The organism is Sphingomonas sp. 2378 (assembly GCF_038084995.1).
Lineage (GTDB): Bacteria > Pseudomonadota > Alphaproteobacteria > Sphingomonadales > Sphingomonadaceae > Sphingomonas.
Genome location: NZ_JAXCMJ010000008.1, coordinates 57,041 through 114,711, shown reverse-complemented (window position 1 = coordinate 114,711; position 57,671 = coordinate 57,041). Strand labels below are relative to the sequence as shown.

At 66.2% G+C, this 57,671-nt stretch carries 21 protein-coding genes (2 of these 21 running past the window's edge); 12 read left to right on the top strand and 9 right to left on the bottom strand.

Annotated features, from left to right (window positions below; genetic code table 11):
- Positions 1-1,067, bottom strand: partial view of a TonB-dependent receptor gene (locus tag SM191_RS06465; protein WP_341505453.1) — the start only. The gene continues 2,335 nt to the left of window position 1, outside the view; 1,067 of the gene's 3,402 nt are visible here — the first part of the coding sequence; it begins with the start codon at positions 1,065-1,067; its stop codon lies beyond the left edge, outside the window.
- A 311-nt stretch (positions 1,068-1,378) separates the two neighbouring features.
- Here SM191_RS06465 and SM191_RS06460 point away from each other — a divergent pair, with 311 nt between their 5' ends.
- The 5 genes from SM191_RS06460 to SM191_RS06440 are packed head-to-tail and all read left to right on the top strand — an operon-like array spanning position 1,379 to position 9,249.
- Entirely contained in the window at positions 1,379-2,890 is a 1,512-nt protein-coding gene (locus SM191_RS06460; protein ID WP_341505452.1) for a tryptophan halogenase family protein, read from the top strand.
- Entirely contained in the window at positions 2,887-4,362 is a 1,476-nt protein-coding gene (locus SM191_RS06455) for a tryptophan 7-halogenase (protein WP_341505451.1), read from the top strand. The genes SM191_RS06460 and SM191_RS06455 overlap by 4 nt, the downstream gene beginning before the upstream one ends.
- Positions 4,359-5,972 carry a tryptophan halogenase family protein gene (locus tag SM191_RS06450; RefSeq protein ID WP_341505450.1) on the top strand — a complete coding sequence of 538 codons (1,614 nt, stop codon included), beginning with the start codon at positions 4,359-4,361 and terminating at the stop codon, positions 5,970-5,972. The genes SM191_RS06455 and SM191_RS06450 overlap by 4 nt, the downstream gene beginning before the upstream one ends.
- Entirely contained in the window at positions 5,969-7,768 is a 1,800-nt protein-coding gene (locus SM191_RS06445) for a glycoside hydrolase family 9 protein (protein ID WP_341505449.1), read from the top strand. The genes SM191_RS06450 and SM191_RS06445 overlap by 4 nt, the downstream gene beginning before the upstream one ends.
- Before the next feature lie 35 nt (positions 7,769-7,803).
- The gene (locus SM191_RS06440) at positions 7,804-9,249 is read left to right on the top strand and encodes a GH1 family beta-glucosidase (RefSeq protein ID WP_341505448.1); all 1,446 of its coding nucleotides are present in this window, start codon (positions 7,804-7,806) and stop codon (positions 9,247-9,249) included.
- Positions 9,250-9,324: 75 nt separating this feature from the next.
- On the opposite strand, the gene SM191_RS06435 is transcribed toward SM191_RS06440, so the two are convergent.
- From SM191_RS06435 to SM191_RS06425, 3 genes are all read right to left on the bottom strand, one after another.
- Entirely contained in the window at positions 9,325-12,234 is a 2,910-nt protein-coding gene (locus SM191_RS06435) for a TonB-dependent receptor (RefSeq protein ID WP_341505447.1), read from the bottom strand.
- 297 nt (positions 12,235-12,531) lie between these two features.
- Positions 12,532-13,572 (bottom strand): glycoside hydrolase family 43 protein, encoded by a 1,041-nt coding sequence (locus SM191_RS06430; RefSeq protein ID WP_341505446.1) that lies wholly within the window; start codon positions 13,570-13,572, stop codon positions 12,532-12,534.
- Positions 13,569-14,585 (bottom strand): arabinan endo-1,5-alpha-L-arabinosidase, encoded by a 1,017-nt coding sequence (locus SM191_RS06425; RefSeq protein ID WP_341505445.1) that lies wholly within the window; start codon positions 14,583-14,585, stop codon positions 13,569-13,571. The genes SM191_RS06430 and SM191_RS06425 overlap by 4 nt, the downstream gene beginning before the upstream one ends.
- Positions 14,586-14,786: 201 nt before the next feature.
- Between SM191_RS06425 and SM191_RS06420 the strand changes: the two genes are divergently transcribed.
- From SM191_RS06420 to cobA, 7 genes are all read left to right on the top strand, one after another.
- Positions 14,787-15,368 carry an ANTAR domain-containing response regulator gene (locus SM191_RS06420; protein ID WP_341505444.1) on the top strand — a complete coding sequence of 194 codons (582 nt, stop codon included), beginning with the start codon at positions 14,787-14,789 and terminating at the stop codon, positions 15,366-15,368.
- A complete protein-coding gene (locus tag SM191_RS06415) occupies positions 15,365-16,576 on the top strand; it encodes a CmpA/NrtA family ABC transporter substrate-binding protein (RefSeq protein WP_341505443.1) in 1,212 nt (403 codons plus the stop codon). The genes SM191_RS06420 and SM191_RS06415 overlap by 4 nt, the downstream gene beginning before the upstream one ends.
- A gap of 275 nt (positions 16,577-16,851) precedes the next feature.
- Positions 16,852-18,108 carry a nitrate/nitrite transporter gene (locus tag SM191_RS06410; protein WP_341505442.1) on the top strand — a complete coding sequence of 419 codons (1,257 nt, stop codon included), beginning with the start codon at positions 16,852-16,854 and terminating at the stop codon, positions 18,106-18,108.
- A gap of 28 nt (positions 18,109-18,136) precedes the next feature.
- Positions 18,137-20,632 carry a nitrite reductase large subunit NirB gene (gene nirB / locus SM191_RS06405; protein WP_341505441.1) on the top strand — a complete coding sequence of 832 codons (2,496 nt, stop codon included), beginning with the start codon at positions 18,137-18,139 and terminating at the stop codon, positions 20,630-20,632.
- The gene (nirD, locus tag SM191_RS06400; RefSeq protein WP_341505440.1) at positions 20,629-20,967 is read left to right on the top strand and encodes a nitrite reductase small subunit NirD; all 339 of its coding nucleotides are present in this window, start codon (positions 20,629-20,631) and stop codon (positions 20,965-20,967) included. The genes nirB and nirD overlap by 4 nt, the downstream gene beginning before the upstream one ends.
- A 121-nt stretch (positions 20,968-21,088) precedes the next feature.
- The gene (locus tag SM191_RS06395; protein ID WP_341505439.1) at positions 21,089-23,689 is read left to right on the top strand and encodes a molybdopterin-dependent oxidoreductase; all 2,601 of its coding nucleotides are present in this window, start codon (positions 21,089-21,091) and stop codon (positions 23,687-23,689) included.
- The gene (gene cobA, locus SM191_RS06390) at positions 23,682-24,473 is read left to right on the top strand and encodes a uroporphyrinogen-III C-methyltransferase (RefSeq protein WP_445949823.1); all 792 of its coding nucleotides are present in this window, start codon (positions 23,682-23,684) and stop codon (positions 24,471-24,473) included. The genes SM191_RS06395 and cobA overlap by 8 nt, the downstream gene beginning before the upstream one ends.
- Positions 24,474-24,626: 153 nt before the next feature.
- Here cobA and SM191_RS06385 read toward each other — a convergent pair whose 3' ends face one another.
- The 5 genes from SM191_RS06385 to SM191_RS06365 all read right to left on the bottom strand — a co-directional run.
- Positions 24,627-49,916, bottom strand: coding sequence for a YDG domain-containing protein (locus SM191_RS06385; protein ID WP_341505437.1), 25,290 nt, complete (start codon positions 49,914-49,916; stop codon positions 24,627-24,629).
- Between the two features lie 120 nt (positions 49,917-50,036).
- Complete coding sequence (locus tag SM191_RS06380) at positions 50,037-50,804, bottom strand: SapC family protein (protein WP_341505436.1); 768 nt, start codon at positions 50,802-50,804, stop codon at positions 50,037-50,039.
- A gap of 22 nt (positions 50,805-50,826) precedes the next feature.
- On the bottom strand, positions 50,827-52,560 hold the full coding sequence (locus tag SM191_RS06375) for a ShlB/FhaC/HecB family hemolysin secretion/activation protein (RefSeq protein WP_341505435.1): 1,734 nt from the start codon (positions 52,558-52,560) through the stop codon (positions 50,827-50,829).
- A 2-nt stretch (positions 52,561-52,562) separates the two neighbouring features.
- On the bottom strand, positions 52,563-53,147 hold the full coding sequence (locus tag SM191_RS06370; protein ID WP_341505434.1) for an invasion associated locus B family protein: 585 nt from the start codon (positions 53,145-53,147) through the stop codon (positions 52,563-52,565).
- Positions 53,148-55,478: 2,331 nt separating this feature from the next.
- Positions 55,479-57,671 carry the final stretch of a YDG domain-containing protein gene (locus tag SM191_RS06365; RefSeq protein ID WP_341505433.1) on the bottom strand. 5,499 nt of this gene lie beyond the right edge of the window, so only the last 2,193 of its 7,692 coding nucleotides appear in the window; its start codon lies off the right edge, out of view; the stop codon is at positions 55,479-55,481.

Here is a 57,671-nt window from a genome sequence, read left to right as displayed (position 1 = left end):
ACGCCATCGCGCTTGCGATCGAACTCTTGCGTGCGGAACTGGCCGCCAATCGGGGCATAACGCAGCGCCGCCGGATCGAGGAAGCCGTCCGCCCCTGAGGTCCCATTCGCACCGCAAGCCGATCCCACACCCGGTAAGGTTGTAGCGTCGGCGGTGCCTGGCAATGGATTACGGCAAGCAGCCGTATCCGTGGAGTTCGCCGCCAAAGCACGCATATTATCACGAGTCTGGAAATTGGTGACCTGGACGCTGTCCGCGCGGCTGCGGACGCGCGAATAGGAGATGTTGCCGAGCAGGCCGAAGCGACCGATGCCGGTATCCCAGGTGTCGCTGAGCAACAGCGAGCCGGTCGGCGACCACTTCTTCTTGAAGTCGCCGTAATTGGCCTCCGCCGTGAAGCCCGCATGGAAACCCTTGTTGTCGAAGGGCTTGCGGGTGTTCAGGTTGACTGTACCGGCCAGACCGCCCTCGATCAGTTCGGCGGTGGCGTTCTTGTACACCTCGACCGAGCCGAGCAGTTCGGCGGGGACGTCGGAGAAGTTGATCGCCTGACCGCCGATACCGGCGGAGAAGGTGTCGCGGCCGTTGAATTCCGAACGCACGAAGGTCAGGCCGCGCACCGCGACGCCCGAACCTTCGACCGAGAAGTGGTCGGGATCGTTGGCGGCGGCGAAGCGGCTGATCGACACGCCGGGCACGCGCTGGAGCGCTTCGGTCACCGAACGGTCGGGCAGCGCGCCGATGTCGGACGCGGTGATCGCGTCGACGACGGTGTCGGAGTTGCGCTTGATCGTCTGCGCATTCGCCAGGCTCTGGCGGATGCCGGTGACGACGACTTCCTTCTCGTTGCCGACATCATCGCCCGCGGGCGGTTGCGAGCCGGGGGCCTCGACGCTGGCGCTGGTGCGCGGGGTGGACGAACCGGCCGTGCCCTGGCCCGCGACCGCACCGGTGGGCGAGGTGGCGCTCTGGTCCGAATTGGTCGTCGTCTGCTGGTCGGCGGTCTGCGCCATGGCGGGCGTGCTGAGCACCGCGATGCACAGGGCACCCGCGGACGCACCGATCATGAGCTGATGGAAACGATTGGCAGTGACAGTGAGAGGCGCAACGCTGCGCATATGGTCATCCCCCCCTTTTTTGCGCGCCCCTTTGGCGTCGCCCGTTAGGTCGAGATCATGCCTATCAACATGATCTTCGGACTCGTGATTGCGCTACCAGCAACATTTCGACAAGATGCTTAACTTATAAACGTCCGATCCGGTCGGAGGTGCGACATTCCTGCAACGCTTCCCTCTTGGTGGATTGCGGCGACAGGCAAGGCGCGGCATGAATTGACGAAACGGCCCGGTCTTTCACGGGTCAGGAGGGGGAGCGAAGGGTGACGCAGGAACGGGTGCGGGTCGTCATCGTGGGCGGCGGCACGGCCGGTTGGATGGCGGGCGCCGCTCTGGCGCGTCTCCTTTCGGGACAGTGCACCGTCCGACTGATCGAGTCGGAGGCGATCGGCGTCGTGGGGGTCGGCGAGGCCACCCTGCCCCATATTCGCGCCTTCAACGAACGGCTTGGCATTCCCGAGGCCGAGTTCATGGCGCGCACCCGGGCGACCTTCAAGCTGGGAATCGAGTTTCGCGACTGGGGCCGGATCGGGGACAGCTATATCCATCCGTTCGGGACGTTCGGGCGGGGCGGCGGCGCGATCGACTTCCATCATTATTGGACGCGGCTGGCACGCGAGGGGCATGAGCTGCCGCCGCTGGACGCGCTATCCTATGCCTGCACCCTCGCACGCGAAGCGCGGTTCGATCATCCGGTTCGCGATGCGGGAACGCTACCGTCGACCTTCGGCTATGCCTATCAATTCGATGCGCTGCTCTTCGCCCCCTATCTGCGCGGGCTGGCCGAGGAAGCGGGCGCGATGCGGACCGAGGGGATGGTCATCGATGTCGAGCGGGACGGCGAAACCGGCCTGGTCCGTGCGGTCGTCCTGGCGGATGGCGAGCGGGTCGAGGGCGACCTGTTCATCGACTGCTCGGGCTTTCGCTCGCTGCTGCTCGGCCAGACGCTGGAAGAGCCGTTCGAGGACTGGTCGAAATGGCTGCCGACCGACCGGGCCGTGGCGATGCCGTGCCGGACCGAGACCGCCGTCACCCCCTATACCAGCGCGATCGCCATGCCCGCCGGATGGCGCTGGCGCATCCCGCTCCAGCATCGGACCGGCAACGGCTATGTCTATGCCAGCGACTTCATCGCCGATGCCGACGCCGCCCGTGCGCTGGAGGCGGCGGTGGAGGGCGAGAAGCTGGCCGAGCCGCGCCTGCTGCGCTTCAAGGCGGGGCGGCGGCGGCGAAGCTGGGTCGGCAATTGCGTCGCGATCGGGCTGGCCAGCGGGTTCCTCGAACCGCTCGAATCGACCAGCATCTATCTGGTGCAGCAGGCGATCACCGCGCTGATCGAGCTGTTCCCGGACAAGCGGGCCGGCGCCTCCGACCGCGACGAGTTCAACCGGATCATCGATCTGGAATATGACCGAATCCGCGACTTCCTGATCCTCCATTATCACGCGACGACGCGCGACGATTCCCCCTTCTGGAATTACGTCCGGACGATGGAGATACCCGACAGCCTCGGCGAAAAGCTGGACCTGTGGCGCAGGCGGGCGCGGGTCGTGAAATATCGCGAGGGCGTCTTCCTGGATGCGAGCTGGATCGCGGTCTATCTGGGCCAGGGCATCGTGCCCGAAGGGTGGGACCCGCGCGCCGATGTCGCGGGCACGCCCGAACTGCTGCGGGCGGTCGGCGATCTGCGGTCCGAAATCGCCAGCGAAGTCGCCACGCGCCCCGATCATCGCGGCTTTCTGGAACGCTATTGCCCGATGGTCGACGCGGCATGACCGGCGCGGGACCCATCCGGGACGTGCTGGTCGTCGGTGGCGGCCTCACCGCGTGGTGCGCCGCCGCCGCGCTGAAGCGTCGGGCGCCGTTTCTCGGCGTGACCCTGCTGGCGACACCGCCTGCGAGGGACGCGCTGGCGGATCGGATCGCCTGTACCCTGCCCTCCCTGCCGGGGTTTCAGGCCGATCTGGGCATCGGCGTGGATGACGGCGTCACGCGGACGGGAGCGGGCTATCGGCTGGGCACGCGTTTCATCGGATGGGCGGAGGGGCTGCCCGATTATGTCCATGCCTATGGCCCCTATGGCCATGCCATCGGTCCGGCGGCGTTCCATCTCCATTGGGTTCGCGCGGCGCATGACGGCGTAGTCCGCCCCTTCGACAGCTATTCCCCCGCCGCCCGGATCGCACGCGAAGGGCGTTTCGTACCGCCCGCGCCGGGGAGCATCTTCGGCGCGCATGATTTCGGCCTGACCCTCGATCTGACCCGCCACATGGCGATGATACGCGCCTTTGCCCTGCATGTCGGGGTGCGGGAGATGGCGGGCACGGTTGCCGAGGTTCGTGTGGACGCGCGGGGGCATATCGCCGCCGTCACGACGGAACAGGATCGGACGCTGAGCGCAGACCTGTTCCTCGATGCCAGCGGTCCGGCGGCGACGCTGCGCAGCGCGATCGATGACGATCGACAGGACTGGAGCGAATGGCTCCCCTGCGACCGCGTCCTGCTCGGCACGCGGGTTTCGGGCGAAGGCGCGCCGGTCCTGACCGACGTGACCGCCCATGCGGCAGGCTGGTGCTGGTCGAGCGGCGAGCAGGTCGGGCTGGCCTATGCGAGCCAGCATCTCTCCGATGCCGACGCCGCCGCGATGCTGTCGCGCGACGGGGCGGTGGTCGATGCGCCCATCGCCATCCGCGCGGGCACGCGCCTCCAGCCCTGGCGGGGCAATTGCATCGCGGTCGGCGACGCCGCCACGCAGGTCGAGCCACTGGAATGGTGCAACCTGCATCTGGCGCTGAGCGCGATCGACCGGCTGATCGCGATGCTGCCCGACCGCGCCATGGCCCCGGTCGAGGCCGCCGACTTCAACCGCCAGACGCTGGCCGAGGCGGACCGGGTCCGCGACTTCCTGGCCGCGCACTACCGCACCGCCCGCCGTCCCGAGCCGATGTGGCAGGCGGTCGCCCGCGCCGAACCGCCCGCCTGCCTCGCCCACACCCTGTCCCAATTCGCCGAGCGCGGTCGCCTGCCCTTTTACGAGGAGGAGACCTTCGCCCGCGATGGCTGGGCCGCGATGCTGCTGGGTCAAGGGTTCCTGCCGCGCCGGGTCGATCCGCTGGTGCATGGCGTTCCTCCGCACGAGGTGCAGGCGGTCATGACCCGCCTGTCCAACGCCATCGCCGCCGCCCTTCCCCAGAGTCCCGCCCATGCCGAATGGCGCGCGGGCCAGATGAGACGCCTCGCCCGATGAACATGCCACCCCCCCATGACCATAGCATTCGCCGCGTCGTCATCGTCGGCGGCGGCACCGCCGGCTGGATGGCCGCCGCCGCCTTCGCCCGGTTGCTGAACAACGGCTATACACAGGTGACCTTGGTCGAATCCGAGGAGATCGGGACGGTCGGCGTCGGCGAGGCGACGATCCCGCCGATCATCACCTTCAACCAGATGCTGGGCCTGGACGAGAACGACTTTCTCGCCGCGACCGGCGGCACGTTCAAGCTCGGGATCGAGTTCGTCGACTGGGGCGACAGGGGCGAGCGCTATTTCCACCCCTTCGGCCGGTTCGGCCAGGATTTGCAGGGGGTGCACTTCCATCAGCTCTGGCTGCGTGAGCGGAGCCGCCGCGCGATCCCCGGCATCGCCGACTGGTCGATGAGCGCGGTCGCCGCGCGGGCGGGACGGTTTGGTCGGGCCAAGGCCGATGCGCGCTCGCCGATCCGCGAGTTGTTCTATGCCTTTCACTTCGACGCCTCGCTCTATGCCCGCTACCTGCGCGGCTATGCGGAGCGTGGCGGCGTCACCCGGATCGAGGGGCGGATCGACGCGGTGAACCTGCGGCCCGAGGACGGCTATGTCGAGGCGGTGACGCTGGCCGATGGACGACGGATCGAGGGCGACCTGTTCATCGACTGCTCGGGCTTTCGGGGGCTGCTGATCGAAGAGGCGCTGGAGACGGGCTATGAAAGCTATGCGCATTGGCTGCCCTGCGATCGGGCGGTCGCGGCGCCGTGCGCCCTGCCCGATCCGCGCGAACCCGATCCCTTCACCCGCGCCACCGCGCGCGACGCAGGGTGGCAATGGCGTATCCCGCTCCAGCATCGGATGGGCAACGGCCTGGTCTATTGCAGCGAATTCCTGGACGATGAGACGGCGCGCGCCCAACTGGTCGACAGCCTGGAGGGCGAGTTGCTGGGCGATCCGCGCCAGTTGCGCTTCACGGCGGGGCGGCGGCGGCAAAGCTGGAACCGCAATGTCGTGGCGCTGGGCCTGTCGAGCGGTTTCCTGGAGCCACTCGAGTCGACCAGCATCCATCTGGTGCAGGCGGCGATCCAGCGGCTGGTCGCCCTGTTCCCCGACATGCGCTTCGATTCCGGCGAGCGCGACGAGTTCAACCGCCAGATGCACGATCTGTACGAGGATGTGCGCGACTTCATCATCCTCCACTATAAGGCGACGCGGCGCGCCGATACGCCGTTCTGGAACCGGGTGCGCACCATGGACGTGCCCGACAGCCTGTCGCGCAAGATGGCGCTGTGGGCGGGCAAGGGGCGGCTGTTCCGCGAAGGCTATGACCTGTTCGCCAATCCGAGCTGGGTCGCGGTCTGCCTGGGCCAGGGACTGGTCCCGCAAAGCTGGGAGCCCGCCGTCGATGCGCTGGACGAAAATCTGGTGGCGCAGGCGCTGGAGCAGATGCGCGGAGGCTATGCCGATGTGGCAGCGCGTCTGCCCAGCCATGGCGACTTTCTGCGGATGACCGCGCCGTCGCCGCTGGCTCCCGGACTGACGGTGAGCGGTGTGGCGGATGGCGGTTTCGATTTCGCCCGAACCACGCCCGGCGCGGGAGGCCCATTGTTATGAAGAGGATCGTTCTTCCCCTGCTCGCGCTTGCCGGGATCGGTGCGAGCGATGCGCCGGGTCCGCATCTCAACCAGATCGGCTTCCGCCCCGACACCGCCAAGCGCGCGATCATCGCGGCCAGCGGTTCGACCCCGCTTCCCTGGCAGTTGCTGGACGAGGCGGGCCGCGTCGTCGCGGAAGGGCGCACCACCTATTTCGGCCCGGATGCGGCCTCGGGGGACAAGGTCCACCGGATCGATTTCGCGAGCTATACCAAAGCCGGCACCTATCGCCTGCGGATCGATGGCCATGTCAGCCACCCCTTTGCAATTGACGCGGGCGTCTATCGCCCGCTCGCCCGCGCATCGCTGAACTTCTTCTACCAGCAGCGCGCCGGGGTTCCGATCGACGCGCGTTTCGCGGGAGGCTCGCAATGGGCGCGCGCCGCGGGGCATGTGAAGGAGGTCGTGACCTGCTTCAAGGGCGCCGACCTTGCCGGCACCAACTGGCCGGGGTGCCCCTATACGCTCGACGTCACCGGCGGCTGGTATGATGCGGGCGACCAGGGCAAATATGTCGTCAATGGCAGTATCGCCCTGTGGATGCTGCAAAATCTCTATGAGGTCGATGCGGGCTCGCCCCCCTTCCCCGATGGCGCCGCCGCGCTGCCCGAGGCGGGGAACGGGATAGACGACCTGCTGGACGAGACGCGGTGGGAGATGCGGTTCCTGCTGGCGATGCAGGTGCCCGACGGGCAGGAACTGGCGCTGCCGGGCGGGCGGCAGGGGCGCGGGCCTTACACGCTGACCGATATCGATGCCGGGGGTATGGCGCATCACAAGATCGCCGACCGCAACTGGACCAAGCTGCCCACCGCCCCCTCCGACGACCGCGAAGAACGGCTGCTCTATCCGCCCAGCACGGCGGCAACGTTGAACCTCGCCGCCACCGCCGCGCAATGCGCGCGCATCTGGCGCGGCGTGGACAAGGGCTTCGCCAAACGCTGCCTGGTCGCGGCGGGCAAGGCCTATCAGGCGGCGCTGCGCAATCCGGACGTCTATGCCGCGCAGGCGTTCAATGGCAGCGGCGGCTATGGCGACAACGATCTGGGCGACGAGCTTTATTGGGCGACCGCCGAACTCTACGCGACCACCGGCATGCCCGAACTGGCCGAGGCGCTACACCGCAACCCGCTTCACACCGCCGCCCTGACGGCGGAGCCGAGCTGGGGCGGGACCGCCGCACTGGGCACGATCAGCCTCGCCACCGCGACCGGCGTACCGCCATCCGAGCGGGCGGCGGCGCGCGCCAAGCTGATCGCGCTGGCCGACCGGTTCCTGGAGGAGGATATCCGGTCGGGCTATCATATTCCCTATGCCTCGACCGCCTATCAATGGGGGTCGAACAGCGGGTTGCTGGGACGGGCCATGATCCTGGCCTTGGCGGCCCGCTTCACCCGCGAGCGGCGCTACCGCGACGCGGAAGTCGACGCGATGGACTATGTGCTGGGCCGCAACCCACTCGACCAAAGCTATGTCAGCGGCTTCGGGTGGAAGCCGATGCGGAACCCGCATCACCGCTTCTGGGCGCATCAGTTCGATGCGAAGACGCCCGGCCCGCCCCCCGGCGTGCTGAGCGGCGGCGCCAACAGCACCAGCTTTCCCGAACCGGCCTCCGCGCCGATGAAGGGACATTGCGTGGGCCAGCGCTGCTGGATCGATGACGCGCGCGCCTATGCCCATAACGAGGTCGCAATCAACTGGAACGCGCCGCTGGTCTGGGTCGCGAGCGATCTGGCGATGCCGCCAAGACCATGACTTTTTCTCGATATTTTCGGAGGGGACCAGAATCCATGGATCGTCGTAATTTCATGAAGTCCGGCATGGCGATGGGCGGTGCCGCGCTCGCCACCGGCGGCGGCACGCTGGCCGCCACCCGCGCGGCCGCCGCGACCGCATCGGACCTGAGCTTTCCCAAGGACTTCCTCTGGGGTTGCGCCACCGCCTCTTATCAGATCGAGGGCGCGGTGAAGGAGGACGGGCGCGGCCTGACCAACTGGGACGTCTTCTCGCACACGCCGGGCAAGATCGCCAACGACGACAATGGCGACGTCGCCTGCGACAGCTACCACCGCTATAACGAAGATATCGCGCTGCTGAAGAATCTCGGCGTGAAGGCCTATCGCATGTCGATCGCCTGGTCGCGCATCTTCCCCGAAGGACGCGGCAAGCCCAACCAGAAGGGCCTCGACTATTATAACCGGGTGATCGACGGGCTGCTGGCGGCGGGCATCCAGCCCAACGTCACCATGTTCCACTGGGACCTGCCGCAGGCGCTGCCCGGCGGCTGGCAGAATCGCGACACGGCCAAGGCGTTCGCCGACTATGCGGGCTTCATGGCGGGCAAGCTGTCCGACCGCGTCCACCGCTTCATGACGGTCAACGAGCTGCGCTGCTTCACCGACCTCGGCCACATGGTCGGCATCCACGCACCGGGCCTGAAGCTGCCCCAAGGCCAGGTCAACCAGGTCCGCCACCATGGCGTGCTCGCCCACGGCCTGGGCGTCCAGGCGATCCGCGCCAATGCCAAGGCGGGCACCGAAGTCGGCATCGCCGACAATGCCAGCATCTTCGTCCCCGTCATCGAGACGTCCGAGCATATCGAGGCGACGAAGAAGGCGATGCGCGAAGAGAATGCCATGTTCCTGACCGCCGTCATGGAGGGCAAATATACCGACGCCTATCTGAAGAGCGCCGGGGCCGACGCGCCCAAGGTACAGGCGGGCGACATGGCGGCGATCGGCTCCCCGCTCGATTTCGTGGCGCTCAACATCTACACCCCGACCTTCGTGAAGGCGAACCCGGAGGATCCGCGCGGCTATACCCCGCTGCCGCACCTCAAGAATTCGCCGCGCATGGCCTCGCCCTGGCTCTATGTCGGTCCCGAGGCCGCCTATTGGGGCGTCCGCGCGATTGCTGAGATGTGGAGCCCCAAGGCGATCTACATCTCGGAGAACGGCACCTCGGCCGATGACGTGCTGAACGACAAGGGGCTGGTCGATGACGGCGACCGGATCATGTACCTGCGCAACTATCTGGGCCAGTTCCGCCGCGCCGCCGCCGAGGGATATCCGCTCAAGGGCTATTTCCTGTGGAGCCTGATGGACAATTTCGAATGGGCGGACGGCTATGGCCTGCGCTTCGGCCTGCACCATGTCGACTATGCCACGCAGAAGCGGACGCCCAAGCTGAGCGCGCAATGGTATAAGGAACTGATCCGCCGCAACGCGCTGGTCTGATCCGGTGCCCTGACGAATGAAAAACCCCGCCGGTCGCAGGACCGGCGGGGTTTTTCGTAGCTGGAAAGGGCATGGTCAGAAGCGGAAGCGCACGCCCAGGCCGTAGTAACGCCCCTCGTCGCGCACATCGCGCGGGTAGGACAGGCCGTTGCCATAGCTGCGATAATTGTTGAACGGCTTGGCCAGCAGGTTGGCGGCGTCGAAGGCGATGGTGATCTCCTTCGTCAGGTTATAGTTGAAGCCGAAGTCGAGCCGCTGGATGCGGGTCGTGCCCTCGCCATTGTAGAAGCCGTCGCCGTTGATGAAGTTGCCGTTCAGGAACGCATCGCGATTGTTGAACGACAGGCGGGTCGACACATCACCCTTCTCATAGAAAAGCGCGACATTGTACGTCCATTTCGACAGCCCGGTGATCGGCACGAAGGGCGGCTCGGTCGTACCGCCGGTCGCGGCGAACAGATTGGCCGGATAACGCTGCTTGCCTTCCAGATAGGTGACGTTCGCCTGCACGCCGAAGCCGCTCCACAGGCCCGGCAGGAAGTCGAAGAAGGTCTGGCCGCCGACTTCCACGCCCTTGATCCGCCCCTTGCCCGCATTTTCCGGCCGGTTGATTTCGATCAGGCCGTAGAAGGGGTCGATGGTGCGGTTGACGTAATTGCTGATGAAGCCGTCGAGATCGCGGTAGAACACGGCGGCGGTCAGCGACGCGGTCGGCGAGAAATAATATTCGACCGTCGCGTCATAGTTGCTCGAGGTCAGCGGACGCAGGTCCGGATTGCCGCCGCTGCCATAGGCGTTGGGCCGCGTGTTCAGGCCCGCCGGGAAGCGCGGGTCGAGCGGCTGGTTCGGGATGACCGCCTGGGTATTCTGCTCGATGTTCAGCGCCGGGTTCAGCTGGCCGAATTCGGGCTTGGTCCGCGTCTTGGTGAAGCCGAAGCGGATCTGCAGCTTGTCGTCGGGCCGGATGCGCAGCGAGACGTTGGGCAGGATGTCGACATAATTGGCGCGGGTGGTGCGCACCTCGCTGCGACGAACGCCGTCGAACAGCACCGTCGAGATACCGCTATACTCGCCCACCGTGTTTACCACGCGGGTACCGAGCATACCGTCGAACCGGACCGAGCCGATGTTGAACTCATATTTGGCCTGCCCGTAAAAGGCATAGGTCTGTTCGGTTGCGTAGAAGGCCGCCAGCGGGTCGAGCTGGACCGTGGGCGAGGCGAAACGGTTCAGCGCGTCGCGATACCCCTGGTCGGCCGGATTGCCCGCCACCAGCCGCTGGAGCGCATCGAAGGCGTATTGGCGAAGCTGCGGCGCATTGCCCGCGATACCGTCGCGCGACGGCATCAGCCAGCTGGTGAAGCCCTGATTGCCGCGGAACGCATTCTGGGTCAGCCCCAGCTGGCCCGCCGGCACGTCGGCCAGCGGGATCGCAAGCGGCTCGGTATAGGCATAGCGGTTGCCGCGCTTCAGCGACGCATCGCGATCGGTCCAGCGGACGCCCATCTGCAGCCTGGGGAACAGCGACAGGTCGGTCTCCAGATCGACGTCGGTGCGCCACTGCCACCCCTTGCCCTGCACGCGGTAGGTCGCTTCGTAATAGCCGCGCCAGATGTAATTGGCGGGGTTGGTATTGTCGAAGCCGGGCAGATCGAACGACACGCCGTTGTCGACGAAGAAATTGACGTTGGCGACCGGCGCCCTGGAAAAGGCCGTGTCGAAGCTCCACTCGTCCGAGCCATATTCCGAATTGGTATAGGCCAGATCGGTCGACAGATGCGCGCGACCCACGTCCCATTTGGCGCCGCCCGCCGCCTGATAGGTGTTGGTATAGCCCTTGGCGGTGCTGCGATACGCCTCGGGGCGATAGCCGCCGGTCTTGGTCAGGCTCTGGACCTGAAGCGGCTGGCCGGGACGAAGCACGACGTCGCTCAGCGTCGGGTTGTTGTCGAGCAGCGGCACGCGGAACCAGTCGTTCGCGATCTCGCCGCGATAACCCTGGTAGAGGAAGTCGTAATAGAGCTCGAGATTGTGCGCCGGGCGCCATTGGACGCTGGCGTTGACCGCCGGGCGCCAGCGCTTGCCGCTGTCGTTATAGACGCCGACCGCGGTCGGGATCTGGAAATTGCGACCGACCGAGCTCGGCAGCACCGTCGTCCCCGCCGTCGGCGAGTTGGTGTTACCCTCGCCCCAGCGCACCGCATTGCGATACTGCGCCTGGGTATAGGAGGCGTTGAGGAGCCAGCCGATCTCGCCGATCGCGGTGTCGGCGCGCTGGCTGATCAGCAGGTTGCCCAGCGGGTCGAACTTCTTCGACTGGTCGTTATAGGTGCCGCGAATGCCGCCCGCGATGGTGAACCCCTTCTCGAAGTCGAAGGGGCGACGCGACCGCACGTTGATGAGGCCCGCCAGGCCCGGCTCCAGCAGGTCGGCGGTCCCGGACTTGTAGACCTCCAGGCCCGCCAGCGCGCCCGCCGGGAAATCCTGGAGCGCGACGCGGCGCCCCTCGGCGGTGAAGATGTCGCGCCCGTTGAAGGTCGTCGTCACGTCGGGCAGGCCACGGACCAGCACCTGGTTCACTTCATCGCTATAGCGACTGACCTGAATGCCGGTGACCCGCGCCAGCGACTCCGCCGCCGTATTGTCGGGCAACTTGCCGATATCCTGGGCGACGATCGCGTCCAGGATCGCGTCGGAATTGCGCTTGATCGCCTGCGCCGAGCCCAGGCTGGCGCGGTAGCCGGTGACGACGATGTCGCGCGGGTCGACCGCTTGCTCGTCCAGTCCCGTGGTCGAGGCCTGGACCGGGCTGCGATCCGGAACCTCTTGAACATCCTGCTGGATTCCGACCTGTGTCTGCGCTTCGATCGGTGCGTTGGGATCGGCGGTCTGCGCCTTCTGGCCGGGCGCGGCGGTCTGCGCCATGGCGGGTGCGGCCAACAGCGCCCATGGCGCAACCGACAGCAGCAGGACGTGATGCTTCATCGAATCTCCCCTCATACGGTCCGAACTTTCGGTACCGGTCGAAGCGATTTGTCTGACTATCGGACGCTCCGGTCAAGCTGGAGATGATGAAATAATGATAGACAATTCAGGTCGTGGATTTTGAGCAACACCAAGGCTTCAGCAGGCGCCGCCATGTTAGCGCAAACATCGGCAAAATAACGTTTCTTGTCCGTCTTCTAGGCCGCCCGGTGCATAGAATTTGCGACGCTATCTCTTGTCGGTCTTATAAACCGCGCGCAAACAGGATGCGGGGGCCGGAGCCCCCACATCCTTGCCTCAGATCAAGACGGGGCCGTTCGCGACCGGTCGTCCGAAATCGGGGGTGCCGTCGGCGCGATAGCCGAATCGCTGGACCCGCGTGTCGCGATTGGGGTCGTAGAGCGGATCGCCGGTGATCGCCTCGTAATCCCGGGCATGATAAACCAGCACGTCCTTGCCCGCCCGATCGACGGTGAAGCTGTTATGCCCGGGGCCATAGATGCGCCGCGCGGCATCGGTACGGAAGACCGGCTCGGGCGACTTGGTCCAGGCGGCGGGATCCATCAGATCGGCGTCGTCGCGCGCGGTCAGCATCCCCATGCAATAGCGCGCATCGGTCGCGCTGGCCGAATAGGTCATGAAGATGCGGCCGTTGCGGATCAGCGGTGCGGGCCCCTCCGCGACCTTGAACCCCTGTACCTCCCATGGCAGCGTCGGCACGGTCAGCCGCGCGGGCCGCGCCGCCAGCGTGGTCGGAGTGGCCAGCGGCGCCAGATACAGGTTGGAGTTGGTGTCGATCCCCGGCTCCTTCTGCGCCCAGGCCAGATAGCGGGTGCCGCGATGGACGAAAATCGTGGAATCGAGCGTGAACGTGTCCCACGGCGTTTCCAACTGCCCCAGCAAAGACCATTTCCCCGTCATCGGATCGGGGCCGTCGCATTGCAGGACATAGGTGCGGATGTGGAAGACGTCGCCGCCATCCCCCGCCGCGACATAGACATACCAGCGGCCATCGATCTGATGGATTTCGGGGGCCCAGATATGCCCCGCCATCCTGCCCGATGCGGGCCGCCGCCACAGCACCGTCTCCGGCGCGGTCGCCAGGCCGCCGATGGTCTTGGCCCGCCGCAGCACCACCCGGTCATATTCGGGAACCGAGGCCATGAAGGTATAGAGGCCGTCCGCCTGAAGCGCGATCTGCGCATCGGCACGCTGCCGGATCAGCGGGTTCGTCACCCGCTCCGTGCCAGGGGCCGTCGCCCGACCCAGGGCCGGAACGGCGGCCAGCGCCGCGCCGCCGGCCACCAGTGCACGGCGGGTCAATTCGAACTCGGTCATGGCGTCTCCTTTTCAACCACGGGCCAACCGCCCGCATCCCAGCGCAGCCGGGCGATCCGCAGCGTCGAGGCCCCCTTGGCCTCGGCATCATAGGCATGATGGATGAGGTAATCGCGCCGGTCGCGATCGTGCAGCACGCCCGCATGGCCGGGCCCGCGAAACCGGTCGCGCCCTTGCGCATCGGCCCGCAACAACACGGTCCCGCCGCCCTCGCGCATCGCCCGGCCATTGCGGTCCAGATAGGGCCCCTCGATCGATCGCGCCCGACCGACGCGCAGATGATAGCTGCTCTTCGCTCCCCGACAGCACAGGTCGAACGAGACGATCAGCCAGTACCAGCCGCCATGATCGACGATGAAGGGCGCCTCGATCGCGTTGCCGCCGCCATCGCCCTCCCCCGCCGCGCGGGCGGCGATCGTCATCGGGCGGGCGTCGGGTGAGGGCTTGCCGGTGCGCGGGTCGAGCCGGATCAACTGTACCCCGCCCCAGAAGCTGCCGAATGCCAGCCACTCGCCGCCCCGCCGATCGCGCGCGAAGGCCGGGTCGATCGCGTTGTAACCGTCGCCCTCGCGCGAGGCGATCACCAGCCCCTCGTCACGCCAGCCATAGTCGGCGCGCGCCGGATCGAGCGTCGTCGCGGTCGCCAGACCGATGACCGAGCGTTGCTTGCCGAAGGTCGAGACCGAGTAATAGAGCCGATAGCGCCCCCCGACCCGCGCTATGTCGGGGGCCCACATCTCCCGCGCGCCCGGCACCGCCGCAAGCGCCCAGCCGGGGATGGCGGGCAGCGGCGAGGCCAGCGGCGTCCAGGATCGCAGATCGCGCGACATGCGCGCCACCAGCGGGCCCCTCCCGCGCTGTCCGGTCGAGTAGGAGTAATAGACATCGCCTTCGCGGATCAGGACGGGGTCGTGCGCGGGCACGATATCGCCGGACAATGGCCAACCTATCGCAGCAGAGTGCAGCGCCTGTCCGCTCACCACCAGCGCGCCGGTCAGAAGCATCACGCGCATGGCGCGCAAGCTCCTTGATCGGCCCAAATGGCGCATGATCGGAAATCTCCCCTGTCCAGATAATCTATCTTATTGAGAACGTATTCGTTCGATCCAGTCACGCGTGATTATAGTCCGACATATGCCAAGGCAAGCGGCTTCGACAGGGATTGGGCGCCTTCGCCTCTTGTCGATCGGAAGCCGACGCGGCATCAAGCCGCCATGCGGATCGCGATCATCGATACCAGCAGCACGCGTGCCGCGATCATCTCCGATGGCTTGCGCGAGGCGGGGCTCACCGATCTCGTGGTGATCGACCCCGCCGGGCCGCTGGCCGCGCAGGTGGAGCGCGCCGCGCCCGAGGTCGTGCTGATCAACCTGGAAAATCCCAGCCGCGACGTGCTGGAGGATTTCTTCGCCATGTCGCGCGCGCTCGACCGGCCCATCGCGATGTTCGTCGACCAGTCGGAGCCTGAGTCGACCATGGCCGCCGTCGATGCGGGCGTGTCCGCCTATGTCGTTGACGGCCTTGCCAAGCAGCGGATCAAGCCGATCCTCGATCTGGCGGTGCGGCGCTTCCAGGCCTTTTCCCGGCTCCAGACCGAATTGGCCGAGGCGAAGACCGCGCTGGCCGACCGGCAGGTGATCGACCGGGCCAAGGCGATCCTGATGCGGCGACGTGGGCTGGACGAGCCCGCCGCCTATGCGCTGCTCCGCAGCCACGCGATGACCAGCAACCGCCGCATCGCCGACGTGGCCGAGGCGATCGTGACCAGCGAGCAGTTGATGGGAGATTTGCCATGAGCCTCGACCCGTTCCGCATCGGCTTCCTGCCGCTGGTCGACGCCGCCCTGCCCATCCTGGCGCACGAACTGGGCTTTGCCGAGGCGGAGGGGATCGCCATCGAGCTGGTCCGCGACGTGACCTGGGCGGCGGTGCGCGACCGGCTGCTCTATGGCCATACCGATGCCGCGCATCTGGTGGCGCCGCTCGCCATATCGACCGCGCTCGGTCGGGATCGCCCAGCGGTGCCGATGGCGGTGCCCTTCGTGCTGGGGCTGAACGGCAATGCCCTCACCTTCTCGACCGCGCTGGGCGAGGCGGTCGGCCTGGGCGAGACTTTGGGCGATCCGGTCGCCATCGGCGCGGCACTGAAGGCAGTGGCGGAGCGGCGGCGGGACGCGGGCAAGCCGCTGCGCTTCGGGGTGGTGCATCGCCATTCCAGCCACAATTACATGCTCCGCTACTGGCTGGCGGGCGTCGGCATCCGCCCGGACACGGATGTCGCGATCATCGTCACCAGCCCCCCCTTCGCCGCCGACGCTCTGGCCGCCGGAGAGGTGGACGGAATCTGTGTTGGCGAGCCGTGGAACTCCATCGCGGTCGATCGCGGCGTCGGCCGCATCGCGCTGGCGACCGCGCAGATCTGGCGGCGGGGCGTCGAAAAGGTGCTGGCGATGCGCGCCGACCGGGCGGAGGAGCGACGCGACGGCGTGCTGCGGCTGATCCGGGCGCTCCATGCGGCGGCGGCGCATTTCGTCGATCCCGAGACGGTCGAACAGAGCGCAGCCATACTGTCGCGCCCGCACTATCTGAACGCGCCGGTCGATGCGATCCTGCGCGCGATCACCGACCGCATCCGCGTGGTGCCGGGTGGCGAGCCGGTCCATTATCCCGATTTCATGTTCCAGTATCGCGAGGCGGCAAACTTCCCGTGGCGCAGCCAAGCCGCCTGGCTTTATGCCCAGATGGTGCGGTGGGAGGGGCTGCCCTTCTCGCCCGAGGATGCCGCGACCGCGCAAGACGTGTTCCGACCCGACCTCTACCGCGCCGCGCTGGCCGGATCGGGCGCGCCTTTGCCGGGGGCGAGCTCCAAGCTGGAGGGCGCGCTGGTCGAGCCGATCGGGGCGGGATCGACGCAAGGGCGGCTGGTGCTGGGGAGCGATCCCTTCTTTGACGGGCGAGCGTTCGATCCCGATGATATCCCAGGGTATCTGGCGGGACTGCCTTAAGTCCTCCCCGGTACGGGGAGGATTGATATTGCTGCATTTGCGAAAGCCTCTTGCGCCGCACCCGCGAATCAGGCAATTTTCGATTCGCCCGGCAATGGCGTCGGGCACGAGATAGCAGCGCAGGCCGCTCCAACGACGGGGTAGCGCGCTGGCGGAAATGGGGCGACCCCATTGTCCGTTTGGAGGCAACGAAGCCGCCAGGATGCGACCCGCAAGGGCACCGCGTCCTGGCGGTTTTTTTTCGTTTTGGGCCCTGGGCCCGTGGGGACGGCACTATGGCGACGGCATTCTGGAACGACACCGAAAAGACAAAGCCCGATAGCGGGGCCGATGACGGCGGCTTCTGGTCGAGCGGCCATACGCCGACCCTGATCGCGGCGTTCCTGTATTTCGACCTGGCCTTCATGGTCTGGGTGCTGCTCGGCCCCCTCGCCCCGCAGATCGCGACCAGCCTGGGGCTGACCCCGGCGCAAAAGGGCGTGATGGTCGCGGTGCCGACGCTGGCGGGCGCGATCCTGCGCGTGGTCAACGGCCTGCTGGTCGACCGGATCGGGCCGAAGCGCGCGGGAGCGATCAGCCAGATCATCGTGATCGCCGGGCTGTTTTCCGCCTGGGCGCTGGGCGTGACCAGCTTCGGCGGCACGCTCGCGCTGGGCGTGGTGCTGGGCTTTGCGGGCGCGAGTTTCGCCATCGCCCTGCCGCTCGCCAGCCGCTGGTATCCGCCCGAGCATCAGGGCAAGGCGATGGGCCTGGCGGGCATGGGCAATTCGGGCACCGTGCTCGCCGCCCTGTTCGCGCCTGCGCTCGCCAAGCTGTTCGGTTGGAACGCGGTGCTGGGCCTCGCTTGCCTGCCGCTGAGCCTGGTGTTCGTTGCCTATATGATCATGGCCAAGGACGCACCGGGCGCACCGCCGCCGCGCCGTCTGGTCGAGTATCTCGCGCCGCTGAAACAGGCCGATGCCTGGTGGCTGATGGGCTTCTATGCCGTCACCTTTGGCGGGTTCGTGGGGCTCGCCGCCAGCCTGCCCATCTATTTCACCGACCGTTTCGGCCTGACCCCGGTGCAGGCAGGTTACGCCACGGCGGCCTGTGTCTTCGCCGGGTCGCTGGTGCGGCCGATGGGCGGGGCGCTGGCCGATGCGATCGGGGGCGTGAAGGCGCTGATGGCCGTCTTCGCCGCCGCCGCCGTCACGCTGACGGGCGTGGCGATGGTCGACGGCTTTGCCGCCTCGCTCGCGCTGTTCGTCCTCTCCATGCTGGCGCTGGGCGTCGGCAACGGATCGGTGTTCCAGCTGGTGCCGCAGCGCTTCGCCGCCGAGATCGGCGTGATGACCGGGCTGGTCGGCATGGCGGGCGGGATCGGCGGCTTCTACCTCGCCTCTTCGCTGGGCATCGCCAAGCAGTGGACGGGCAGCTTTTCGGGCGGCTTCCTGATCTTCGCCGCGCTTGCGCTGGTGGCGCTGGTGGGCCTGTCGCTGGTCAAGACCCGCTGGCGCCGCAGCTGGGGCGCGGCCGAGGGCGTGCGGATCTGATGCTTTTCCTCTTCCACGGATCGAACCGATGAAACACGAAGTCCTGAGCGCCGCCAAGGCCGACACCCGCGAGCACTTGATCGTCGTCGGCAACGGCATGGCCGGTTGCCGCGCGGTCGAGGAATTGCTGGCGCGCGATCCCGGCCGCTATCGCATCACCATCTTCGGTGCCGAACCGCTGGTGAACTATAACCGGATCATGCTGTCGCCGGTGCTGGCGGGGGAGAAGACGTTCGACGAGATCGTCATCAACGGGCTGGACTGGTATGCCGACAACGGCATCACCCTGGTCAGCGGCGATCCGGTGACCGCGATCGACCGCGTGGACCGCACCGTCACCGCCAAGAGCGGCATGGTGCTGGACTATGACCGGCTGCTGATCGCGACCGGTTCCGACCCGTTCATCATCCCGGTGCCCGGCCACGACCTGCCCGGCGTCATCAGCTTCCGCGACATGAAGGATGTCGAGCATATGCTCGCCGCCGCCGAAGCCGCCCGATCAAGGGGGGGCGGCAGCGCGGTGGTGATCGGCGGCGGTCTGCTCGGGCTGGAGGCGGCGCATGGCCTGAGCTTGCGCGGCATGAAGGTGACGGTCCTCCACCTGATGCCGACGCTGATGGAGCGGCAGTTGGACGAGGCGGCGGGCTGGCTGCTCAAACAGGCGCTGGAGGCGCGCGGCCAGACCGTGCTGTGCGGCGCGGACACCGCCGAAATCGTCGGCGACGGCAGGGTGGAGGCGATCAGGCTGAAGGACGGGCGCGAGATCGCCGCCGACCTGGTGGTGATGGCGGTCGGCATCCGCCCCTCGGTCGCGCTCGCCCGTGCCGCCGGGCTGGACGTGGGACGCGGGATCAAGGTGGACGACCATATGGTCACCTCCGACCCGCGCATCCTGGCGGTCGGTGAGTGCGTCGAGCATGACGGGCAGGTGTACGGCCTGGTCGCGCCGCTCTGGGACATGTGCCGCAGCCTTGCCGATGCGCTGGCAGGCAGCCCCAGCGGCTATCGCCCCACCGCCACCGCGACCAAGCTGAAGGTCGCCGGGCTGGACGTCTTCTCGGCGGGTGATTTCGGTGGCGGCGACGGCGCGGAGGACATCGTGCTGCGCGACGCGAGCCGCGGCATCTACAAGCGCGTCGTGGTCAGGGACGACCGGATCGTCGGCGCGGTGCTGTACGGCGATACCGCCGACGGGAACTGGTATTTCGACCTGCTGAAGAAGGGCGAGAACGTCGGCGACATTCGCGACGCGCTGATCTTCGGCCAGGCCTTCGCCTCGGGAGGGGGGCAGGCGGACCCTAAGGCGGCCGTTGCGGCGCTCTCCGACACGGCGGAGATTTGCGGCTGCAACGGCGTCACCAAGGGGCAGGTCGTGTCGTGCATCGCCAAGGGCGCGCACAGCCTGGATGCGGTGCGTGCCACCTGCAAGGCATCGGCGAGCTGCGGCTCGTGCACCGGGCTGGTCGAGACGCTGCTCGCGCTGACGCTGGGCGACGAGGTCGAGGCGGGGCCGAAGACCATGTGCAAATGCACCAGCTTCGGCCATGACGATGTCCGCCGCGAGATCGTCGCGCAGGACATGCGCTCCATCCCGGAGGTCATGCAGAAGCTGCACTGGTCGACCCCCGACGGCTGTTCGTCCTGCCGCCCCGCGCTCAATTATTATCTGCTCTGTGCGCTGCCCGGCGAATATGTCGACGACCAGCAGAGCCGCTTCGTCAACGAGCGGATGCACGCCAACATCCAGAAGGACGGCACCTATTCGGTGGTCCCGCGCATGTGGGGCGGCATCACCAGCCCCAGGGAACTGCGCGCGATCGCCGATGTGGTGGAGAAGTTCAACGCGCCGATGGTCAAGGTGACCGGCGGCCAGCGGCTCGACATCTTCGGCATCCGGAAGGAGGATCTGCCCGCCGTCTGGGCCGATCTGAACGCGGCGGGCATGGTCAGCGGCCATGCCTATGGCAAGAGTTTGCGGACAGTGAAGACGTGCGTCGGTTCCGAATGGTGCCGTTTCGGCACGCAGGATTCGACTGGCCTCGGCGTCAAGCTGGAACGGGCGACCTGGGGCAGTTGGATGCCGCACAAGTTCAAGATCGCGGTGTCGGGCTGCCCGCGCAACTGCGCCGAGGCGACGATCAAGGATTTCGGCGTGGTCTGCGTCGATTCCGGCTATGAACTCCATGTCGGCGGCAATGGCGGGATCAAGGTCCGCGCCACCGACCTGCTCTGCAAGGTCGCGACCGAGGAAGAGGCGATGGAGATGTGCGCCGCCTTCATCCAGCTTTACCGCGAGGAGGCGCGCTATCTGGAGCGTACCGCGCCGTGGATCGAGCGCGTCGGGCTGGCGTACATCCAGTCGCGCCTTCTGCCCGATGCCGAGGAGCGCGCGGACCTCGCTCGCCGCTTCTTCCACTCGCAGCAATTTTCGCAGGAAGACCCCTGGGCCGAGCGCGTCGCCGGGGCCGAACGCGAAATCCATGCGCCGATGGCGCGCTTCCAGCCGGTTGGAGAGATGGCATGATTGGCGAGTGGCTCGATATCGGCTGGGTCGAAGAAATCCCCCTGCGCGGTGCCCGCACGGTGCAGGTCGAGGGCGGCGACGACATCGCCGTCTTCCGTACCGGCGAGAACAGCATCTTCGCGCTGCTCGACCGCTGCCCGCACAAGCATGGCCGCCTCAGCCAGGGCATCGTCCATGGCGGTGCGGTGGCGTGCCCGCTGCACAATTGGCGCATTTCGCTCAGCACCGGCGAGGCGCTGGGCGAGGACAAGGGGTGTACACCGACCGTGCCGGTGAAGATCAGCGGCGGCCGCGTGCTGATCTGCCGCGCCTCGACGCTGAAGGCGGCGGCGTGAGGAGCAACCGACTTTTGCCCCTCCCCTTCAGGGGAGGGGTCGGGGGTGGGGCCTCGCCACAAGCGTCGTGCCTGCCGAACCGCCCCACCCCAACCCCTCCCCTAAAGAGGAGGGGCGACGCATGACGGAGATCCGCACCACCTGCGCCTATTGCGGCGTCGGCTGCGGCATCCGCGCGACCGTCACCGGCGATCGGCAGGTCAGGATCGAGGGCGATCCCGACCACCCCGCCAATCGCGGCAGGCTCTGTTCCAAGGGCACCCATCTGGGCGAGACGGTCGGGCTGGAGGGCCGCCTGCTCCACCCGATGATCGGCAAGCGCCGCGCGTCGTGGGACAAGGCGCTCGACCTCGTGGCCAAGCGCTTCCGCGACACCATCGCGCAGCACGGCCCGGACAGCGTCGCCTTCTACGTCTCGGGCCAGTTGCTCACCGAAGACTATTACGTCGCTAACAAGCTGATGAAGGGGTTCATCGGCTCCGCGAACATCGACACCAATTCGCGCCTCTGCATGTCGAGCGCGGTCGCGGGCCATACCCGCGCGTTCGGCGAGGACATCGTCCCGGCCTCCTACGAGGATATCGACGCCGCCGACCTGATCGTGCTGGTCGGCAGCAACACCGCCTGGTGCCACCCGATCGTCTATCAGCGCATCCGTGCGCGCTGCGACGCGGGCGCGAAGCTGGTGGTGATCGACCCGCGCCGTACCGAGACGGCGGAACAGGCCGACCTCCACCTCGCGATCCGGCCGGGCAGCGACGTGGCGCTGATGAACGGCGCGCTCGCCTGGGCGCGGACGGCGGGGGTGGTGGACGAAGATTTCCTCAGCGCCTCACTCGCCGTGCCCGAAGATTTCTGGACCGTGCTGGACGAAGGCAGCGATCTCTGGTCCGTCGCGAAGACCTGCGACGTCGCCCCCGCCGACCTGCGCCGCTTCTACGAATGGTTCGCCGCCACCCCGCGCACCGTCACGCTATTCAGCCAGGGCATCAACCAGTCGACCGCCGGCACCGATCAGGTCAACGCGATCCTCAACCTGCACCTCGCGACGGGGCGGATCGGCAAGCCGGGCGCGGCCCCCTTCTCGATCACCGGCCAGCCCAATGCGATGGGCGGGCGCGAGGTCGGCGGGCTCGCCTCGACGCTGGCCGCGCATATGGACTTCGCGCCCGAAAACCGCGCGCGGGTGCAGCGTTTCTGGGCCTCCCCCGGCATCGCGTCCAAGCCGGGGCTGAAGGCGGTCGACCTGTTCCGCGAACTGGGCCAGGGCCGGATCAAGGCGCTGTGGATCATGGCGACCAACCCCGCCGTGTCGATGCCCGATGCCGGGTCGGTCCGCGACGCGCTGGCCGCCTGCCCCTTCGTCGTGGTCAGCGACGTGATCGCCGAGACCGACAGTTCCACCTATGCGCATGTCCGCCTGCCCGCCGCCGCCTGGGGCGAGAAGGACGGCACCGTCACCAACAGCGACCGCACGATCAGCCGCCAGCGTGCGTTCCTTCCCCTGCCCGGCGAGGCCAGGCCCGACTGGTGGATCGTCAAGGAGGTCGGTCGCCGCATGGGCTGGAAGACCGCCTTTTCCTATGACCGCCCCGCCGAGATCTGGCGCGAGCATTGCCGCCTGTCCGCCTATGAGAATGACGGCACCCGCCTGTTCGCGCTGCCCGGCCGGTCGAGCGGCGGCCATGCCGAATATGACGCGATGGCGCCGTTCCGCTGGGGCGGCACGCCCTTCGCCGATGGCCGTTTCCCGACGCCGGACGGTCGCGCCCGCCTGATCCCCGTGACGCAAAAGCCGCTGCCCGAGCCGCTTCGCGATTGGCCGATGACGCTGAACACCGGCCGCTACCGCGATCATTGGCATACGATGACCCGCACCGGCCTGGCCCCCAAGCTGGCGCGCCACCGCGAGGAGCCTCTGGTCGAGGTCCACCCGGACGATGCCGCACGGCTGGCGCTGAACGATGGCGGCCTGGCCCGCGTCGCGACGCCGCAGGGGGAGAGCCTCTACCGCGTGTCGGTCAGCGCCGGACAACGGCCGGGCGAGCTGTTCGTGCCGATCCATTGGACGGACCGGACCGCGAAGGGCGGGCGCACCGGCCTGCTCCCGCGCCCGCTGACCGATCCCTATTCGGGCCAGCCCGGCTTCAAGCGCACCCCCGCCAGCATCGCCGCCGTCGCAACCCGCTGGCGTGGCTTCGTCATCCTGACCGGCGAGGCGGTGGCGACGCCGGACTGCCTCTGGGCGACGCGGGTCGCCATTCCCCGCGGGTGGCTGTGGGAGGTCGCGGGCGACGACAATCCGGCCGTGCTGGAAACCCTGCTCCCCAAGGGCCAGCGGATCGAGGCGACCGACCCCGCGCGCGGATCGCACCGCGTGGCGGTGATCGCCGACGATCGCCTCGCCGCCGTGCTGTTCCTGACCGAGCGGGGCGAACTGCCCAGCCGCGACTGGCTGATCGCGCAACTGAGCGCAGGCGAAATCGCCCCCACCATCCTCGCCGGACGCGCATCCGGCGCGACGGCCGATCGGGGCGCGATCGTCTGTGCCTGTTTCGACATCGGAGTCCGCACGATCGTCTCCGCCATCCGCGACCAGCAACTCGCCGACGTCGCCGCGATCGGCGCGGCGCTGGGTGCGGGCACCAATTGCGGATCGTGCCGCCCCGCCCTCGCCCGCCTGCTCGCCGAAACCCAGGAGCCCGCCCATGCGCATGGATGATTTTCCCGCCGGTTCGGTCTGGCTGGTCGGGGCAGGCCCCGGCGACCCTGAGCTCCTGACCCGCAAGGCCGAGCGGCTGATCGCCGCCGCCGACATCGTCTTCTACGACGCGCTGGTCGGGCCGGAGATATTGGCGCTCGTCCCCGACACGGCCGAACTGTCCAGCGTCGGCAAACGCTCGGGCCGCCACTCCAAGGACCAGGGCACGATCGACAACCTGATCGTCGCCGCCGCGCTGTCGGGAAAGCGAGTCGTCCGACTGAAGGGCGGCGACCCGTCGATCTTCGGCCGCTCGACCGAAGAGATCGACGCCTGCCGCGCCGCCGGGATCGCGGTCCAGGTCTGCCCTGGTATCACGGCGGCGAGCGCGGCGGCGGCCTCGGGCACTATCTCGCTGACCCTGCGCGGCCTGTCGCGCCGCCTGACCCTGGTCACCGCGCATTTGCGGGAGGGCGAGCCACTGTCGCTCGACTGGCAGGCCCTCGCTGCCCCCGATGCGACGCTGGCCGTCTATATGGGACGCGCCGCCGCGCCGGAGATCGCACGCCAGCTGATCGCGGCGGGCATGCCGCCCGAAACGTCGGTGATGATCGCGGTGAACGTCTCGCTACCGACCGAAAGGCTGATCACCGGTCGCCTCGACGCGCTGGGCTTCCTGACGCGCACCATCGGCGACAAAGACCCCGCCCTGCTCCTGATCGGCGAAGCGACTGGCGCGCGCCGGGCGGGCGGCGGTCTTCACTCGGGCCAATGCTCGACCTTGACAGCCCCGGACGTTCGTTAGCTTCCACGTCGCCCAGGACCACTTGCGGCGGATATTCATCCATCCCCCGATGAGTCATTCAGGCCCCGCCCCCTTCAAGGTGGCGAGGCCTGCAATGTCATTCCTTTATTCGGGCGCCGCCACCGACGACGCCCAATTCCCGCCTCACCTCACTCAACGTTGCAGGAACCTGATGATCGGGGTGATGATCCGGTTCGTCGGATAGGGAAGCGTGAAGCCCTTGGCCGGCACGCAATTGCCCGCACTCTTGGAACCCGAGGCGCAGGCCTTATCCCCTTCCCCGCCGTCACGATCGTTCGAGTCCCTGGCCGTACCGTCGCCGTTCTGGCCATCGGTACCGCCTTGGCTATCACCATTCTGCCGCCGCACGGTATCATCCTCAGCTCCGGCATTCTGGCCATTCTTGCCGTCCTGCGCGCCGCCAGTCTGCTGACCGTTGGCGTCGGTCTGGCCGCCGGCACCTTGGCCATTCTTGCCGCCCGAAGCGCCACCTGCCTGCTGACCGTTGGCGTTGGTCTGGCCGCCGGCACCTTGGCCGTTCTTGCCGCCCGAAGCGCCACCTGCCTGCTGACCGTTGGCGTTGGTTTGGCTGCCGCCGTTCAGGCCATTCGTGCCGCCCTTGGCGCCACCTGCCGGCTGACCGCTGGCGTTGCCCTGGGGGGCGGCCCCACCCTGCCCGGCGCCGCCGAAGGGGTCTGTAGCGAACCAGGGAGCCGTGGAGATGGAGTTCGAGCCGCCGGAGATGCCCCCCGCACCCGTGTCGGCTCGGATGACCGGAGGCAATTGGTTGCCCAATGAAGCCGCCTCCTTCACGATTTCCGGGGTCACAGTTCGGCCGCCACCGTCGGTGTTATTGGCGATAATGCTGAACCGGCCATCCACGACGGTGACCGCATAGTTCGGTCCGGCCGAGAGGCTACCCTGCCGGATGACATAGCTGCCCACGCTTTCCCCGGCGTCGCGAACGGCAGTGCCGGTCATCATATCACCCGTCATCATGCCGCCGGCGGTGACCGTGAATCTCAGTGCGGGATCGGCCTGCCCCTGCACCTTCGACGTGCTGTTCAGGGTCACGACGACATCGCGCGGCGTGATGAGGCCGAGCGCATTGACCCTGACGACATTATAGTTGCCGCCGCCATTGCCGTCATCGAGCGTCCAGTTCGTCACCGCGATCGACCGGTTACCGGCATCCTTGCCGTCGAAGGCCTGCTTCAGCCCGGTCATCTGGTCGCCGGCCATCAGGCCGCTGACCGTCACCGTGCCGTTCGACACCATCGTACCGTCATAGGCCTTGCGGTCGGCGGTCGCCATCACCGTCAGATCCGCCTTGCGGATCGTGGCGACGCCGTTCGCGATCGGTGCGAGGGTATAGTTGCCCGCATCGGCACCCGCCAGCATGACCCCGAACAGTGTCACCGCCTTGTTGGCGCCGACATTCCGGTCCGCGAACGCCATGTTCGCCGCCACAGCGACACTGTCGCCGGTCACGACATTGCCGAGCGAGCCGATGCTGCCGCTCGCGACGGTCGTGCCGTCATAGACCTTGTCGTTCACCGTGACCGCAGCGGTCAGGGTGCGCTTCGCGATGACGCCCGAGGCATCCTGGAGCGTCAGGGCATAGTTGCCGCCGTCATTGCCGTCCGCCAGCGAGACGTCGACGACCTTGATCCGTCGATTGCCCGCATTCTTGGCGTCGAAGGCCTGGGCGGCCGTCACGGTGTCGCCCGCGATCAGGCCCAGTACCTGGACGGTGCCCGACGAGGTCGTTGTGCCGTCATAGACCTTGTCCTCGCCCGTTGCGGTCAGGGTCAACCGCGCCCGTGCGACATCCGCGACGCCACGCACCGTCTGGTTGACCAGCTCGTAGTTGCCGAACGTATTTCCATCGAGCGCGTAGCCCGTCAGGTCGACGCTCTTGCCGCTGCCCGCATTGCGATCCGCCAGCGTACCGGTGACGCCGCTGGTATCGAGCACGACGCCATCGGCCGCCAGCAACGCCTGCGTCGTGGCATCCCCGCCCGCCGCGACGAACGTCAGCGTGCCCAGTTGGCTGTGATCGAGCAGCGTACGACCGTCATAGGTCTTCGCACCCAGGCCCGAGCCAACGACCGTCACCGCGCGCGGCGTAATCGTACCGACATCGGCGGCGGCACTGGTCGACAGGAGGACATAGTTGCCCGCATCCGCGCCGGTCAGCGCCATGCCGTTCACCGTGACCCGCTTGCCGGTGCCGACATTGCGGTCGGCATAGCTGGCGCCCGCCATGGTCAGGGTCAGGGCATCGCCCGCGATCACACCGTCGATGTTGACCGGCAACAGGGTGGCGGCGTTCGTACCGTCATACACCTTGCTGACCGTGCCGGTGAGCTGGCCCGTCAGCATCTTCTGCGCGACGGAGCCGTTCGCGGCGATCCGGACGACGGCATAGTTGCCGCCGTCATTGCCGTCGTTGATGGTCCAGCGGTCGGCCAGGATCGTGCGGCTGCCCGCATTCTTGCTGTCGAAGGCCTGGGTGGCGGTCGCGGTGTCGTTCGCGACGAGACCGCTGATCGCGACCGTCCCGACCGACGCCGCGGTGCCGTCATAGACCTTGCTGTCGGCAGCCGCCGTCAGCGTCAGCAGTGCCTTGGCGACATTGGCCGTGCCGCTCGCGATGGTGCCGAGCACGTAATTGGCGGCGTCCGCACCGGACAGCGTCACGCCGTTGACGGTGACCGACTTACCGATACCGGCATTGCGGTCGACGAACGCGAAGGTCCCGGTGCCGTTCGCCGCGACAGCGTCGCCAGCGACCACGCCGGACAGGCCGGTGATAGTGCCGGTCGCAACCGTCGTGCCGTCATACACCTTGTTCGCTACCTGCGAGGTGACCTGCAACTCCTTGCGGACGATGACGCCAGCGGCCGGGTTGCCGAGGCTGACGGCATAGTTGTTGCCGCCATTGCCGTCCGCGATCGTCCAGCCACCGTTGATCGACAGCGTGCGGTCGCCCGCATTCCTGCCGTCGAACGACTGGGTTGCGTTGACCACGTCGCCCGCGATCAGGCCGACCGCCTGTACCTGCGCCGCCGAGGCGGTCGTGCCGTCATACACCTTGCTGTCGGCCACCGCGTTGAGCGCGATCGCCTTGCGCGTGATGGTGCCCGTCCCGTTGCCGGTCGTGCTCAGCACGTAATTGGCCGCGTCTGCGCCACCCAGCGTGGTGCCGGTGAGGGTGACCGCCTTGCCGATACCGGCATTGCGGTCGGCGAACGCCAGCGTTCCGCCCGACAGCGTCACCGTCTCGCCGCTCACCAGGTTCTGGAGCGCGCCGAACATACCGGTCGCCGCGGTGGTGCCGTCATACTCCTTGGTATCGACCGCGACCGAGGTGGTCAGCACACGCTGGGTGATCGCACCCGCCGCATCGACCAGCGTCACCGCATAGTTGTTACCACCGTTACCGTCGTTGAGCGCATAGCCCGCAGCGACCCGCAGCGTCCGTCCGCCAGCATTCTTGCTGTCGAAGACCTGGCTGGCGGTGACGCTGTCGCCAGCGACCAGACCGTTGGCAACGACCGTCCCGGTCGAGGTCAAAGTCCCGTCATACTGGCGGATATCGCTGACGGCAGTGAGCGCGAGGGCGGCCCTGGCGATCGTCGCCGTGGCCGAGGTCGGCAGCGGGACGAGGTTGTAGTTGGCCGCACTCAGGCCCGACAACATGCCGGTGCCGATCGTCACCGTCTTGTTCGCGCCCGCATTCCGGTCGGCGAACGCCATCGCGACCGAAACCGCGACATCGTCGCCAGCGATGACATTCTGCAACGGGCTGAGCGTGCCGGTGGCCAGCGTGGTGCCGTCATAGACCTTGTCGTTGACGGAGACCGAGGTGGTCAGGTCGCGCTTGGCGATCACGCCATTGGCGTCCTGCAACGTCACCACATAGTTGCCGCCGCCGTTACCGTCGGTGAGGGTGACCCCACCCACCTGCAACAGACGCGATCCGGCGTTGCGGCTATCGAACGCCTGGGTCGCGGTGACCGTGTCACCGGCGACGAGGCCGGTGACGGCGACCGTGCCGCTCGACGCCGACGTGCCGTCATACACCTTGCTGTCCGCGACGGCCGACAGGGTCAGCTGCGCCCGGGCGACATCCGCAAGGCCCGTGGTCGTGGCGGATGCCAGGACATAGTTGCCGAATGCGTTGCCATCGAGCGTGTAGCCCGACAGCGTCACGCCCTTGCCGGTACCGGCATTGCGATCCGCCAGCGTGCCGGTGACGCCGGTCGCGTTCAGCACGACGCCATCGGCATTCATCAGCGCCTGCGTCACCGCATCGCCATCCGCCGCAAGGAAGGTAAGCGTCCCATGCTGGTTGGTACCCAGCAGGGTCGTGCCGTCATAGGTCTTCGCACCCAGACCGGTCGTCGTCACCGCGATCTGGCGAGCGGTGATCTCGCCGACACTCGCGGATGCGGTCGTGCCCTGGAGCAGATAATTGGCCGCATCCACGCCGTTCAGCGTGATGCCCGACACCGTCACCAGCTTGTTCGCACCGACATTCCGGTCGGCATAAGTGGCGCTGGCCGTCGTCACGGTAACGGCATCGCCCGCGATCACGCCGAGCAGATTGGTCGGCAGCAGCGACGCCGCCGTCGTCCCGTCATAGACCTTGGACACGGTGCCGGTGATCTCGCCGGTCAGCAGCTTCTGCGCGATGGTGCCGACCGCATCGACCTTCGTGACGGTATAGTTGTTGCCGCCGTTGCCGTCGTTGATCGTCCAGGCATTGGCGCTCAGCACGCGGCTGCCAGCGTTCTTCGTATCGAACGCCTGCGTCACGCCGCTGATCGTGTCACCAGCGACCAAGCCGCTGTCGGTCACGACACCGGTCGACGACACCGTCCCGTCATAGGTCTTGCTGTCGGCTGTCGCCGTCAGCGTCAGCGTCGCCTTGGCGACATCGGCCACCGCCTGGAGCGAGGCGTTCGTCAGGACATAGTTGCCAAGCCCGTTGTTGCTCAGGCCATAGCCCGTCAACGTCACGCTCTTGCCGTTGCCCGCATTGCGATCCGCCAGCGTGCCGACGACCGCGCTCAGGTCCGCCGCGACGCCGTCACCGGTCAGCAGCGCCTGCGTCGCGGTGTCGCCATTCGCCAGCACGAAGCTCAGCGTGCCGAGCTGGCCAGCCGTCAGGCCGGTCGTGCCGTCATAGCTCTTGGCCGCATTGCCCGTGGCGCTGAGCGCGATCTGGCGCGCCAGGATCGTGCCGACCGATGCCTGGGTCGAGGTCGATTGCAGCGCATAGTTCGCCGCGTCGGTCCCCGCCAGCGCCAGACCCGACACCGTAACCAGCTTGCCCGTACCCACATTCTTGTCGGCATAGGTCGCACCGGTGCTCGACACCGTCACCACGTCGCCCGCGATGATGCCGTCAATATTGGAGGCGCTCAGCATGGCCGTGTCGGTGCCGTCATAGGTCTTGCTGATCGAACCGACGATCTGCCCGGTCAGCAGCTTCTGCGCGATGGTGCCGACCGCATCGACCTTCGTCACCGCATAGTTGTTGCCGCCATTGCCATCGCTGATCGTCCAGGCATTGGCGCTCAGCACGCGGTTGCCCGCATTCTTCGTGTCGAACGCCTGGGTCACACCACCGATCGTGTCGCCGCCGACGAGACCGCTGGCGTTCACGACACCGGTCGAAAGCAGCGTGCCGTCATAGGTCTTGCTGTCCGCCACCGCCGTCAGCGTCAACGTCGCCTTGGCGATGTTGGCGGTGCCGTTGGCGATCGAAGCGATGGTGTAGTTGCCAGCATCCGCGCCGGTCAGCGTGACGCCACTGACGGTGACCGTCTTGCCGTCGCCCGCATTGCGATCAACGAAGGCGAACGTGCCGTTGCCATTGGTGAGGACATCATTGCCCGCGATCACGCCGACCAGGCTGGTGATGACGCCCGTCGCCGAGATCGTGCCGTCATAGACCTTGTCGTTGACGGACGCGTTGGCCTGCAACGCCTTCTGGCCGATCGTGCCGGAGGCGGTGGAGCCGATGCTGACGGCATAGTTGTTGCCGCCATTGCCGTCCGCGATCGCCCAGCCGCCATTGACGGCCAGCGTGCGGGTGCCCGCATTCTTGCTGTCGAACGATTGGGTCGCGGTGACCACGTCACCCGCGATCAGGCCGACCGCCTGCACCTGCGCCGTCGAGGCAGTGGTGTTGTCATAGACCTTGGTATCGCCGACCGCATTCAGGACGAGCGCCTTCTGCGTGATCGTACCCGTGCCGTTGCCGATCGTGCTCAGCACATAATTCGCCGCATCCGCACCGGCCAGCGTCGCGCCGGTGACGTTGACCGCCTTGCCCGCGCCCGCATTGCGGTTGGCGAAGGACAGCGTCCCGCCCGACAGCGTCACCGTCTCTCCGGCGACGATGTTCTGCAGCGCGCCGAAGCTGCCGGTCGCCGCCGTATTGCCGTCATACTCCTTGGTATCGACGGTAACTGAGCTGGTCAGCACACGCTGCGTGATCGCCCCCGTCGCGTCGACCAGCGTTACCACATAATTGTTGCCGCCATTGCCGTCATTGACCGCATAGCCCGCATCGACCCGGAGAGCGCGGCTACCGACATTCTTGTCGGCGAAGGACTGGCTGGCGGTGAAGCTGTCACCAGTGACCAGGCCAACCGCCTGGACCGCACCGGACGAAGCCAGTGTGCCGTCATACTGGCGGATATCCGTCGTCGCCGTCAGCGACAGCGCGGCCCGGGTGATTGCCGCGGTCGCCGTGCTGGCGATCGGAAGCAGGGTATAATTGCCCGCATCCGCCCCCGTCAGCGCAACACCGCTGATCGTGACCAGCTTGCCGGCGCCGACATTGCGATCGTTGAACGTCATCGCCGCCGTCGCATTGACGGTGTCGCCGATGACGAGGTTCTGGAGCGCCCCGAACGTGCCGGTCGCGGCGCGCGTGCCGTCATAGACCTTGTCGGCGACCATGACCGCCGCGGTCAGTTCCCGCTTGGCGATCGTGCCCGCCGCGTCCTGCAGCGTCACGACATAGTTGCCGCCGCCATTGCCGTCGACGATGTTGTAGCTGCTGACCTGCAGCACACGGTCGCCCGCATTGCGACTGTCGAAGGACTGCACCGCCGTGGCGGTATCGCTACCGATCAGGCCGGTCATCCCTACCGAGCCGGTCGACGTCCGCGCACCGTCATAGGTCTTGCTGTCCCCCACGGCGCTCAGCACCAGCGTCGCCCGCGCGACATCGGCCAGACCGCCCACCGTGGTGGACGACAGCACATAGTTGCCGAGCCCGTTGCCATCGAGCGCATAGCCCGTCAGCGTCACGCCCTTGCCCGTGCCCGCATTGCGGTCGGCCAGGGTACCGGTCACGCCGGTGGCGTTCAGCGAGACGCCATCGGTGGACAGGAGAGCCTGGGTGGCGGCATCGCCATCGGCCGCAAGGAAGACGAGCGAGCCCATCTGGTTCGCCGCCAGCAGCGTCGTACCGTTATAGGTCTTCGCACCCAGGCCGCTCGTGCTGACCACGATCCGGCGCGCGGTGATCTCACCCACGTTCGCGGACGTGGACGCGCTCTGAAGCACATAATTGCCCGCATCCGCGCCGCTCAGCGACATGCCCGACACGGTGACCAGCTTGTTGGTACCGGCATTCTGGTCGGCATAGTCCGCGCCGGTGGTGCTCACGACCACCGCATCGCCCGCGACCACGCCCAGCAGGTTGGTCGGCAGCAGCGTCGCGGTCGTCGTACCGTCATATACCTTGGTGACCGTGCCGCTGAGCTGACCGCTCAACAGCTTCTGCCCGATCGATCCCGCGGCATCGACCTTCGTCACCGCATAGTTGCCACCGGCATTGCCGTCGCTGATCGTCCAGGCGTTGGCGCTCAGCGTGCGGTTGCCCGCAGCCTTGCTGTCGAATGCCTGAGTCAGGCCGCTGATCGTGTCGCCGGCGACCAGACCGGAGTGCGTGACCACGCCGCTGGACGCGACAGTGCCGTCATAGGTCTTGCTGTCCGTCGCCGCCGTCAGCGTCAGCGTCGCCTTGGCGATGTTGGCGGTGCCGTTGGCGATCGACGCGAGGCTGTAGTTACCGGCATCCGCGCCCGTCAGGGTCATGCCGCTGACGGTGACCGCCTTGCCGTTACCGGCGTTGCGATCGACGAAGGCGAACACGCCGCTTCCGCCCAGAGCCACGGCGTCGGCACCCACCACGCCCGACAGGCCGGTGGCCGCGCCGGTCGCTGCGATGGTGCCGTCATAGGTCTTGTCGTTGACGGTCGCGATCGCCTGGAGAACCTTCTGGCTGATCGTGCCGAAGGCGGTGCCGCCGATGGTGACGGCATAGTTGTTGCCGCCATTGCCGTCCGCGATCGCCCAGCCGCCATTGACGGCCAGCGTGCGGTCGCCCGCGTTCCTGCTGTCGAACGACTGGGTCGCGGTGACCACGTCGCCCGTAACCAGGCCGACCGCCTGCACTTGCACCGCCGAGGCGGTGGTGCCGTCATAGACCTTGGTGTCCGTCACCGCGTTCAGGACGAGCGCCTTCTGCGTGATCGTGCCCGTACCACCGCCGATCGTGCTCAGCACGTAATTGGCCGCATCCGCACCGGCCAGCGTCGCGCCGGTCACATTGACCGCCTTGCCCGTGCCCGCATTGCGGTTGGCGAAGGACAGCGTCCCGCCCGACAGCGTCACCGTTTCTCCGGCGACGATGTTCTGCAATGCGCCGAAGGTGCCAGTCGCGGCCGTATTGCCGTCATACTCCTTGGTATCGATAGTGACCGAGCTGGTCAGCACGCGCTGGGTGATCGCGCCCGTCGCGTCCTGAAGCGTCACCAGATAGTTGTTGCCGCCATTGCCGTCGGTGACGGCATAGCCCGCATCGACCCGCAACGCGCGGCTGCCGACATTCTTGTCGGCGAAGGACTGGGTCGCGGTGAAGCTGTCACCCGACACCAGGCCAGCAGCCGACACCACGCCGGTGGAGGTCCGCGTGCCGTCATATTGGCGCACATCGGTCACCGCCGTCAGCACCAGCGATGCCTTGGCGATATCCGCCACGCTGTCCGCGATGTTGGTCAGCGAGTAATTGGCCGCATCCGCTCCACTGAGGATGATGTTCGACGCCGTGACCGTCTTGGCCGCCCCCGCATTGCGATCGGCGAAGGCCAGGGTCGCGGTGACGCCCACGCTGTCGCCCACGACCATATTCTGCAACGGCCCGAACGTGCCGGTCGCCGTGGTCGTGCCGTGATAGACCTTGTTGTTGGCGGTGGCGGTGACGCTCAACTGACGCTGCGCGATCGTGCCGGTGCCATCGACACGCTGGACGACGTAGTTCGCGCCGTTATTTCCGTCATCGAGGGTGTAGCTGGTGACCTGCAACGCGCGGTTGCCCGCGTTGCGGCTGGCAAAGGCCTGCGACAGATCGGTGACGGTGTCGCCGGTCTTCAGCCCGACGACGCCGACCGTACCGGTCGAGGCAACCGTTCCGTCATAGGTCTTGCTCTCGTTCGCCGCCGTCAGGACCAGCGTCGCGCGATCGACATTCGCCAGGCCGCTGACCGTGTCGGAGGCCAGCACATAATTGCCCAGCGCATTTCCGGCGAGCGTATAGCCCGACAGGGACACGCCCTTGCCGGTGCCCGCGTTGCGATCGGCCAGCACGCCGGTCATGCCCGACGCATCCAACGAGACGCCATCGGTCGCCATCAGTGCCTGCGTCGCCGCATCACCGCTGGCCGCGGTCAGGGCCAGCGAACCCAACTGGCTGTGCGCAAGGGCTGTGGTCCCGTCATAGGTCTTCGTCCCCAGACCGGCCAGGTTGAGCGTCACCGTGCGCGCAAAGATGGTGCCGATATTGGCGCTCGCCGAGTCCGACTGGAGCAGATAATTGCCCGCCGAGCTGCCGCTGAGGTCCATGCCCGTGATGGACACGGCCTTGTTGGTCCCGACATTCTTGTCGGCGAAGGTCGCACCGGTGTTCGAGACGATGACGTCGTCGCCGCTGATGATGCCCGCCAGATTGGCGCCGCTCAGCGTGGCCGTGTCGGTGCCGTCATAGGTCTTGGTGACCGTTCCGACGAGCTGGCCGGTCAGCAGCTTGCGATCGATCGTGCCGACCGCGTCGACCTTGATGACCGAGTAGTTGTTGCCGCCATTGCCGTCGCTGATCGTCCAGGCATTGGCACTCAGCACGCGGGTGCCCGCATTCTTGTTTTCGAACGCCTGGGTCATGCCGCTGATCGTGTCGCCACCGACCAGGCCGCTGGCCGTCACGACACCGGTCGACAGCGCCGTCCCGTCATAGGTCTTGCTGTCCGACCCTGCGGTCAGCATCAACGTCGCCTTGGCGATGTTGGCCACCGCCTGGATCGAGCCGTTCGTCAGGACATAATTGCCCAGCCCGTTGTTGACGAGTTCATAGCCCGTCAGCGTCACGCTCTTGCCGTTGCCCGCATTGCGATCCGCCAGCGTGCCCGTCACGGCGCTCAGGTCCGCCGCGATGTTGTCGCTGGTGAGCAATGCCTGGGTCGCGCTATCGCCGTCCGCCAGCACGAAGCTCAGCGTGCCGAGCTGGCCAGCCGTCAGAGCGGTCGTGCCGTCATAGGTCTTGGCCGCGGTACCGCTGACGCTGATCGCGATCTGGCGCGCCAGGATCGTGCCGACCGACGCCTGCACCTGGGTCGACTGCAACGCGTAGTTCAACGCATCCGTCCCCGCCAGCGCCAGGCCCGACACCGTCACGATCTTGCCCGTGCCGACGTTCTTGTCGGCATAGGTCGCACCGGTGCTCGACACCACCACCGCGTCGCCCGCGACGATGCCGTCCAGATTGGCCGCGCTCAGCGTGGCCGTGTCGGTGCCGTCATAGGTCTTGCTGATCGAACCGACGATCTGGCCGGTCAGCAGCTTCTGCGCAATGGTGCCGACCGCATCGACCTTCGTCACCGCATAGTTGTTGCCACCGTTGCCATCGCTGATCGTCCAGGCATTCGCGCTCAGCGCACGGGTGCCTGCGTTCTTGCTTTCGAACGCCTGCGTCAGGCCGCTGATCGTGTCACCAGCGACCAGACCGCTGGCGGTCACGACCCCGGTCGACAGCACCGTGCCGTCATAGGTCTTGCTGTCCGCAGCAGCCGTCAGCGTCAGCGTCGCCTTGGCGACGTTGGCCACGCCCTGGATCGACCCGGTCGTCAGGACGTAGTTGCCAAGGCCGTTGTTGCTCAGCCCGTAGCCGGTCAGCGTCACGCTCTTGCCGTTGCCGGCATCGCGATCCGCCAGCGTGCCGGTGATGCCGCTCAGGTCCACACCCACGCCGTCGGTCACCAGCAACGCCTGGGTCGCGGAGTCGCCGTCCGCCAGCCCGAAGCTCAGCGTACCGAGCTGCGCCGCCGTCAGGTCGGTCGTGCCGTCATAGGTCTTGGCAGCGTTGCCCGTGAGGCTGAGCGCGATCTGACGCGCCAGGATCGTTCCGACCGCCGCCTGGGTCGAGGTCGATTGCAGCGCATAGTTCGCCGCATCCGTCCCCGCCAGCGCCAGACCCGACACCGTCACGGTCTTGCCCGTACCTACATTCTTGTCGGCATAGGTCGCCCCGGTGCTCGACACCGTCACCACGTCGCCCGCGATGATGCCGTCCAGATTGGCCGCGCTCAGCGTGGCGGTATCGGTGCCGTCATAGGTCTTGCTGATCGAACCGACGATCTGGCCGGTCAGCAGCTTCTGCGCGATGGTGCCGACCGCATCGACCTTCGTCACCGCATAGTTGTTGCCGCCATTGCCGTCGCTGATCGTCCAGGCATTGGCGCTCAGCGCGCGCGTCCCCGCATTCTTGGTATCGAACGCCTGCGTCAGGCCGCTGATCGCGTCGCCGCCGACGAGACCGCTGGCGGTCACGACACCGTTCGACAGCGCCGTCCCGTCATAGGTCTTGCTGTCCGCCGCCGCCGTCAGCGTCAACGTCGCCTTCGTGATGTTGGCGGTGCCGTTGGCGGTCGCCGCCAACCGGTAGTTCGACGCATCGATGCCGCTCAGCGTCAGACCGCCGACAGTTACTGCCTTGCCGATACCTGCATCGCGGTTGACGAAGCTGATAACCCCGTTCGACATATCGACCGACACCGCGTCGCCGACGATGACGCCGGTCAGCCCGTTGATGGTGCCGGTTGCGGAGGTCGTGCCGTCATAGACCTTGTTGTTGATCGTAGCGTTGGCGCTGATCGACCTGGGCGTGATCGCGCCCACGGCCGCGTCACCCACCGTGACATCGTAATTGCGGCCGCCGTTGCCATCGATGACAGAGTAGTTGTTGACCTGAAGCGTACGTGCGGCGGCATCCTTTGCGTCGAAGGTCTGAGTGGCGATAACGGCATCGCCGCCGACGAGACCCACAGTCGCGACGATTCCCGCCGAATTCACGGTGCCGTCATAGACCTTGGTATCGCTGACAGCATTCAGCGTCAGCGCGGCAGGAATGATCGCTCCGGTGCCGGACACGGCATCACTGAGGATGTAGTTGCCGGCATCCGTACCGCCCAGTGAAGCGCCCGTGACGGTGACAGCCTTGTTGAAGCCCACATTGCGATCGGCAAACCTCAACGTCCCACCGACTACATCGACATCATCGCCCAGCGCGGCGTTCGTCAAGGAGATGAACGGGGCCGTCGCCGCCGTCGTTCCGTCGTACACCTTGGTGTCGATCATCGCCGTCGCGGTCAGAGACCGACGCGTGATCGTCCCTGTCGTACCGACAAGCGTGACGACATAGTTACGACCGTCAACATCGTCCGAGATACGATAGTCGGAATTCACGGTCAGCGTGCGGCTGCCCGCATTCTTCGAATCGAAGGACTGGCTGGCGGTGAAGCTGTCGCCAGCCTTCAGGCCGGTCGCGGTGACCGTGCCGCTCGACCGGGTCGTGCCATCGTACTCGCGAGTCTGTTCCGCGGCGCGCAGGATCAACGAAGCGGGGGTGATATCCGCGGTCGTGTCGGCGATGGTGTTAAGGACGTAGTTACCGGCGTCCGCGCCGGTCAGCGCAGCCTGCGAGACCGATACGGTTTCCCCGGTCCGCGCATTGCGCGAGGCGAACTGCATGGTCCCTGCGACGCCCAGGCTATCCCCGGCGATGACATCGGTCAGCGTCGTGAACGTGCCCGTGGCGCTGGTCGTACCATCATAGACCTTGTTGTCCGCGATCGCCGTGGTGGTGACCAGTCGCCGAAGGATCCGGCCGGTCCCGGCCACCGTGGTGACCGCGTAGTTTCCGCCGCCATTGCCGTCATCGATCGTATAGCTGTCGACGAGGACCTGCCGCGTGCCGGCGTTCTTCTCCTCGAACTTGGCCGTCGCCGTGAAGGCGTCGCCGCCCACCATGCCGGATGAGACGACGGTAGCGGACGAATTGGTCGTGCCGTCATAGGTCTTCATCTCGCCGCCGGCCGTCAGCGTCAACGCCTTGCGCGCGACATCGGCCAGGCCGAGTACCGCCGCAGACGACAGCACATAGTTCCCGGTCGCATTGTTCGTGAGCGCCAGGCCGTTCAGGATCACGCTCTTGCCAGAGCCCGCATTGCGGTCCGCCAGCGTGCCCGTCATGCCCGAGGCATCGATCGCGACGCCGTCCGCCGCCAGCATCGCCTGCGTCGTCGCGTCCCCATCGGCCAGCGTCAGCGTCATCGGCGCGAGCTGGCTGGTGCTGAGCGAAACACTGCCGTCATAGGTCTTGGCACCACGCCCGGACGTATCGATCGTCACCGTCCGCGCGATGATCGCACCGATATCGCCCGAGGCCGAGGTCGAGCGGAGCTGATAATTGCCCGCATCCGCCCCGCCCAGGCTCATGCCCGTCACGGTCACCGTCTTGGCCGTGCCGACATTCTTGTCCGCATAGGTCGCGCCCGTGTTGGAAACGCTGACCAGATCACCCGCGATGATGCCGGCAAGGTCCGCGCTGCTCAGGGAGGCGGTGGTGGTGCCGTCATAGATCTTGCTCACCGTGCCGGTGAGCTGACCGGTCAGTTCCTTCTTCGCGATCGTGCCGCTGCCATCGACGAGCGCGACCTGATAATTCGCGCCACCATTGCCATCGCTGATCGTGTAGGCATTGACCTTGAGCGTCCGACTACCGGCATTCTTGCTGTCGAACACCTGCGTCGCGGAGGTCAGCGTGTCTCCGGCGATCAGGCCGGAATGCGTCACCGCGCCGGTCGAGGCGACCGTGCCGTCATAGGTGCGGCTGTCCGCCGCCGCCGTCAGCGTCAGCGCCGCCTTGCCGATCGTGGCGACGCCATTGGCGACCGTGCCCAGCGTGTAATTGCTGGCGTCCACGCCCGCGAGGCCCCAGCCGCTGGCCGTGACGGCCTTGCCCACGCCCGCATTGCGATCGACGAAGGCGAGCAGCCCGCCGCCGGCGCTGACCGTGTCGCCGGCCACGACGTTCGCGAGCGTCACCGTGCCGGTGGCGGCGGTGGTGCCGTCATAGGTCTTGTCGTTGGCCGCCGCCGTCGCCGTCAGCAGACGCCGCGTGATCGTGCCGCTGGCCGCCGAACCGACCGTCGCGACATAGTTCGCGCCGCCATTGCCGTCAGAGATGACATAGCCCGCATCGACCTGGAGCGAGCGGGTACCCGCCCTCTGGACGTCATAGGATTGGATCGCGGCAACGGTGTCGCCCCCGACCAGACCGGTGACCTGGACCGCTTCGGAAGACGTCGTGGTGCCGTCATAGACCTTCTGGCCGGTGACGGCCGTCAGGGTGAGCGCTTTCGCCGTGATCGTGCCGATCGTGCCGCTGACCGTCGAGGCGAGCGAGTAATTGCCCGCATCCACGCCCGACAGGCTCAGGCCGGAAACCGAGACCGCCTTGTTCGTGCCCGCATTCTTGTTGCCGTAGACTGCGGTGCCATGCACAAGCGCCGTCGTATCGCCGGAAACGACGCCGGTCATCGCATAGTTGGCGTTGCTCAACGTCGCGCTGGTCGTGCCGTCATAGATCTTGGACGCCGTTCCCGTCAGCGTCAGCCCCAGCGCCTTCTTCTGGATCGTGCCCAGGCCGCTGATCGTGTTGCTGGCCAGGACATAGTTCGCCGAATCCGCGCCGGTCAGCGACAGGCCGCTGACGACCACCGCCTTGCCGGTACCCGCATTCTTGTCGGAATAGACGCTGGTCGCGCCCGCGCCGAAGGTCACGGCCTCGCTGCCGATCACGCCGACCAGGGACAGGCCACCCGCGCCGATCGTGGCGGAGTTGGTGCCGTCATAAGTCTTGCTGATGTCGACCACGGAGGCGGTCAGCGTCTTCGCGGTGATCGCGCCGATATTGCCCGTCACGCTGGTGGCGAAGGTGTAGTTGGCGGCGTCCGCGCCGGTCAGGGACATGCCCGTGACCGTGACGGTCTTGCCGGTGCCGACATCCTTGGTGTCATATGCCGCGACGCCGGTCGACAACGTCGCGCTGTCGGAGCCGAGCAGGCCGCTGACACTGAAGTTGCCCGACGTCAGTGTCGCGGTCGTCGTTCCGTCATAGACCTTGCCGGCGGTGCCGCCCAGCGCGATCGTCAGGGCGCGCGCCAGGATGGTGCCGTTGTTGGTGGAGACGGTGTTGGCGACCGTATAGTTGCCCGCGTCCGTGCCCGTCAGGGTCAGGCCAGCGACCACCACGGTCTTGCCCGTGCCGACATTCTTGTTCGCGTAGCTCGCCACCGCACCGGCGCCCAGCGTGGCGCTGTCGCCCGTGACGAGGCCCGTCAGCGTGACGTCGCCCGCCGACAGGCTGGCGAAGGCGTTGCCGTCATAGGTCTTGCTCAGTGCGCTGATGCTGGCGGTCAGCGCCTTGGCGGTGACCACGCCGACCTGTGCCGAGGTCGTCGCATTGACCGAATAGTTGCTGGCATCCGTGCCCGTCAGGGCCATGCCCGACACGCTCACCGTCTTGCCGAAGCCGACATTCTTGGTGTCGTAGCTGGCGGTGCCGCCGCTCAGGCTCACCGTATCGCCCGCGAGCACGCCGGACAGCTGGTAGTTGCCTGCCAGCGTCGTGGCGGTGGTCGCGCCGTCATAGATCTTGCCGACCGTGCCCGTCAGCGTCGCCGTCAGCGCGCGGGCCGTGATCGTGCCGATGTTGCCGGTGATCGTGTTGGACGCGATCTGATAGCCGTAGATCCGGTTCGCGCCGTTGCGGGTGACCAGCGCCAGATCGGTGGCGGTGATCGTCTTGCCCGTCCCGACATTCTTGTCGGCGAAGGTCGCCGTCGAATAGATCGTGCCGGTGTCGCCGTTGAGCAGGCCGGTCAAGATATAGTTGGACTGCGGCAGCAGCGCCGAATCCGTGCCGTCATAGACGCGGCTGTAGGTGCCCGTCAGCGTTACCGTGACGGTCGGCGAGACGGTGTAGAGGAAGCCGTTCCCCAGCCCCGCCGGGCCGCTGGAGCCATAGGACGCGCCATATTGGATGAAGCTCGCGGCCAGGCCGCCCCGCGTGTCGAGGGTCGGGTCCTGCGACCAGACCAGCCAGCGGCTGCCGCTGTTGACCGTCAGCACGCCTGCGCCGGCATTGTTGACGAACTTGCTGCCGCTGACGACCTGGAGCGGCGAGATCGCATCCGAGCCGGTCGCGGTGAGGGTCGCCCCTGAGGCCAGCGTCAGATCGCCGGTGGTACGCAGCGCCGCCGTGCCGAACTTGTTCGTGCCGGAAATGACCAGCGGGCCGGAGTTGACCAGCATCATCCCGTTGGCGATGTCGATATCGCCAAGCGCCGCAATCTCGTTGCCCGACCGACCGAACGACACTTCATTGGCCTTGCCGCTGAGCTTGGTCGCGGAAATGTCGACCGACTGGGTGACATTCGCCTCGCCAGCGAGCACCACCTCCTTCATCAACAGGCCGCCTGCGCCCGCGTTGGACAGCGTCAGGATCCCCTTCGCCCCCAAGGTGATCGAGCGGTTGAACGCGTTATAGCCGCTGACCGAGCGGAAGTTGATCGACGAGGCGCTGTTGTCGCCGAACTGCACCACCGCCGGTCCGCCACTGGCGAGGGAGGTGATCGGATTCGTGGCGATGAAGATATTCTGGTCGATCGTCAGCGAGCCGTCGTCGAGCGCCGTGAACAGCAGGGTGCCCGCAGGCGCGAACACCACCGGCCCGCCCGCGCCGCCCAGCGACATGGAATTGGCCTTCAGCTTCGCCGTGCCCGCGGTGGTCGCGGTGCCGATGCGGTAATAGCTGCTCGACGAATGCTGGATGCCCTTGCCCGCGCCGTTGTCGACGCCGGTCAGGGTGATGTTGTTGGTCGCATCGATCAGCCCGGTGGACGCGCCCGCCTCCAGCGAGATGCCCGCATTGGTGGTGGCCGTGCCGGTCGCGGTGCCGGTGATCGAGACGTCCTTGCCCGTGACCGTGCTGGACATGAGGACACCGTGCGAGCCGGTGCCGCTGCCGCCGACGCCCTTGACGGTGACGGTGCCGCCCGTCAGCGACTGGGTCGCGCCGGTCGTACCCGCGATCACGACGCCGCGCGTGGCGTTGCCGGTCGTGCCACGGGTCGAGCCCGAAAGGTTGATCGCGCCGGTCGCCAGCGCGGTGACGCGCCCGGTGCCGCTGGTGCTGACGCCCGGACCGGTCCCGGTCGACGCGCCGAAGAGCGTGACCGCACCGCTTTCGGCGGACAGGGTAAAGTCCTTGACCTCTACACCCGCGCCCGTGCCGCTGCTCAGGCCGTAGATCGACAGGTTGCCCGCCCCGATGACGCCGATATTGGCGATCGAGACGAAGCCGTTGACCGAGCGGAGTTCGAGATCGCCGCCGATGGTGTTCACGCGGCCGCCGATGCCGGAGATGACGGCACCTGTCGCCTGCATGGTGGAGACGAAGGTCGAGCCCGCGATGGTCGGATCGACGATCGCGGTCAGTGCGCCGGCACCGCCACGCGCGAGGAAGTTGCCGCCGTTGGTGTTGACGACGCCCGAGCCGGACACGCCGACCGTCGCGCTGGTGGGACCGCTCGCGGCGGGATCGGCGCCGCCCTGCAGCGTCACCGCCATCTTGCCGGTCGTGGCGCTGATCTCCGAGGACACGTCGACATTGCCGTAGGACTTCAGCGTCAGCGAAGCGGCGCCCGCGCCGGTCTTCACGATCTTCGACGTCATCGCCATGTTCTGCTTGGTCGTGATCGTCATCGCGCCCGAGCCGGTCTGCTCGATCCAGTTGGTCGCCGAGCCGGACCGTGCGACCTGGTTCGCGAAGATCCTCAGGTCACCCGGCGTCTTCACGCCGTCGGAGGTGAACGTGTTATTAGCAGTGGCCGTGATGGCCTTGTTGGCCGCCTGGGTAATCAAGCCGGTAGACATGAAGTCCAGCGACGTGAGATTGATCACACCGTCGCCAGTCTGATTTATAGCTCCCGCATTAAATGAAGATGCGGATGTGATATTGATGTCGGATGCAGCAGTTACCGTCGCCGTCCTTATCGAGGACACAGAATTCGCAGTAAACTTTCCACCGATATTGAGACCGAACGAGAGGTCGATGTGGCCCTTGGAAGGCGCGCCATTCGAGGTAACCGACAGATCGCTGGCCGCAGTGGTTATGCTACCCCAATATACATCACCGCCGCCGGTGATGCTGCTAGCCCCGCCACCCGTTTGATTGGTAGTAGCCAGAAAACTAATGTCTTTGTTGGCCTGGACATTGAACGCACCCGCAGAGGTGATAGTGATGATGCTACGTTGCCCCCCCGCAATGCTCACGTACGAGGAACCCAGGGTAGTACCGGTCATGCTCAGGCCGCCGGTGCCCGCCGTGATCGTGATCGGAATGCTGTTGGCGCTGGTGTCGCCGAGTTGGATGGCGCTGGCAATATACCCAGAACCGGCCGCCGCGCCGCCCTCACCATTCAGCGTGAGCAGGCCGTTGGTCGTCTTCAGCTTGAACGCGCCGGTTCCCTCGACCAGCACAGCCTGCTGGCCGGTCGCCGAAGCCTTGCCTTCCAGCGTCAGCGCGCCCGTGGCACTGATGTCGGTGGTGCTGGACACGCTCTGGCGCCAGATGCCGATGTTGTTCGTCGAATTGCCCTTCAGGACCATGTCGCCCGTCGAGCTGTACGTGCCGCCCGCAAAGGTTAGACCCGCACGCGAAACGGCGGTGCCGGTCATGAAGACGCCGCCGGTGCCGCCGGTCACGGTCGCGCCGTCGTTGATGTTGATGCCGTCATAGCCGCCGCTGCCCGCGGTGCCGGTGATCGTGATCTTGCCCGCGCCGGAGGTGGTGACCTGCGGATTGCTCTGCAGGCTGACGCCGACCGAGGTGGTGCTGTCACCCTTAAGGGTGATGTCGCCGCCCGCGGCGCTGATCGAGCTTGCGAGGATGCCGTACGTCCCCGGCGCGCTGCCGGTGACGGTGATGTTGCCGCCGCCGGTCGACACCGCGCCGCCGTTCATCTTGACGCCGACATTGGACGTGCCGACGCCGATCGCCGCACCGCCCGCCGCCGATCCGCCGCCGATGGTGAGGTTGCCGCCCTTCGTCGTGACCGTCGAATTGAGCTCGACATAGCCCGTCGTCGCGTTGTTCGAGCGGCTGTTGAGCAGGACGTTGAGCGCACCCGCGTTCGAGGTGATCGCGCCGCTGAAGGTGACGTTGGAGTTCGCGCGGACCGTCAGCGTCGATGCGTCGGTCGCCGTATTCTTGGTTACCGACGCCAGCGTCGCGGTTTGGCCAGTCGTTAGCGTGATGTCGCCCTTGCCCGCGGTGGTGATCGCGCCGAGGGTCATGTTGCCGGTCGAGGTGGCGGTGATGACGCCGTTGCCGGTTTGGCCGATCGTGCCGGTCGAGAGCGTCCCGTTCGCCGCGGTCAGCGTCGTGTCGCCACCCGCGCTGATTGCCTCCGTGCTGATCTGGGTGCCGGAGCTGATGGTCAGCTTGCCGGTCGTGCTGCTGGCCGCGCGCAGGTTGAGGAGACTCGCCGAACCGGAGGCGATGGACAGGTCGCCGCCGCCGCTCTGCGTGAAGCTGCTCCAGATGACGGCGCCGCCGGTGCTGGTGATGCTGCTGTTGCCGCCCGCGGTCTGGGTGGCGGTGATATAGCCCTCGATCGACTTGTTGCCGCTGATCGTGACCGCACCGCCCGAGGTGATGGTGGTGATCCCGGAGTTCGGCGTGTTGATGCTGTAGGTGGCGCTGCCCAGCCCGGTGCCGACCATGTTCAGGCCGCCGGTGCCCGCCTCGATCGCGACCGGCGTGGCCTGGTTGCTCGTCCCCAGTTGGATCGCCGACAGATAGTGCGACGAATCCAGCGCGGCGTTGCCGCCGTCGCCCTTCAGCGTCAGCAGGCCGTTGGTCGTGCGCGCGGTGAATTTCGTCGTTCCGGCGACGCTGACGCCGGTCTTGCCGGTCGCGCCGGTCTTGCCATACAGGGTCAGCGCGCCCGTGGCGCCGACGGTGGTCGGATTGGCCGTGGTATTGCGATAGAAGCCCGATCCCGTCGTCGCCGTGCCCAGCACGCTCATGTCACCGGTGGACGTGAACGTCCCGCTGCCCATGGCAATGCCATAGGCGTCGGTGGTGGTTCCGGTCAGCGTGGCCCCGCCCGTGCCACCAGTCACCGTCGTGCCGTCGCTGAACAAAAGGCCGGAGCCGCCGGAGCCGGTCACCGTACCGGTCAGCGTGACCTTGCCCGCGCCCGAAGTCGTGATCGCGCTGTTGGAGAAGGTGGCGATGCCGTGGCCGGTGCCGGAGGTACCGGTCACCGTGATGTCGCCGCCGCCAGCGTTCAGCGTCTGGATGCGGACCGTCGTATAGCTCGCCGCATTGCCGAGGATCGAGATGGCGCCGCCGGCTGTCGTGATGCTGCCGACAATGTCGACCGCCGCGCTGGACGACGTTCCGACCGCCGCACCGCCCGCCGCCGATCCGCCGCCGATGGTGACGGTGCCGCCGTTCGTCGTGACCGCGACACCGGACGATACCACCACCCATCCGGTCGAGCCATCGGTCGACCGGCTGTTGAGCAATATGTTCAGCGCACCCGCCGTCGTGCTGATGTTGCCACCGACGGTAAGATTGTTCTTCGCCCGGACCGTCAGGGTCGAGGCGTCGGTCGCAGTGTTCTTCGTGATGGTCGGCAGGGTCAGGTCGCCCGCCCCGTTGGTGAGCGTGATATCGCCCTTGCCCGCCGTGGTGATCGCTCCCATCGACAGGCCACCACCGGAGGTGAGCTTGATGATGCCGTTGCCGGTCTGGGTGACCGTCTGGAGCGATATGTTGGTGTTCGTCTGGCTGGCGCCGGTGACCGTCAGGTCATCCCCCGCGCGCAGGTTCAGCGTGTCGATGTTGCCCGGAGCCGTCAGGCTGAGCGTGCCCGCCGCTGCAACCAACCCCTGCGTCATGTTGATGCTTTGCGCCGCATTGACCGTCAGATTGCCGGCGTTCTGCGAGAAGGTTCCCCAATATACGGAGCCGGCCGTGCTGGTCAGCGTACTGGCGCCGCCACCCGTCTGGGTGGTGGTGGCATAGGCCCACATGGTCTTGTTGCCCGTGACGTTGATCGCCCCGGCCGAGTTGATCGTCATATAGCCGGGCCGGAACGATATCAGGCTATTGCCGCCGTTGCCGAGGGTATTGCCGATGATACTCAGGCCGCCGGCGCCCGCCGTGATGGTGGTGTTAGGCCCATAGCTGTTGGTGCCGAACAGGATCGCGCTGTCGAAGATGTTGTTCCCGGCGTTCGCCCCGCCCTCGCCCTTCAGCGTCAGCAGGCCGGTGGTCGTCGTCAGCTTGAAGTTGCCGGTGCCGTCGACGAAGAACCCCTGAAGGCCGGTCGCGCCGCTCTTGCCCTCCACCGTCAGCGCGCCCTGCGCGGTCAGGCTGGTTTCCGCACTGATCGATTGGCGGACCAGACCATAACTGTTCGTCGACGTGCCGAGGATGCTCATGTCACCCGCGGAACTGTACGTCCCGCCGGCGAGCGAAACGCCGACACCGCCGTTGCCGGCAGTGCCGGTGAGGAAGACGCCGCCGGTGCCGCCGGAGATCGTCGCGCTCGTATCGTTATAATAGGCGGCGCTCGAAGTCGACGCCGCGGTGATCGTGATCTTGCCCGCGTCGGTCGTTACGAGATTGGTGTAGGGCTGAAGATAGACGCCCTGGCCCGAATCGGAGGTCCCGGTCAGGGTGATATTGCCGGCACCCGCGCGGATGCTGTTTACCAGAACACCGATGCCGGTCGGCGACGTGCCGGTCAGCGTCACATTGCCGCCATCGGTCGTGATGGTACGCGCGGACACGCCGTAACTGCCGGCACTGATCGCCGCGCCACCCGCGGCCGATCCGCCGCCGATCGTCACGCTGCCGCCGCGCGTCGTGATCGTCTCGTTGAGCGCCACATACCCCGTCGCCGCATTGGTGTAGCGGCTGGTCAGCACGACGTTCAGCGCACCGGCATTCTCCTCGGCACTGATCGCGCCATTCAGGATGATATCGGCGTTGGACCGCACCGTCAGCGTCGATGCGTCGGTCGCCGCCGCCTTCTTGGTGATGGCGTTCAGGGTCGTCACGCCCACCGAAGAAATGTCGATTGCGCCCTTACCCGCCGTGCTCAGCGCATTGAAGGTCAGCGTGCCGCCCGAGGAGAGATTGATGGCGCCGTTGCCGGTCTGTTCAACCAGGCCGTTCAGGCTCACGGAACCGGACGCCGTCGCACCGGTAACGGTCATGTCCCCACCCGCGCGGATGGCGGACGTGCCAATCGAGTTGGTGGCGAGAAGAGTGAGTCCGCCCGCGGACGAAACCAGGCCACGCGACACAAAGAGCCCGCCCTGATTGGCCTGGAACTTCAGCAGCGCCGACGCCGACCGCTGGTCGTACGTCCCCCAGGTCAGGTTACCCTGCGTGGCGGTGATGGTGCTGTCGCCGCCGCCGGTCTGGACGGTGTCGATGACCGCGTTTATCTCGCGGTTGCTGCTGACGTTGATCGCCCCGGCTGAGGTGATCGTGGTGTAGCCGCCATTGGGCGACATGATGCCGTAAGCGGCGCTGCCCAGCGCCGTGCCGATCATGCTGAGGCCACCAGCGCCGGCAGTGAGGATGACCGATGTAGGGTTGCGATTCGAGCCGAGCTGAATTGCTGCGAGATAATCGTTCGACGTATTGTAGGCAGCGTTGCCGCCGGCGCCCTTGATCGTCAGCAGCCCGTTGGTTGTCGTCGCCTTGAACGCGGCGGTGCCGTCGACGACCAGGCCCATCTTGCCGGTCGCCCCTGTGACGCCCTCCAGCGTCAGCGCACCCGTCGCGCTGATGTCCATTACATCCGCGACGTTACCGCGGACGAATCCTCGACCGGTCGTCGACGTGCCGGTGATGGTCATGTCGCCGGTCGAGCTGAAATTGCCCCAGCGCATGAAGACGCCGGCTTCCCCGGTGCTGGTGCCGGTGATGGTGACACCACCTGTGCCGCCGGCGATGATGGCGTTATTGCCGAAATCGACGCCGAAATTACTGTTCGACGATGTCGTTCCCGTGATCGTGACCTTGCCCGCGCCCGAGGTCCGGAGCACGGAATTGCTGTTCGTCGTGACGCCGGTACCCGAGTTGCTTTCACCGATGATCGTCACGTCACCGCCGCCGGCGTTGATCGTCGCGTAGAAGGCACCGGCGTAAATCGTGCCCTTGCCCCTGGCGGTGACGTTGCCGCCCGCGGTATCGATCGTACCGCCCAGGAAGAGGGCGTTGGCGTTGCTGCTCTGCGCCGCACCGCTCGCCGAGGCACCGCCGCCGGCAAGGACATACCCGCCGTTGGTCGTGATAGCGTTAGCGACGATGCTCCCTTCCGCACCCCCGTTGGCGCGGCTGTTCAGCACGACGTTCAGCGCACCGACAGTCGAGGCGATGGAGCCCGAACTGTTCATGGTGATATTGCGATCCGCGATCAGCGACAGGGTGGCGGTGCCGCCGCCCGACTTGGTGATCGGCGCGCTGACGGTGATGTCGCCGTTGCCGGCCGCGGCGCTGGCGGTGCTGATGGTGACGCTGGTGCCCGCGCTCAGGCTGGAATTGATCGTCGCGTTGTTGATCACCGACGATGACGCCGCCGGGGTGTAGACGTTGGGCGACCCACCGTTGAAGCTGCCGTTGGTGCTTGCCGCGGTCGAGATGGTGATGTCCGACGGGTCCAGCAGCCACTCGCCCGACGTGCCGCTGCCCGCCTTCGCATCGACGGTGCCCAGCGCGTTCAGCACGCTCAGCGACGACGTCTCGACCCGGCCGCCGTCGGTGGCGCCGCTGGCGTCGATCTTGCCCAGGAAATTGGTGTAGTGGTCCGACCACAGCACGGCCTTGCCGCCCGCACCGGTACTGCCCGACACGTCGATCTTCGCCGTGTCCGCCATCACCACCGCGTCCGCGCGCGCGATGTCGTGATCCGCGACGCGCAGCGCGTCCGTCATGCCGCCCTGCCAGTCGCCGCCGACCAGCACGCGGCCGCCCTGGCTGCCCGACGCATCCAGCGTCGCGCCGCTGTCGAGCAGGACGTTCTTGGCCGTCGCCTCGATCGCGCCGCCCGCGCCGTCCGCGCGGCGCGCGGTCAGCGTGCCCGAAATCCGCGCTTCCCCGCCCTCTGCGGTCAGGAAGATGCGGCCATCCTTGGCGGACACACCTCGGGCGTTGATCGCGCCGCCCGTGTTGCCGGCGAGCGCGTAGATGTTGCCGCTCTGCGCACGCAACTCCGCCTCCGCCGCCGCGATCGCGCCGACATTGGTGGCCGAGGTACCGGCCCCGCCGACCACGACCGAGAATTTGCCCGCCGATTCCGACTGGTCGCGCAACAGCACCTGATAACCCGCGAGCAGACCCGCCGTGCCCTTGCCCGCGTCGATCTCGCCCTCGTTCGTCACCTTCGACGCGACGAGCGCGACGTCGCCGCCCAGGCTGCCGATCTTGCCGTAATTGACGATCGCCGCTTCGCTGACACCGGACAGCGACAGGTCGCCGCCCGCCATGAATGCCGAATTGGTCAGATCCTGGGTCGAGCCGACGAAGCGACCGCCGACATTGATCTCACCGGTCTTGCCGATGACGATGCCGTTGCGGTTGATGAGGTAGACCGACCCTTCGCCCTTCATCAACCCGTCGATGACGCTGGTGGACGCGCCCTTCACCCGGTTGAGCGTCGCGCCGTCCCGGCCGTTCTGGAACGTCACGGTCGCGCCCTTGGCGATCGAGAAGCCGTCCCAATCGATGATCGCCTTGCTGCTCGCCTGACGGACGGTCATGTCCATCTCGTTCGACTGCACCGTCGCCTGGCCGACGACGACCTGGCCGCCGGTCGGCAGGGTCTGAGCGAAGGCGGGAAGGCTCAGAGGCACCAGCCCTGCCAAAGACAGACCGAAGATCGGCGCCGAAGCGAAGAACTTGGAGCGGGTGCGTGAACGAACGATCATTTTTCTATCCAGTACAAAATACGCGACGGATCGCCTTCGCTTGGCGAGCATCTAGCTATCTTTTATGCAAGAACTTCGCCTAGTGCCGCCAAGCGGAAAGCTTTACTTCTTGCGATCGAACTAGTCGTTGAACTCGAACTGCTCGACGTCTTCCTTCGCGACGGCGTCGCGACGGGCGATCAGGACATCCCACTGCTTGAGCGACAGCAGGTGCGCGTCGACTGCGGTCACGACGCCCTGCCGCACCATTTCGGCCAGCTGCGCGTCGGGCAGCGCCCGCAGCTTCTCCTCGGACACGCCGTAATAGTCCGCGATCACTTCGCGCTGCTCGCCGTCACCGCTCAGGGCGAGCGTGTGCTTGACCTCCAGCAGGTCGGCCTCGATCAACTGCTCGACGAACTGTGCCGAGCGCTTCCGCTCCGCCTCGAACTCGTTCAGGAAGTTGATCGCGTTCTTGGTGAAGTCGGTCGGCTCGCCTTCCTCGAACAGGGGAGTCCCCTCCTCGCCCTCGACGAAACCGGGGGCTTCGCGGTCGATGCACACCACGAAATTGTCGGTGCCGGTGCCGGCCAGCGTGAAGGGATAGCGACGCAGATAGGCCGGGACATAGACCCCCGCCTCGAACCGACCGTCCTTCAGGAACAGGTTCTGCCCTTCCTTCAGGCCCAGGATCGCCATCGGCGTCTTTTCCGGGCCACCGAAGACGATCGGGAAATAGTGCATCGCCTGCACGAATTCGCCGACGAGCAACGGCACCGCGTTGACCGCACCGACCTTGGCCAGCGGCTGGCCATCGTCGACATATTTCAGTTCCGCATGATCCTGCGAATGAAGAGCCTCCGGTTTCGCATAGAGATACTGCGATCCGGCCAGTTCAATCGTGCTCATAATATCCACCTTCGCTTTGATTTCAGAAATTGACGGTCGTGCGTATCTGGGCACGCCATTCGCCGGCCTGCGTCCGCGCTCCGTCACGGATCGCCCAGGCCGAATTCAGGCCGAGCGACAGCCTGTCGCCCAGTCGATAGTCTCCACCGACGCCGCTCGATGCGATGGTCGCGCCCCGGTGCGTGAAGTTGTCGACGCCACGCCCCATGTCGAAGAAGAGATAGGGGGACAGCGTCCCCATGCTGCTCGGGAACGACACGGCGGGAAGACGCAATTCGTTGCGGAACACCGCGCCCCGATCGAACGCCCCCTCATCGGGGGTGTAGCCCCTGACGAGACCTTCGCCGCCCAAACCGAGCTGCGCGGGAAGCGGCAGGGCACTGCCGGCATATTGCACCGAGAGCTGGCCGACATAGGCCAGCCCCAGCGGCAACCGTTGCAGGCCGGCCACGTCGATCGTGGCATAGCCATAGCGGTCGTCGGGCGTGCGATTGTTGGTGAACGCCGCCAGCCGATTGCTCGCCCGCGAACCGGGATTGCCCGGGCTGACATGGAGGTTCGCCGTGGTGGAAAGGCTACCGTTTGCGCCCTGCCACGCCATCGACCAGCCGAGCAATATCTGCACGAGGTCGGCCGTCGCATCGAGCGCGACCTGCTTGCCGAACAGCACCACGCGATGCTGATGCTTGGTCTCGACGCCGACGACGACATCGCCGGATCCCGACGGCAATCCCAGGTTCGACAGGGCCGAGCGATAGGCGATAGCGGCTTCGGTCGTGCGCTGCCGAACCGAGAAATCCTTGTTGATCACCTGGTTCGTCAGCGCATCGCTGAACGTCAGCTCGACATTCTCGCGCGGTAATGTCGGAATATAGACCCGGCCGCCCTGCGCCCGATAACGCGGTTGCCTGGAGATAAATTCCGAATTGCGCCACCATGCATCGTCGCTGCCGGTGAACTGGTACGACGCATAAGCCCCTGGCAGCCCCGGCAGCTTGAAGAGCATCCCGACGAAGAAACGGTCGAGCCCGGTCGATTCCGCGCCCGTATTCGACCAGCCCGCATAAGCCCGCACCGGAGCCGGTGGCCGGGATATGAGGGTCAGATCGGTCTTGCCCGGCTTCGCGCTGGGCGCGAACTGGGCTGCGACCGGCGTGAAGGGATCGCGGTTCAACCATTCGATATCTTCACTCAAGTCCTGGCTGTTGACCGGACCGTCGATCTGCGCGCGGATGCGCCGCTTGACCGCCGCCGCAGACCGGGGCGAGAGACCCGTGACCTCGACGCTGCCGATCCGAAACTCCGTCACGCGGAGTTGCAGCACGCCGGTGGTGATCTCCTGCTCCGGCGCGCTCAGCGACACGAACGGACGCCCCTGCGCGCGCGACTGACGCGCGATCTCGGCCTGGATGCGGGCGATCAACTGCCGCGAAAGCGGCTGACCCAGAAACTTCCTGAGCGCCGCCGTGGCGGACGCCCGATCGACCGAGGGAACGTCCGAGATGAAAACCCCGTCAGGCAACGACGCCGTATCGCGCAGCGCTTCGCCCTGGTTCAGCAGCACCACCGCCCGCAGCGCCGGCCCGATCGGCGTGCTGTCGGCGTCCGCCGGAAGCGCATCCTGTATCTCGGCCTGGGGAGCCGGGGCCTTGGGCACGGGCGGAAGGTTCCGCTCGACGGCGGTCTGCGCCGACGCCTGTCCGCACCAGGACAAGGCCGTCCCGGCAAGCAGGAACTGGAAGATCAGTTTGGACATGGTCACCGCTTTTGACCCTTGGTCTTCGCGGGCTGGGCGGGTGTTGCGGGAGCCGTGACGGGCTGCTTGCGCGCCCACGCCTCATTCCGTTCGGTCATCGCCTTCATGGCATCCGCGAAGCCGTTCAACGACAGCGGCAGGACCAAGGCCTGGCCGGTCTTGTCAGCAACCGCGATCAGCCCCTTCTGCGCCTTGAAGAATGGTTCGAGATCGGCCCGGCTGACGACACGGTCGATATAGCACCCGTCCGCCTCGCAGCGGGTTATGCGATAGCCTGGGACATCCGTCTTGTCGTCGAGGCGAACCAGCGCCTCGGGCTGGACGAATACCCCGAGCGGAACCTGGTACTGCACACCGTAGCGATCGTCCTTGCCCGCATAAGCAAAGGAAAAGCGCAGAAGTTTGTCGCCATCATCCTTGCGCCGAACCGCCTGGACCACCTCACACGGGGGCAGCCCTTCGCGAACCGCACACACCAGCGACCAGTCACCGAAGCGATCCACCGTCGGCGCGGGGGCCGACGCGGCCGGAGCCGCGGCTTGAACCGGGGAGGCCATGAGGAGGGCTGCCATCAATAGGTTGCTCATTTTTTGAATCTCTCAGCCTCATTCTGCAAATATTCTTCTTTGCAGACGCAAATCCATGCGACGCAAACACCAATTCAAGGCACTGAATTTCCCGGTTTAATCTTGGATCAGCGCCATCAGAAATTGAACAAGCATCATCCTCAACCACCCGATTAACGAGATTTGCGGTCTATTAACCGCCCAGACCGCCGTCACCGAATCAATCGACCGGCTATTTGACGGGATAATGCTTCCCTTATGGCAAATAAAGGTAAAGCTTGAGTAAATTTTTACACGTTATAGTTAATTTCAATAAATTTAAGCAGTTAAGATGCAAGACAACCACATCCGAGCCACTATTATGACCGGATTAACGTTATAAAAAACTGGAAGTATATGGATTTTTTAGGCTATTCTTCTAGCCATCTTGCGAAGGATCGCATCGTAAATTTCAGCTCGCTCGACTCTCGCAGCTCGAAATGGAGACCGGCCGCCAGGCGGGTATCGCTCGGTCAGCGAGACATACGCATCGGACCGACCATCAAATCCGGGCGAAAGCGCTTCCGCATGGCGCGGCTCCGTCACCGCCGCAGGAACGCCCTCACATGGTGGGATAGACCCACGATAAAGAATATCGCCCACAACCAACACACCCCCCAGTGCGACCGCTCGACCGCCGTTCGATGCACGGCCTGGATGCGGCTTTGACATCACATGCAGCCTCTTCGGCATCGAGCACGATCGTTATGCCAAGCGGTCCGGCGCCCCCCCCCTGAAAACGCTCCCTAACGCCTTGCCATCCTCCCCGCCTCGACAGTCTTGGAGGGACGAAGCGAGCCACGCCCTCCTATCCATTGCCCTCGCCCCCCCCAACCGTCGCCGACCCTGCCCCCGCAGCAAACCGATCCGATCGACATTTCCACCCGCGAAAGATAAGCTTGACGCCACACCCCTTCGGCCAAGCGGGTATCTCGCGGACCGAGTTGCGACGCGCCATTCCCCGAAAGCGCGCCGAATACATCACCGGAAACGCCCCTTATCGACCCAGTGTCGACGACGATTTCAGTAAGTTCGCGAACGAACGCACCCCGCAACTTGCCCAAGACTTGAAACCCGAGCACCAACAAAAAACAGTAGAAGTTTTCGATGCGAAAAGTGAGGCGACCCAGCTCCCCATGCTCGCCCCACGCCCTTTGCCGGCAACCTATCAGCCATGCCGAAAGCGATGAAAACTCGCACCTCTTTGATGACACCAATTTCGCCATGGCAGGACCCAGTATCGCAGCGACATAAGACGCTGAACATTGCGATACTTTAGCCAAGATCATGAAAATCGACAAGCAACCGTTCCGGATACGTTTCGAAATTATCCTTTCGACAACCTACAACATGATGTTTTTTAACCAGAAATTTTTTGCCAAATGGATATTGTTCTTCGATTTCTGCCATTTACTTACGACGTCATGGTCTGATGGTTAAATTGCCTTTAAATACATTAAATAGCAAACTTTCTTTTGTTTTTTGGCGCTGATGACCCCGATGATCCGCGACCACGATGCTTTTGGTTTCTAGAACTGTTTTCCGATAATATCGGACGGATTCCGCGTTCTTTCAGACCCATTTTGCCGTGACATATCGTCGGGCGTAGTGATTCGGACGAACAAGCTATTTTTTAACCATTTGCCGCGCCTGATCTGGTTAATCTCGTTTGATCGAAATCAAAAGCGCCGCCCTTTAGTGATGGAATCGCTATTTTATTTCGATCCTTGGATGTGGGCCCATTCATTGGGTCTGGAACCATTTCCGGGAGGAGATGCCGCCGCGCGATAGCTTGTCGCTCGGCTGTCGGATCGGCGGCTCGCCGTGCCAAGCGCGGCCAAATTCAGTACGCCACGAATGCAAGTCGAAGGAAATCGGCAAGATACCAGCCTGGACCATTTGGCACGTCCCGGGCAGCGGAATGCCTTTGCAGCCCCGTGAAGGCCGCGCCGTGCGAGATGTAACGACCGTGACACGAGGTTGGGATCAACCACTCCCAAGAAGCCATCGCCAAGGGGTTAGCGGCATCGATCCGCCGCCGCAGACCTTCCGAACCCCATGCGATCATCCTTGTCCAAAGCAATCCGCATCGCAGCGCGGAAGGCGCGGCCCAATTCGGGACTTTAGCCGGGAACATCGGCAGTCGGGGCACCAATGCGTCGATCATGATCGCGATACTTCTCTCTCGATCACGCCACCCTCGACGTTAGAGGACGCAGCAAGTCATTCGCCAAATGGGCGACAACTTGCTGCGCCGTTCCATTTCAGCAGGTCTATGAAAACGACCTGCTGCGCGGGATTGACCGTCGCTGTTCAGTTCCCGACATAATAGACCGAGCTGCCGAGATTGATCTTCGGATTCAGCTGCTTGTAGGCAACATCTCCTTCCGATCCGCCAAACATCGCGGTGATGTAGGTGGTGTCACGTCGATCGTTCAGGGACATGTCACCAACGACTTCGGCCAGCGTCACGATCGGCATCCGCTGCTCGATCGCATCGACCCGAACGACCTTGCTCATCGCCTCACGGACATCGCCCGGGCTGCCGCCGGATGCCGATGTCGCCGCCGCGAAGCGCGTGAGGCGGTCATCCGAACGCCGGCGTTCGACGACCGCGCATGAGCCGGACAGGGCGCCCCCTTGCGAGGCGCAGGACAGCGATCCGTCGAACCGGTTGCCCTGGCCGGTGAGCGCGATGTCCCCCGCGGCCGTGAAGGTCGCGTACCCACCGGCCTGGATCGGCCCGGACTGGCTAATCGAACCGACACCACTGGTCCCGGCCGTCACGGACATATTGCGCCCCACGGACGTCGGCCCGGTCAGCACGGCATCGCCACCGGTCACGATCGTCAGGTCACGCTGCGTCACGAGCGTGCCGACCTGGACGCCTTGCTGTCCATGGAGGGCGATATCGCGGCCGGACAGGTTCCGGATCACCATATCGCCCGCCCCCTGCCGGACCGTCACGTCGCCGGCCATCGCGATGCTGCCGCCCGTCTGCATCAGGCCGTCCGCGATGCCGATAGAACCCGCCCCGCTCAACTCGCCGCCACGTTGGACAAGCGTATCGATGCTCAGCTGGTTCGCGACGACCAGGCGTCCCTGCAGCATTTCGAGGGCCGCATCCGTCGCGTTGGAAACCCGGTCGGCATCCGGCGTGCCGGTCAGCCGATCGATGAACACCGTATCGGTGCCCTGGAACGTGACCCTCACGCTGGTCGGCAGCCAGACGCTCGCGACGTTGGCCAAGTCCGGGATCGCTCCGCCAGTCCAGTTGGCGGCGTCGAACCAGCTCTTGCCGTCACCGCCCCCGGTCCAGGCGACGCTGTCCCGGCGCGTGATCGCTCCCGCCAGGCCGGTCGGCTGGACGAGCGTGTAATTGCCCGCATCGACGCCCGACAAGGTGTAGCCGGTCACCGTCACCGCCTTGCCGGTGCCGACATTCTTGTCCGCGAACCGCGCGTTCACGCCCGACGTGACGAGCGCCACCGAATCCTGCCCGATCCCGGCAACGCTGCCGCCGAGCATCGGCGCCACCGTGTTCCCGTCATAGGCCTTGCTCCCCACGGTCAGGTTGCTGATCCGCAGCGTAGCGGGCGTGATGCTGGCGGTCGCCGTCGGTGCCGATCCGGCGATGCGATAATTGCCCGCATCCGCCCCGGTGAGCGCGCCCAGGCTGCTGAGCGTCACCGTCTTGCTGGTACCGACATTCTTGTCGGCAAAGCTGCCGGTCGCTCCCGCGTAATTCAACGCGACCGTATCACCGGCCAGGATACCGGTCAGCGACAACCCGCTGGTATCGATTAGGGCGGCGGTTCCGGCATCATAGACCTTGTCGCGCGTCAGCAACGTCCCGCCGAGCGTCACCGACAAAGCGGTGATCGTCCCGGTCAGGCCGGTCGGCTGGGCCAGCATATAGTTGCCCGCATCGCCGCCCCACAGTGCGAAGCCCGACGCGGTAACGGCCTTGTCCGCGCCGACATTCTTGTCCGCGAACTGGCCGACGCCAGCCTCGATCCGGACATCCTCTCCCGATACCGCGCCGACCAGACGGCCACCACGGAAGGATGCGGCGATCGTACCGTCATAGGTCCGGGTTGCTACCAGCATGTCGGCGATCGTCAGTGCCTTGGCGACAATGGCCGCCGATACGCCGCTCGAAGGCGCCAGCACGTAATTGGAGGCCAGGCCGCCATTGGCGCCGTCCGACAGCGTATAGGCCACGCTCGTCATATAGCTGCCGACATTGCGGCCCGACAGCGCCGCCGCGACACCTTCGACGCCGAGGGTTTCCGTACCCACCAGGCCCGAAAGCGCACCTATGCTCAGCACACCCGCCGCCGTCGTGCCGTCATACGCCTTGTCCGCGATCGACGGCGTGCCGATCGACAGAATCGCCGGGGTGATGCTCGCGGTCGCCGTCGGCGCCGTCGCCACGAAGAGGTAATTGCCCGCATCCGCCCCGGTCAGCGTGCCAGCCGTGCTGAGCGTCACCGTCTTGCCCGC

Coding starts and splice junctions, on each gene's coding strand:
- SM191_RS06455 (WP_341505451.1), top strand. CDS start 2,887: ATGACCGGCGCGGGACCCATCCGGGACGTGCTGGTCGTCGGTGGCGGC.
- SM191_RS06450 (WP_341505450.1), top strand. CDS start 4,359: ATGAACATGCCACCCCCCCATGACCATAGCATTCGCCGCGTCGTCATC.
- SM191_RS06445 (WP_341505449.1), top strand. CDS start 5,969: ATGAAGAGGATCGTTCTTCCCCTGCTCGCGCTTGCCGGGATCGGTGCG.
- SM191_RS06440 (WP_341505448.1), top strand. CDS start 7,804: ATGGATCGTCGTAATTTCATGAAGTCCGGCATGGCGATGGGCGGTGCC.
- SM191_RS06435 (WP_341505447.1), bottom strand. CDS start 12,234: ATGAAGCATCACGTCCTGCTGCTGTCGGTTGCGCCATGGGCGCTGTTG.
- SM191_RS06430 (WP_341505446.1), bottom strand. CDS start 13,572: ATGACCGAGTTCGAATTGACCCGCCGTGCACTGGTGGCCGGCGGCGCG.
- SM191_RS06425 (WP_341505445.1), bottom strand. CDS start 14,585: ATGCGCGTGATGCTTCTGACCGGCGCGCTGGTGGTGAGCGGACAGGCG.
- SM191_RS06420 (WP_341505444.1), top strand. CDS start 14,787: ATGCGGATCGCGATCATCGATACCAGCAGCACGCGTGCCGCGATCATC.
- SM191_RS06415 (WP_341505443.1), top strand. CDS start 15,365: ATGAGCCTCGACCCGTTCCGCATCGGCTTCCTGCCGCTGGTCGACGCC.
- SM191_RS06410 (WP_341505442.1), top strand. CDS start 16,852: ATGGCGACGGCATTCTGGAACGACACCGAAAAGACAAAGCCCGATAGC.
- nirB (WP_341505441.1), top strand. CDS start 18,137: ATGAAACACGAAGTCCTGAGCGCCGCCAAGGCCGACACCCGCGAGCAC.
- nirD (WP_341505440.1), top strand. CDS start 20,629: ATGATTGGCGAGTGGCTCGATATCGGCTGGGTCGAAGAAATCCCCCTG.
- SM191_RS06395 (WP_341505439.1), top strand. CDS start 21,089: ATGACGGAGATCCGCACCACCTGCGCCTATTGCGGCGTCGGCTGCGGC.
- cobA (WP_445949823.1), top strand. CDS start 23,682: ATGGATGATTTTCCCGCCGGTTCGGTCTGGCTGGTCGGGGCAGGCCCC.
- SM191_RS06385 (WP_341505437.1), bottom strand. CDS start 49,916: ATGATCGTTCGTTCACGCACCCGCTCCAAGTTCTTCGCTTCGGCGCCG.
- SM191_RS06380 (WP_341505436.1), bottom strand. CDS start 50,804: ATGAGCACGATTGAACTGGCCGGATCGCAGTATCTCTATGCGAAACCG.
- SM191_RS06375 (WP_341505435.1), bottom strand. CDS start 52,560: ATGTCCAAACTGATCTTCCAGTTCCTGCTTGCCGGGACGGCCTTGTCC.
- SM191_RS06370 (WP_341505434.1), bottom strand. CDS start 53,147: ATGAGCAACCTATTGATGGCAGCCCTCCTCATGGCCTCCCCGGTTCAA.